Source organism: Hymenobacter lapidiphilus, assembly GCF_003417065.2.
Lineage (GTDB): Bacteria > Bacteroidota > Bacteroidia > Cytophagales > Hymenobacteraceae > Hymenobacter.
The window spans coordinates 56,453-114,123 of record NZ_QVLT01000012.1; the positions used below are offsets into that span (position 1 = coordinate 56,453).

The 57,671-nt window shown below is 61.2% G+C and carries 49 protein-coding genes and 3 tRNA genes (2 of these 52 running past the window's edge); 29 read left to right on the forward strand and 23 right to left on the reverse strand.

Features of this window, described 5'->3' with window-relative positions:
* Positions 1–207, reverse strand: the beginning of a protein-coding gene (locus D0N36_RS09110) for a YicC/YloC family endoribonuclease (protein WP_116941084.1). The gene continues 696 nt to the left of window position 1, outside the view; the window shows 207 of its 903 coding nt (coding positions 1–207); the start codon lies at positions 205–207; the stop codon falls past the left edge of the window.
* 152 nt (positions 208–359) lie between these two features.
* Between D0N36_RS09110 and D0N36_RS09115 the strand changes: the two genes are divergently transcribed.
* The 4 genes from D0N36_RS09115 (at position 360) to D0N36_RS09130 (ending at position 7,908) form a co-directional block, all read left to right on the forward strand.
* Positions 360–3,191, forward strand: coding sequence for a TonB-dependent receptor (locus D0N36_RS09115; RefSeq protein ID WP_116941085.1), 2,832 nt, complete (start codon positions 360–362; stop codon positions 3,189–3,191).
* A 233-nt stretch (positions 3,192–3,424) separates the two neighbouring features.
* A complete protein-coding gene (locus D0N36_RS09120) occupies positions 3,425–5,101 on the forward strand; it encodes a T9SS type A sorting domain-containing protein (protein ID WP_116941086.1) in 1,677 nt (558 codons plus the stop codon).
* A 180-nt stretch (positions 5,102–5,281) separates the two neighbouring features.
* On the forward strand, positions 5,282–6,520 hold the full coding sequence (locus D0N36_RS09125; protein ID WP_116941087.1) for a glycosyltransferase: 1,239 nt from the start codon (positions 5,282–5,284) through the stop codon (positions 6,518–6,520).
* A gap of 137 nt (positions 6,521–6,657) precedes the next feature.
* A complete protein-coding gene (locus D0N36_RS09130) occupies positions 6,658–7,908 on the forward strand; it encodes a lipopolysaccharide biosynthesis protein (RefSeq protein ID WP_147320812.1) in 1,251 nt (416 codons plus the stop codon).
* 49 nt (positions 7,909–7,957) lie between these two features.
* On the opposite strand, the gene D0N36_RS09135 is transcribed toward D0N36_RS09130, so the two are convergent.
* The 6 genes from D0N36_RS09135 to mutS all read right to left on the reverse strand — a co-directional run bounded on the left by D0N36_RS09135 (position 7,958) and on the right by mutS (position 13,638).
* Positions 7,958–8,779 (reverse strand): class I SAM-dependent methyltransferase, encoded by an 822-nt coding sequence (locus tag D0N36_RS09135; RefSeq protein ID WP_190242593.1) that lies wholly within the window; start codon positions 8,777–8,779, stop codon positions 7,958–7,960.
* Positions 8,780–8,873: 94 nt separating this feature from the next.
* Positions 8,874–9,854, reverse strand: a complete 981-nt coding sequence (locus D0N36_RS09140; RefSeq protein WP_242478858.1) for an AAA family ATPase — start codon at positions 9,852–9,854, stop codon at positions 8,874–8,876.
* Positions 9,855–9,996: 142 nt separating this feature from the next.
* Positions 9,997–10,079, reverse strand: a tRNA-Leu gene (locus D0N36_RS09145).
* Between the two features lie 4 nt (positions 10,080–10,083).
* Entirely contained in the window at positions 10,084–10,578 is a 495-nt protein-coding gene (locus D0N36_RS09150; RefSeq protein ID WP_116941091.1) for an HNH endonuclease signature motif containing protein, read from the reverse strand.
* Between the two features lie 48 nt (positions 10,579–10,626).
* A tRNA-Gly gene (locus D0N36_RS09155) sits at positions 10,627–10,702 on the reverse strand.
* 227 nt (positions 10,703–10,929) lie between these two features.
* On the reverse strand, positions 10,930–13,638 hold the full coding sequence (gene mutS / locus D0N36_RS09160; protein WP_242478860.1) for a DNA mismatch repair protein MutS: 2,709 nt from the start codon (positions 13,636–13,638) through the stop codon (positions 10,930–10,932).
* Positions 13,639–13,917: 279 nt separating this feature from the next.
* On the opposite strand from mutS, the gene D0N36_RS09165 reads away from it, so the two are divergent.
* The 4 genes from D0N36_RS09165 to D0N36_RS09180 all read left to right on the forward strand — a co-directional run bounded on the left by D0N36_RS09165 (position 13,918) and on the right by D0N36_RS09180 (position 18,635).
* Entirely contained in the window at positions 13,918–14,460 is a 543-nt protein-coding gene (locus D0N36_RS09165; protein ID WP_116941093.1) for an RNA methyltransferase, read from the forward strand.
* 152 nt (positions 14,461–14,612) lie between these two features.
* Positions 14,613–17,312: a T9SS-dependent M36 family metallopeptidase gene (locus D0N36_RS09170; protein ID WP_116941094.1), complete on the forward strand. Its 2,700-nt coding sequence runs from the start codon at positions 14,613–14,615 to the stop codon at positions 17,310–17,312.
* 121 nt (positions 17,313–17,433) lie between these two features.
* Entirely contained in the window at positions 17,434–17,850 is a 417-nt protein-coding gene (locus D0N36_RS09175; protein WP_116941095.1) for a hypothetical protein, read from the forward strand.
* Positions 17,847–18,635, forward strand: coding sequence for a J domain-containing protein (locus D0N36_RS09180; RefSeq protein ID WP_116941096.1), 789 nt, complete (start codon positions 17,847–17,849; stop codon positions 18,633–18,635). Before D0N36_RS09175 ends, D0N36_RS09180 begins: the two co-directional genes overlap by 4 nt.
* A 134-nt stretch (positions 18,636–18,769) precedes the next feature.
* Here the strand turns inward: D0N36_RS09180 and D0N36_RS09185 are convergent, their stop codons facing one another.
* Positions 18,770–19,258, reverse strand: coding sequence for a YajQ family cyclic di-GMP-binding protein (locus D0N36_RS09185; RefSeq protein ID WP_116941097.1), 489 nt, complete (start codon positions 19,256–19,258; stop codon positions 18,770–18,772).
* Between the two features lie 131 nt (positions 19,259–19,389).
* Here D0N36_RS09185 and D0N36_RS09190 point away from each other — a divergent pair, with 131 nt between their 5' ends.
* Positions 19,390–19,878 carry a GNAT family N-acetyltransferase gene (locus D0N36_RS09190; protein ID WP_116941098.1) on the forward strand — a complete coding sequence of 163 codons (489 nt, stop codon included), beginning with the start codon at positions 19,390–19,392 and terminating at the stop codon, positions 19,876–19,878.
* Positions 19,879–19,946: 68 nt separating this feature from the next.
* Positions 19,947–20,414, forward strand: coding sequence for a PaaI family thioesterase (locus D0N36_RS09195; protein ID WP_116941099.1), 468 nt, complete (start codon positions 19,947–19,949; stop codon positions 20,412–20,414).
* Between the two features lie 140 nt (positions 20,415–20,554).
* Here D0N36_RS09195 and D0N36_RS09200 read toward each other — a convergent pair whose 3' ends face one another.
* The 3 genes from D0N36_RS09200 to D0N36_RS09210 all read right to left on the reverse strand — a co-directional run bounded on the left by D0N36_RS09200 (position 20,555) and on the right by D0N36_RS09210 (position 23,305).
* Positions 20,555–21,580 (reverse strand): NYN domain-containing protein, encoded by a 1,026-nt coding sequence (locus D0N36_RS09200; protein ID WP_116941100.1) that lies wholly within the window; start codon positions 21,578–21,580, stop codon positions 20,555–20,557.
* Positions 21,581–22,194: 614 nt separating this feature from the next.
* Positions 22,195–22,935, reverse strand: coding sequence for a metal-dependent hydrolase (locus D0N36_RS09205; RefSeq protein WP_116941101.1), 741 nt, complete (start codon positions 22,933–22,935; stop codon positions 22,195–22,197).
* A 157-nt stretch (positions 22,936–23,092) separates the two neighbouring features.
* Positions 23,093–23,305, reverse strand: a complete 213-nt coding sequence (locus D0N36_RS09210) for a hypothetical protein (RefSeq protein ID WP_116941102.1) — start codon at positions 23,303–23,305, stop codon at positions 23,093–23,095.
* Between the two features lie 222 nt (positions 23,306–23,527).
* Between D0N36_RS09210 and mfd the strand changes: the two genes are divergently transcribed.
* The 5 genes from mfd to D0N36_RS09235 all read left to right on the forward strand — a co-directional run bounded on the left by mfd (position 23,528) and on the right by D0N36_RS09235 (position 28,498).
* Positions 23,528–27,076, forward strand: coding sequence for a transcription-repair coupling factor (gene mfd, locus D0N36_RS09215; RefSeq protein ID WP_116941103.1), 3,549 nt, complete (start codon positions 23,528–23,530; stop codon positions 27,074–27,076).
* 141 nt (positions 27,077–27,217) lie between these two features.
* A complete protein-coding gene (locus D0N36_RS09220; RefSeq protein ID WP_147320813.1) occupies positions 27,218–27,610 on the forward strand; it encodes a hypothetical protein in 393 nt (130 codons plus the stop codon).
* Positions 27,610–27,846: a type II toxin-antitoxin system HicA family toxin gene (locus D0N36_RS09225; protein WP_116941105.1), complete on the forward strand. Its 237-nt coding sequence runs from the start codon at positions 27,610–27,612 to the stop codon at positions 27,844–27,846. Before D0N36_RS09220 ends, D0N36_RS09225 begins: the two co-directional genes overlap by 1 nt.
* Positions 27,847–27,926: 80 nt before the next feature.
* On the forward strand, positions 27,927–28,064 hold the full coding sequence (locus D0N36_RS09230) for a hypothetical protein (RefSeq protein WP_190242594.1): 138 nt from the start codon (positions 27,927–27,929) through the stop codon (positions 28,062–28,064).
* Between the two features lie 89 nt (positions 28,065–28,153).
* Positions 28,154–28,498, forward strand: a complete 345-nt coding sequence (locus D0N36_RS09235; protein WP_147320814.1) for a hypothetical protein — start codon at positions 28,154–28,156, stop codon at positions 28,496–28,498.
* A gap of 245 nt (positions 28,499–28,743) precedes the next feature.
* Here D0N36_RS09235 and D0N36_RS09240 read toward each other — a convergent pair whose 3' ends face one another.
* Positions 28,744–29,091 (reverse strand): DUF5615 family PIN-like protein, encoded by a 348-nt coding sequence (locus D0N36_RS09240; RefSeq protein ID WP_116941107.1) that lies wholly within the window; start codon positions 29,089–29,091, stop codon positions 28,744–28,746.
* Positions 29,088–29,309, reverse strand: a complete 222-nt coding sequence (locus D0N36_RS09245; protein ID WP_116941108.1) for a DUF433 domain-containing protein — start codon at positions 29,307–29,309, stop codon at positions 29,088–29,090. Before D0N36_RS09245 ends, D0N36_RS09240 begins: the two co-directional genes overlap by 4 nt.
* 454 nt (positions 29,310–29,763) lie before the next feature.
* On the opposite strand from D0N36_RS09245, the gene D0N36_RS09250 reads away from it, so the two are divergent.
* Positions 29,764–30,414: a hypothetical protein gene (locus D0N36_RS09250; RefSeq protein WP_116941109.1), complete on the forward strand. Its 651-nt coding sequence runs from the start codon at positions 29,764–29,766 to the stop codon at positions 30,412–30,414.
* A gap of 284 nt (positions 30,415–30,698) precedes the next feature.
* On the opposite strand, the gene D0N36_RS09255 is transcribed toward D0N36_RS09250, so the two are convergent.
* A complete protein-coding gene (locus D0N36_RS09255) occupies positions 30,699–31,238 on the reverse strand; it encodes a fasciclin domain-containing protein (protein ID WP_116941110.1) in 540 nt (179 codons plus the stop codon).
* A 267-nt stretch (positions 31,239–31,505) separates the two neighbouring features.
* Here D0N36_RS09255 and D0N36_RS09260 point away from each other — a divergent pair, with 267 nt between their 5' ends.
* Together D0N36_RS09260 and D0N36_RS09265 are read left to right on the forward strand one after the other, a co-directional pair.
* On the forward strand, positions 31,506–32,072 hold the full coding sequence (locus D0N36_RS09260) for a hypothetical protein (RefSeq protein WP_116941111.1): 567 nt from the start codon (positions 31,506–31,508) through the stop codon (positions 32,070–32,072).
* On the forward strand, positions 32,069–32,695 hold the full coding sequence (locus D0N36_RS09265) for an OmpA family protein (RefSeq protein ID WP_116941112.1): 627 nt from the start codon (positions 32,069–32,071) through the stop codon (positions 32,693–32,695). The genes D0N36_RS09260 and D0N36_RS09265 overlap by 4 nt, the downstream gene beginning before the upstream one ends.
* 329 nt (positions 32,696–33,024) lie before the next feature.
* Here the strand turns inward: D0N36_RS09265 and D0N36_RS09270 are convergent, their stop codons facing one another.
* A complete protein-coding gene (locus D0N36_RS09270) occupies positions 33,025–34,515 on the reverse strand; it encodes a nicotinate phosphoribosyltransferase (RefSeq protein ID WP_116941113.1) in 1,491 nt (496 codons plus the stop codon).
* Between the two features lie 58 nt (positions 34,516–34,573).
* On the opposite strand from D0N36_RS09270, the gene D0N36_RS09275 reads away from it, so the two are divergent.
* The 3 genes from D0N36_RS09275 (at position 34,574) to D0N36_RS09285 (ending at position 36,484) form a co-directional block, all read left to right on the forward strand.
* Complete coding sequence (locus D0N36_RS09275; RefSeq protein ID WP_116941114.1) at positions 34,574–35,266, forward strand: DUF1345 domain-containing protein; 693 nt, start codon at positions 34,574–34,576, stop codon at positions 35,264–35,266.
* A gap of 91 nt (positions 35,267–35,357) precedes the next feature.
* Positions 35,358–36,044, forward strand: coding sequence for a response regulator (locus D0N36_RS09280; RefSeq protein ID WP_116941115.1), 687 nt, complete (start codon positions 35,358–35,360; stop codon positions 36,042–36,044).
* 35 nt (positions 36,045–36,079) lie between these two features.
* Complete coding sequence (locus D0N36_RS09285) at positions 36,080–36,484, forward strand: hypothetical protein (protein ID WP_116941116.1); 405 nt, start codon at positions 36,080–36,082, stop codon at positions 36,482–36,484.
* A gap of 64 nt (positions 36,485–36,548) precedes the next feature.
* On the opposite strand, the gene D0N36_RS09290 is transcribed toward D0N36_RS09285, so the two are convergent.
* Positions 36,549–36,620, reverse strand: a tRNA-Arg gene (locus tag D0N36_RS09290).
* Positions 36,621–36,720: 100 nt separating this feature from the next.
* Here D0N36_RS09290 and D0N36_RS09295 point away from each other — a divergent pair.
* The gene (locus D0N36_RS09295) at positions 36,721–37,887 is read left to right on the forward strand and encodes a DUF2652 domain-containing protein (RefSeq protein ID WP_116941117.1); all 1,167 of its coding nucleotides are present in this window, start codon (positions 36,721–36,723) and stop codon (positions 37,885–37,887) included.
* A gap of 209 nt (positions 37,888–38,096) precedes the next feature.
* On the opposite strand, the gene D0N36_RS09300 is transcribed toward D0N36_RS09295, so the two are convergent.
* A complete protein-coding gene (locus D0N36_RS09300; protein WP_116941118.1) occupies positions 38,097–39,338 on the reverse strand; it encodes a Pycsar system effector family protein in 1,242 nt (413 codons plus the stop codon).
* 248 nt (positions 39,339–39,586) lie between these two features.
* On the opposite strand from D0N36_RS09300, the gene D0N36_RS09305 reads away from it, so the two are divergent.
* The 3 genes from D0N36_RS09305 to D0N36_RS09315 all read left to right on the forward strand — a co-directional run bounded on the left by D0N36_RS09305 (position 39,587) and on the right by D0N36_RS09315 (position 45,465).
* Complete coding sequence (locus tag D0N36_RS09305; protein ID WP_242478859.1) at positions 39,587–43,492, forward strand: metallophosphoesterase; 3,906 nt, start codon at positions 39,587–39,589, stop codon at positions 43,490–43,492.
* A 215-nt stretch (positions 43,493–43,707) separates the two neighbouring features.
* Positions 43,708–44,841 (forward strand): DUF6268 family outer membrane beta-barrel protein, encoded by a 1,134-nt coding sequence (locus tag D0N36_RS09310; protein ID WP_147320815.1) that lies wholly within the window; start codon positions 43,708–43,710, stop codon positions 44,839–44,841.
* 198 nt (positions 44,842–45,039) lie between these two features.
* Positions 45,040–45,465 carry a hypothetical protein gene (locus D0N36_RS09315; protein ID WP_116941120.1) on the forward strand — a complete coding sequence of 142 codons (426 nt, stop codon included), beginning with the start codon at positions 45,040–45,042 and terminating at the stop codon, positions 45,463–45,465.
* A 71-nt stretch (positions 45,466–45,536) separates the two neighbouring features.
* On the opposite strand, the gene ppk1 is transcribed toward D0N36_RS09315, so the two are convergent.
* The gene (gene ppk1, locus D0N36_RS09320) at positions 45,537–47,660 is read right to left on the reverse strand and encodes a polyphosphate kinase 1 (RefSeq protein WP_116941121.1); all 2,124 of its coding nucleotides are present in this window, start codon (positions 47,658–47,660) and stop codon (positions 45,537–45,539) included.
* Between the two features lie 91 nt (positions 47,661–47,751).
* Positions 47,752–48,243: a SixA phosphatase family protein gene (locus D0N36_RS09325; RefSeq protein WP_116941122.1), complete on the reverse strand. Its 492-nt coding sequence runs from the start codon at positions 48,241–48,243 to the stop codon at positions 47,752–47,754.
* Positions 48,244–48,539: 296 nt separating this feature from the next.
* Here D0N36_RS09325 and D0N36_RS09330 point away from each other — a divergent pair, with 296 nt between their 5' ends.
* On the forward strand, positions 48,540–50,042 hold the full coding sequence (locus D0N36_RS09330) for a hypothetical protein (protein ID WP_147320816.1): 1,503 nt from the start codon (positions 48,540–48,542) through the stop codon (positions 50,040–50,042).
* Positions 50,033–50,683 (forward strand): T9SS type A sorting domain-containing protein, encoded by a 651-nt coding sequence (locus D0N36_RS09335; RefSeq protein ID WP_116941124.1) that lies wholly within the window; start codon positions 50,033–50,035, stop codon positions 50,681–50,683. The genes D0N36_RS09330 and D0N36_RS09335 overlap by 10 nt, the downstream gene beginning before the upstream one ends.
* 115 nt (positions 50,684–50,798) lie before the next feature.
* Here the strand turns inward: D0N36_RS09335 and D0N36_RS09340 are convergent, their stop codons facing one another.
* The 4 genes from D0N36_RS09340 to D0N36_RS09355 all read right to left on the reverse strand — a co-directional run bounded on the left by D0N36_RS09340 (position 50,799) and on the right by D0N36_RS09355 (position 56,317).
* Positions 50,799–52,517: a GEVED domain-containing protein gene (locus D0N36_RS09340; RefSeq protein WP_116941125.1), complete on the reverse strand. Its 1,719-nt coding sequence runs from the start codon at positions 52,515–52,517 to the stop codon at positions 50,799–50,801.
* A gap of 229 nt (positions 52,518–52,746) precedes the next feature.
* Entirely contained in the window at positions 52,747–54,027 is a 1,281-nt protein-coding gene (locus D0N36_RS09345; RefSeq protein ID WP_116941126.1) for a M43 family zinc metalloprotease, read from the reverse strand.
* A gap of 348 nt (positions 54,028–54,375) precedes the next feature.
* The gene (hflX, locus tag D0N36_RS09350; protein WP_199798322.1) at positions 54,376–55,725 is read right to left on the reverse strand and encodes a GTPase HflX; all 1,350 of its coding nucleotides are present in this window, start codon (positions 55,723–55,725) and stop codon (positions 54,376–54,378) included.
* Positions 55,726–55,909: 184 nt separating this feature from the next.
* On the reverse strand, positions 55,910–56,317 hold the full coding sequence (locus D0N36_RS09355) for a c-type cytochrome (protein ID WP_190242595.1): 408 nt from the start codon (positions 56,315–56,317) through the stop codon (positions 55,910–55,912).
* Between the two features lie 130 nt (positions 56,318–56,447).
* Between D0N36_RS09355 and D0N36_RS09360 the strand changes: the two genes are divergently transcribed.
* Positions 56,448–57,578 (forward strand): glycosyltransferase family 4 protein, encoded by a 1,131-nt coding sequence (locus D0N36_RS09360; RefSeq protein ID WP_116941127.1) that lies wholly within the window; start codon positions 56,448–56,450, stop codon positions 57,576–57,578.
* Between the two features lie 54 nt (positions 57,579–57,632).
* Positions 57,633–57,671 carry the start of a dTDP-4-dehydrorhamnose 3,5-epimerase gene (gene rfbC, locus D0N36_RS09365; RefSeq protein WP_116941128.1) on the forward strand. The gene runs 504 nt beyond the window's last position, so 39 of the gene's 543 nt are visible here — the first part of the coding sequence; it begins with the start codon at positions 57,633–57,635; its stop codon lies beyond the right edge, outside the window.

Consider the following 57,671-nt stretch of genomic DNA (forward strand, 5'->3'; position numbering starts at 1 on the left):
CGTAAAATCAAGGCTCAGGTTGACTTTACCCCGCACCAGACTCTTGGCCAGCAGGTTGCGAATCTCTAGCTCCTTGTCCTGCAGAAAGCGAGGCAGGCGCAGGGTGAGGTCGAAGCTTTTGGAGTTGAGCGACTTGATTTCGACGGTGGCGGCGTAGTGGTCGGTTTCGCGGGTGGCGATTCCGTAGCCGGTCATGGACTGGAGCATGGGTAGAGACAGGGGCTGATTCGGGCCGCAAAAGTAGGTCTTTCGGCGGGTAGATGCGTGGCGGGCCGCGACAGTAACATAAACATAACGGCGGCGCAATATTAGCATAACAGGCTCAGGGTACTTTTGTACAACCCCTTTTCGAGCCTTGTATGCAACGCACGCTTATCCTGTTTTTCCTGCTGCTGACCAGTTCCCTGGCCTGGGCCCAGCAAGCCACGCTGAGCGGAACAATTCGCGATAAAAAAACCGGCGAGGGCGCCATCGGGGCCACCGTTATCATAACGGGTACCACCCAGGCCGCCCCGGTGGAGCTCGATGGCACGTATCGGCTCGTGGCCGCGCCGGGCACCTATACTATCAGTGTGCAGTCGATTGGCTATAAGCCGCTCACTTTCCCGGGCATCGTGCTGCGCGAGGGGCAGACCACTACGCTCAACGGCGCACTCGAAGAAAGCAGCCAGACGTTGAGCGAAGTGGTGGTGACGGGCCAGAAGCAGACCGGCACCGAGGTAGCGCTACTTCAGGATTTGAAGAAATCGGAAGTGGTGGTGAGCGGCATGAGCAGCGACCAGATTGTGAAGACGCTGGACCGCGACGCGGCCGAAGTAGTGAAGCGTATTCCGGGCGTTACCATCCAGAACAACTCGTTTATCGTGATTCGGGGGCTGGCTGAGCGCTACAACACCGTGCTGCTCAACGACGCCATCACGCCTTCGTCGGAGGTGGATACGCGCTCCTTCTCGTTCGATATTCTGCCTTCGTCGGTGATTGACCGGATTCTGATTTTCAAATCGGGCGCGCCGGAGCTGCCGGGCGAATTCGGCGGCGGTGCCGTGAAAGTGTACACCAAGAACTCGGTGCTCGAAAACACGACCAGCCTGTCGGTATCGGCCTGGCACCGGGCGGGCACCACGTTTAAAAGCGGCTACCAGCAGAGCCCGCAGCGCAGCAGCACCCAGTGGGCGGGCTACGATGGCGGCGAGCGGAAGATGCCGACCACCATCGGCTCCGAGCCCTACGACAGCCAGAACCCACTCAGCGACGCCCAGCTGCTGCAGGCCGCCCGCGCCCTCGATAATAACTGGAAGCCCCGGCTGAGCACGGCCCTGCCCGACCTGCGGGCCTCGTTGGGCCTGACGCGCAAGTATGAGCTTGGACAAGCCCAGCTGAGCAACGTAACGTCGGTGTCGTACTCGAACACGCACCAGCAGTACCAGGTGCAGCGGCAGCGCCTGGAAACGGGCACCGGCAACTACATCTACAACTACACCGACGAGCAGGCCCAGACCGCCAGCCGGCTGGGCGTGATTCATAACTGGCAGGTGCGCCTCAACGACTACCATCGCTTGGAGTTGCGCAACTTCCTCAACCAATACGGCACCGACGAGGTAACCCACCGCACGGGCGTCGATTTTGCCCAGGGCGGCGACGGCCGGGCCCGCGACAACCACGCGCTGCACTACCAGAGCCGCACGATTTACTCGGGCCAGCTGGCCGGCACCCACGAGCTGGGCGCGGCCAAGAACTCGACCCTGACCTGGCAGACGGGCTACAACTACGTGTTCCGCAACGAGCCCGACTACCGCCGCTACCGCACCGGCAGCGACGTGCCGCTGCCCGGTGACCCGACCCCACCTTTCCAGGTTGAAATCAGCCAGATTGGCTCGCAGCAGGATGTATCGTCGTACTACTCGCGGCTGCGCGAGGACACCTACATGGGCAGCGGGCAGTGGGAGCAGCGCCTGAGCGGCCGCGACACCACCCGCGAAAGCCAGTACAAGCTGCGGGCCGGTTTCTACACCGAATACAAGGAGCGCAGCTACGCCAGCCGCTTTTTCTCCTTCGTGCCGGCCCGGCCGGCGCGCTTCAACTACGACCTGCTGCAGCTGCCGATTGAAACAATTTTCTCGCCCGAAAACATTGACCCCAGCAGCGGCTTCACGCTGCGCGAAGGCACCGGCGACGAAGACAGCTACCGCGCCGATAACCTGCTGGCCGCCGGCTACCTGAGCGCCGTGGCGCCGGTATCGGGCAAGTTCAGCGTGTCAGGCGGGGTGCGGATGGAATACAACCGCAAGTTTCTGCGCTCGGGGCTGGCCAGCGCCGCGCCCTACGAGGAGCAGCGCACCTTCTTCCTGCCCTCGCTCAACAGCACCTACAACTTCAACCTGCGCAGCCTGCTACGGCTGGCGGGCAGCGTTACGCTTAATCGCCCCGAGTTTCGGGAGGTGGCCGGCTACGCTTACTATGACTTCAACAACAACGCCCTCATAAAGGGCAACCGCGACCTGCGCACGGCCAAAATCTATAATGCCGACCTGCGCTACGAGTTCTATCCCACCAAGGCCGAGCTGCTGTCGGTAGGCGTATTCTACAAGAAATTCAACGACGCCATCGAGCAGGTAACCGGCTCGACGACCGGCAGCGCGCTGGAGCTGGGCTTCGTGAATGCCCGCAGCGCCTACGACGTGGGCGTGGAGGTGGAGGCCCGCAAAGGCCTGGCCGACATCACCGAAAACAAGTTCTTGCAGCACTTCGCCTTCGTGCTGAACGCCTCGCTGATTAAGAGCCGGGTAACGCTGAGCGACGATGAGCAGGTAGCCGGCAACCTCAACCAGCGGGCGTTGCAGGGCCAGTCGCCCTACGTGGTGAACACGGGCATTTTTTACCAGGATGACGCCCGGGGCTGGCAGGTTTCGGCGCAATACAACGTCATCGGGCCGCGGATTCTGTTCGCCAGCAGCAACACCCAGAACTTCACCATTTTCGAGCTTTCCCGTCACGTCATCGACCTGGCAGCCACCAAAAGCGTGGGCCAGCACCTGAGCGTGCGCGTGGGCATCCAGGACCTGCTCAACCAGTACACCCGCCAGTACTACGACTCGAACCGCGACGGCAAAATTTCCTCCGCCGATGGGGGCGCGTTTGCCCGCTTCCGCCGCGGCCAGTACTCCACCGTGGGCCTGACTTACCAGTTTTAAGTAGGGGCGGGGCTTGCCCCCGCCCGCCGTTCGTGCCGTCGAACAGAACCGTTGAAACGGTGCGAATGGCGGGCGGGGCAAGCCCCGCCCCTACATCGTTCAGCCTTCCGGCAAAACGCAACCTTTCGGTAACCTAATGATAACGGCCCGCTAACGCCCCCGCGCTGCCAGCGCAGGACCTTTGCCAGGTAAGAAATCCACTCATTTTTACCTCACCCCTTTTCCTTGTTGCTATGAAGAAGATTGTACTCTCGCTGGCGCTGGCCGCCGCTGCCGTTACCGGCGCTGCTTCCGCTGCGCAGGCCCAGACAACCTGCCCCGTGGCCCCGGCTCCGGTAGTGGTAGAAGGCTCGATTACGACCAATACCACCTGGACGGCCGACAAAGTATACCTGCTCAAGGGCTTCGTGTTCGTGGAAAGCGGCGCCACGCTCACCATCCAGCCGGGCACCATCATCAAGGGCGATAAGGCCTCGAAGGGTACGCTTACCATCAAGCAGGGAGCTAAAATTGAGGCCCGCGGGACGGCGGCCAAACCTATTGTATTTACCTCTAACCAGGCCCCCGGCGAGCGGGACCGGGGCGACTGGGGCGGCCTGATTCTGGCCGGCAAGGCCCCGCAGAATATTCCGGCCGCCCCCGGCCAGCCCCTACCCAAGCTGGAAGGCGGCCTGACGCCCGACACCTTTTTCGGTGGCACCGACCCCAACGACAACTCGGGCGTGCTGCAGTATGTGCGCATCGAATTTCCGGGCATCGCCTTCACCACCGACAACGAAATCAACGGCCTGACGCTGGCCGGCGTGGGCGCGGGCACCACGCTCGACCACATTCAGGTTTCATACTCCGGCGACGACTCTTTTGAGTGGTTTGGCGGCACCGTGAACGCCAAATACCTGGTAGCCTTCCGCGGCACCGATGACGAGTGGGATACCGACAACGGCTTCGCGGGCAAGGTGCAGTTTGGCGTGGCCCTGCGCGACCCCAACATCGCCGACGTATCGGGCTCCAACGGCTTCGAGTCGGACAACGATGCCAACGGCTCGGCCAACAGCCCCCAGACGGCCCCGGTTTTCTCCAACATCAGCAACTTTATTGCGCCCACTACTGGCACGCTCAACAGCAACTACAAGCGCGGCCTGCACATCCGGCGCAACTCGGCCCTGAGCTTGTACAACTCGGTTATCTCGGGCTACCCAGTGGGTTTGCTGCTTGATGCTTCGGCCAGTGAAGGCAACGCCGCCAGTGGGGCGCTGCAGCTGCGCAACAACGTGTTTGCCGGCTTCGCCGATGCCCGCGTAGCCAACGTGGTAACGGGCAGCACGTTTGACGCCAAGAAGTTTCTGACCGACAATGGCAACGACCTGACCTCGACCGTAGCCGACCTGAACCTAGCCATCGATAATTTCAACCTGACCAGCCCTTTCTTCCAGCCCAAAGCCGCCTCGAAGCTGGGAACCGGGGCCGCCTTCACGGGTAAGGCCGCCGATGCATTTTTCGATAAGGTGAGCTACCGGGGAGCCTTCGCGCCGGAGGGCACCACTGGCCCCAGCACCGGCAACTGGGCCGCCGGCTGGACCAACTTCAACCCCCAGATAACCTGCTACAACGCCCCTGGCCTCACGCTGGCCACCAAATCGGCCTCCGACCAGCTCCAGCAGCTGGCCGTGGTGCCCAACCCCAGCACTGGCCCGGCCGAGTTGCGCTTCAGCCTGCGCCGCGGTGCCACGGCCACCGTGCAGGTCTTCGACCTCACCGGCCGCCAGGTAGCCACCGTGCTGGCCGACGGCCAGCTGCGCGCCGGCGACCAGGCCCTGCGCCTGCCCGCCAACCTGAAGGCCGGCGTGTACATGGCCACGGTTACAACCAGCGAAACCAGCCAGTCGGTGCGCTTTATAGTGGTGAAGTAGCGGCTGCTTAATTGTAATTATGGAGGTGACGTATCCGTAGATGGACCCTGTTTACTAATTCAGAATTTGCGCTGCTAACTTATACTTACTTATTTATTCGAGCCGGCTGCCCAAGGGTAGCCGGCTTTTTTATGCCACTGCGGCCGGCGCACTGTTGCAGCTTGGCATAACTTCGTACCCGTGTCTGCTTCCTCTTTGCCCCTGCCCCCATTACGCGTTCTGCACTTGCCCAAGTGGTATCCGCACCGCTACGACGACCAGGATGGCGACTTTGTGGCCCGGCACGTGGCCGCTATTGCCACCACCGACACGCCGCGGCAGCCCTTGCAAAGTGCGGTGGTGTTTGCAGCCGTGGCGCGGGGACCACTCAGCAGTGTTATCGAAAGCGACATTGACCTAAGCGGCCCGGTGCCCACCTGGCGCTACTACTACCGCGCCCACCTTATAGGTATAGCGCCGCTGGATAAGCTGCTGAAGCTGGGTTTGTGGCTGGTATGCATGGGCAAGGGCTGGCGGGCCGTACGGCGGCACTGGCAGGGCCAGCGGCCCGATATCGTACATGCCCATATTATGCTGCGCACCGCGGCGTTGGCGCTGGCACTGAAGTGGCGCTACCGGATTCCGTACCTGATTACCGAAAACTGGACGGCCTTTCTGCCGGTGAATGCCCACCGGCTACGCTGGTGGCGGGGCCGGCTGGCCGGGCTGTTGGTGAGCCGGGCCGCCGCTTTCACCCCTGTTTCCGACGACCTGAAACGGGCTCTGGAGCGGCTGGGCGGCCGGGCCCGGCAAACCGTCATCATCCCCAACGTGGTGGATACCGACCGGTTCGGGCTGCCTGCTGAGGCCGGCCAGCGCCGGGGTCTGCTGAATGTAGCCGCCTTCAACGAGCAGGCCAAAAACCTGAGCGGCACACTGCGCACCGTGGCCCGGCTGCGCACCAACCACCCCGAGCTACACCTGCACTTGCGCATTGCCGGCTACGGTCCGGCCGAAGCACAGCTGCACCAGCTGGCCGCCGAGCTGGGTTTGCTGGCCGATGGCACAGTGGAGTTTCTGGGTAAGCTGACCTCGGAGCAGGTAGCCGCCGAAATGCGCCGGGCCCAGGCCTTCGTACTGTTTTCCAACTACGAAAACCTGCCCTGCGTCCTGATTGAGGCCCAGGCTAGCGGCCTGCCCGCCGTGGCTACCCGCGTGAACGGCGTGCCCGAGCTGCTGCCGCCCGACGGTTCGGCCGGCCTGCTGGTGGCGCCCGCCGACGAGGAGGCCCTTTATGCTGCTCTGCTGGAAGTGCTGCAGGCCCCGGCCGGCCGCTTCAACGAGCAGCAGATGCGCGCAACGGCCCTGGCCCGTTTCAGCTACCCGGCCGTGGGTGCCGCTTTCCGGCAGGTGTACGCGGGCATCAGGCGCAACAAGTAGCCCCGGCTTCGGCAGAGCATCCGTTGCGCGAAGCCGCCGGGGCGGCTTCGCGCTGAATGACGTTCTTGCGGCCGCCCCCCACTCTGGTCCAACTCCATCTTCCCACCGGCCGAATTCCTATTATGCTGCGCCGCGTTGTGCAAAATTTTGCTGCCCGCCTGGCTACGGCTCTGCTCAGCTTCGGGGTGGTGTGGCTGACGGCGCGCTACCTGGGCGCGGCAGGCCGGGGCGCAGTCAGCCTGTTTGTCACCGACTGCGCGGCCATCCTGCTCTTTATCGGGCTGCTGGGCGGCTCTTCCCTCATTTACCTGGCCCCACGCCGCAACCTCTGGCACCTGTTGCTGCCGGCCTACGGCTGGGCAACGCTGGTGTGCGCGCTGGGCACGGGGACGGTGGCGCTGTTGCGGCAGCCGGAGCCCGCGTACCTGCTGCATCTGGGGCTGCTAAGCTTGTTGCAGGCCCTCTTCTCGATAAACACCGCCCTGCTGCTGGGCCGCCGGCGCGAGGGCACATACAACCTGCTCACGCTGGTTCAGGTGGCACTGCTGGCTGGGGCGCTGCTAGCGGCCTTCTGGGCCGGGGGGCGCTTGGTGGCTGTTTACACCTATTACTACGCCGCCTATCTGGCCTTCGGGCTGCCACTGCTGCTAAGCCTGGTGCCGCTGCTGCGCCTGCCCGACCCACGCCGCCGCCAGGGCCGGCGGCTGCGGGCCACCACTCGCGAGCTGGCTCGCCACAGCCGGGGGGCGCATTTCTCCAATATGCTGGCCTTCGCCAACTACCGCCTCGGCTACTACTTCGTGGCCTATTTTGCTGATGCCCGGGCCGTGGGGGTTCTTTCGGTGGGCGTGGCCCTCATGGAAGCCATCTGGCTGATTCCGCGCAGCGCGGCTTTGGTGCAGTACGTCGATTTGGTAAACACGCCCGGAGGCGGCCCGCTACCCGAATCGGCGTTGCGGGTGGGGCGGCTGGCGGTGCTGGGTACGGCCGCGGCGGTGCTGGTGCTGGTAGCCGTGCCCCCGGCCGTACTCACGGCCGTATTCGGCCGCGAATTCGGCGCCGCACAAACGGTGATGCGGCTGCTGGCCCCCGGCTCGGTCATGATGGCCGTGCAGATGCTCATCAGCAGCTATTTTGCCGGCCGCGCACAGTACCGCATCAACAACGCCGCCGCCCTGGCCGGTCTGGTTCTGACTTTGACCGGAGGACTGCTGCTGATTCCGCGCCTGGGCATTGAGGGTGCGGCGCTGGCCTCCACGCTCTCCTACACTGCCTCCACGGCCTTTCTGCTCTGGCACTTCCGCCGGGCCACGGGCCTGGGCATCACCGCCTTCCTGCCCGGCCCCACCGACATCACCCGCGCCTGGCAGCTCCTGCGGAGCCGGTAATGCTCCGCGCCTGGTCGAAGCACTTCTTCCTCAGGATAACCGGCCTCATTTACTTGCTACCAGCCACCCGCACCGTTACCTCAAAGGCGGGCACCGGGTCGGCCAACGGGTTGGGCGGCTGAGTGGGCAGCGGCACAGGTAAATACAGGGCGCAGAGCGTGTTTTCGACCTGCGTGAGCTGGCCCGGCGCAGCGGCCGGCAACCCGTCGAGGATGCCCGCCAGCACCTCCCAGCGAGGCTGGCCCGGCTGGCGGCTGGCATCGTGCCACACCACCACCGTTTCGGGCCCCACCAAATGCTCGAACACCCGCCGCGTATCCGTACGCACGGCTTCGTAGCGGTGGTCGCCGTCAATAAAAACCAGGTCAAAGTGTCCCAGCGCAGCTAAATTGTAGGTGGCGGAGTTCCCGTGCAGGTGCGTGACGTTGGGCAGGGGGCGCGAGAAGTAACCGTGCAGCTCGATGTAGCGCTCCGGCAACCCCAGCGCCCGTAGCTCGTCAGCCGCCAGATTCAACGTGTGCACCTCGGCGGCCACGGCTGCTACGTTGGCCGCACTCTCGCCCCGCCACGTCCCGATTTCAAAGTACCGGCAACCGGGCTTGTTACGGGCCAGGGCCCGCAGCAGGGCCAGGTCGGTGGGCAGCGAGCCTCCGTCGCGGAAGGCGAAGGGCGTAACGGTTTCGCCGGTGGCGGGCAGCAGCATAGTCAGCGGCACCACTGGCAGGCCCGCCGCGGTTGTGCCCCAACGGCCCGCATGGCGCAGGGTCCGCGCCCGCCAAGCGGTTTCGTCGGCGGCCAGCACGTGGTTGAGCAGCCAGGGGTTGCGAAGCAGGCTCCCGAGCCCGCGCAGGGTTTTGCTGAGCTTAGACAAAAGGTGTGTTAGTGAAATGGTGAGTGTGGGCATTTCAGCCACTCGGCCAGAAAAGTAGTCGGCGCTTACTTGTGTTGTCCGTGCCGGCTCACCTCTAGCTAATTGGCACCTTGCGCAGGATGGCCTCAATCATGTCCTGGGTGCGGACGCCATCGGCCTCGGCTTCGTAGTTGAGCAGAATGCGGTGGTTGAGCACGTCGGCGGCCACGTCTTTGATGTCTTCGGGCAGCACATAGTCGCGCTCATCCAGAAACGCCACGGCCTTAGCGGCGCGGTGCAGCGCAATGCTGGCCCGCGGGCTCACCCCAAACTGCAGGTACTGCTGGAACTCGGGCAAATCGTACTCAGCCGGCTTGCGGGTGGCAAACACCAGCTCGATGATGTACTTCTCCAGCGTCTCCGAAATCTGCACCTGGTTGATCTGGTGGCGGATGCCGAAGATATCATCGCGCGTAAGCACCGGGCGCACATCGTCGGCGTAGCTCAGGTTGGCCATGCGCCGCATCACCTCCAGCTCGTCGGTTTTCTTGAGGTAGTCGACATGCACCTTCAGCATGAAACGGTCGACCTGGGCCTCGGGCAGCGGGTAGGTGCCCTCCTGCTCCACCGGGTTCTGGGTGGCCAGCACCAAAAAGGGCAAATCGAGCGGATAGGTGGTTTCGCCGATGGTTACCTGCTTTTCCTGCATGGCTTCGAGCAAAGCACTCTGCACTTTGGCCGGGGAGCGGTTCACCTCGTCGGCCAGCACCAGGTTGGCGAAAATCGGCCCCTTTTTCACCTCAAACTCCGAGCGGCTCTGGTTGTAAATCATGGTGCCCACCAAATCGGAGGGCAGCAGGTCGGGCGTAAACTGCACGCGCTGGAAGTGCAGGTGCAGTACCTTGGCCAGCGTGCTAACCGTCAGGGTTTTGGCCAGGCCCGGCACGCCTTCGAGCAGCACGTGGCCGCCGGTAAATAGCCCAATCAGAAGCCGATTCACCATGTACTGCTGACCCACCACCACCTTGCTCATCTCAGCAAACGCCTGCCTTATTTTCTGCTGGTAATCGTCGGAAGAAAGCATTGCGGAAGACATAGTCACGGGGCGGCAAGCGGAAGTCAGGAGCTTAAAGGTAGAAATTTGGCTTCGTTCGGACCCGGCCCGCTGTTGCAATTCCGACCCAGCCGCTCGCTAAACGAAAAAGCAGCCCCGCGCTTGCGGGGCTGCTTTTTAAGAGTACCAGAGACGGGATTTGAACCCGTAAGCCCGTGAAGGCAAAGGTGTTTAAGACCTTCGTGTATACCGTTCCACCACTCTGGCTCAACTAGTTAGCCACTATTTTAGCTTGATTTTTACCCCGATAGTTGCTTATCTGTGCGTGGCAGTTTGGGCAAAGTAACTGCAAATTTTCTAAGCGGTGGTCATTGTTTGTTCCGTTGAGATGATGAAGCTCCAGCGGGATAGGTTGGCCGTTCCATTCCGTCAGGTTGCATACCTCGCACTGGCGCTCTTTCAATAGCGCTTTCAACAGCCGGTTTTTCAGGCCGTAGGTGGAATGGTACTCCGAGTTTTCCACCAGAATATCAGTCAGCAGCGTGGATTTACCGAATTTCTGGAACCTCTCCCCCTGGTTCCAACCCGCACCCGTCCAGTGGCTCGTATCCAGTCCTAAACGGGCCACGCGGGTATGCACCGTTTTGTAGTTGCCGCCGGCCGGCACCAAGCCGATGCGGCTCAGCACCTGCCGCACCGATAGGCTTTCGGCCACGGCTTGCCGAAATTCATCATCGGTACTCAGGCATTTGCGGGTGTTGGCCATACCGGCAAGAAACGAAAAAACCTGCCGGATGGGGCAGGTTTTTCGTGTTGGAGCGGGAGACGAGGTTCGAACTCGCGACCTCGACCTTGGCAAGGTCGCGCTCTACCAGCTGAGCTACTCTCGCTTGAGATTCAAACGCCCTGGAGCGTTTTGGTGTGACAAAGGTAGTACAGTAAGTTCTGAAGTCAAGCCCAGGGTCCAAAAAAACCGTTTGATTGAGGCCATCTGAGGGCTTTTGCTTTGATATTCAGGGAGAAATTTTTTTACCGTTTGACATTATAAGCCTTATCCACTAACCGCTTTTGGGGCCTCGCCCAGCTAAAAACAAGGCGAGGCTCCGGGATCAGCAGCTTATTTGCCGCCGCCAATAGCCAGCTTCAGCTCATTCAGCTTCAGCAGCGCCTCAATCGGGGTCAGCGTGTTCACATCGAGCTTCTCCAACAGTTCGCGCAGCTTTTCCAAAGCCGGGTCAGCGGGCTCGAACATGCTGAGCTGCAGGCTGGGGCGCGGGGCCGAATGCACGGCGGCAGCTGGCTGTGCTTTCGGACCAGCCGGCCGGGCGGGGGCTTCACGGCCGTTGAAGGATACTATTTTGCCACCGGCAGCATCGTCGTTGAGGCCCTCCAATAAGTCGTCGAACTCGGTGGGCTGGTCGGTTTCGACGCCGGTATTCGCCCGCTCCTGCTCTAGGTGATGCATGATTTCGTTGGCCCGTAGCACGACGGCGGTGGGCATGCCGGCCATGCGGGCCACGTGGATGCCGAAGCTGTGCTCGGAGCCGCCTTCGCGCAGCTTGCGCAGGAACAGGATGCGGTTGTCGGCCTCCTTTACGGCTACGTGGTAGTTGCGCACCCGCGGGCAGTCGGCAGCCAGCTGGTTGAGCTCGTGGTAGTGGGTGGCGAACAGCGTTTTGGCCCGCGCCCGGGGCGAATTGTGCAGGTGCTCCACAATAGCCCAGGCAATGCTGATGCCATCATACGTGCTGGTGCCGCGCCCGATTTCGTCCATCAGCACCAGGCTCCGGTCCGACAGATTATTGAGGATGGACGCCGTTTCGGTCATCTCGACCATAAATGTACTTTCGCCCTTACTCAGGTTGTCGGAAGCGCCCACGCGGGTAAAAATTTTGTCGATTACGCCCACGTGGGCGGCATCGGCGGGCACGAAGGAGCCAATTTGGGCCAGCAGCACAATCAGGGCCGTTTGGCGCAGCAGGGCCGATTTGCCGGCCATGTTGGGGCCGGTTATCACCACGATTTGCTGCTCGTCCTGGTCGAGGCGCAGGTCGTTAGGGATGTACTGCTCGCCGGGCGGCAGCTGGCGCTCAATTACCGGGTGGCGGCCGGCGGTTATGTCGAGCGTCGTGCTGTCGTCGACCACGGGCTTCACGTAGCGGTGCTGGCGGGCGGTGGCGGCAAAGGAGGCCAGGCAGTCGGCCACGCCGATGGCGCGGGCGTTTTGCTGCACTTGGGGCACGTACTCGGCGGCCGTCAGCACCAGCTCGGTATAGATGCGCTGCTCGATGATGAACAGCCGCTCCTCGGCATTCAGAATCTTCTCCTCGTAGACTTTCAGCTCCTCGGTGATGTAGCGTTCGGCATTCACCAGCGTCTGCTTACGAATCCAGGTAGCCGGCACCTTGTCCTTGTGAGAGTTAGTGACCTCGAGGTAGTAGCCGAACACCTTGTTATAGGCTACTTTGAGCGAGGAAATACCGGTTTCCCGAATAGCCTCCTGCTGCAGCTGGAACAGGTAGTCCTTGCCCGAACCAGCCATGCGGCGCAGCTCGTCCAGTTCCTCGTCAATATTATCGAGCAGCACGCCGCCCTGGTTGGTGAGGATGGGCGCGTCTTCCCGAATTTTGGCCTGGATTTCCTCGCGCAGTGTGGCGCATGGATTGAGCTGGTCGGCTAACTTCTGCAGCGCCTTGATACCCGAGGCGGCCAGCTCGTCGCGGATGGGGCCGATGGCCTCCAAAGCGCGGGCCAGCTGCAGCAGCTCGCGGGGGTTGATGCGGCGCACGGCCACCTTGGAAATCAGCCGCTCCAGGTCGTTTATCTGACGCAGATGCTGCTGCAGGTTTTCCAGCAGCTCGGGGGTTTGCAGCAGGGCGTCCACGGTGTCGAGGCGGCGCTGAATCTGGGCGGGCTCCTTGAGGGGCAGCACCACCCATTTGCGCAGCAGCCGCGCCCCCATGGGCGTAATGGTCTGGTCGAGGATGTCGATGAGCGGTACGCCGCCGGGGTGCTGGGCCTGCACCAGCTCCAGGTTGCGCACCGTAAACCGGTCGAGCCACACGTACTTATCCTCCTCCAGGCGCCCAATGCTGCCGATGTGGCCCACGTTGGTGTGCTTGGTTTCGGCCAGGTAGTGCAGCACGCAGCCGGCGGCCGTTATGCCCTCGCGCAGCCCATCAATACCGAACCCCTTGAGTGAGGTGGTGTTGAAGTGGCGCGTCAGCAGCTCGTGGCCGTAGTCGTGGCCGAACACCCATTCTTCGAGCGCAAAATGGCAGTAGTCGGGGCCGAAATGCTCCTCGAATTCGCGGCGGCTTTTCTTACAGAACAGCACCTCGGCCGGCTGGAAGTTCTGAAGCAGCTTGCCCAGGTACTCCACCGTGCCCTGGGCCACCAGAAACTCGCCGGTACTAATATCGAGGAAGCTGACGCCGGCCTCCTGCTTGCCGAAATGCACGGCGCAGAGGTAGTTGTTGGCGCGGCGCTCCAGCACGTTGTCGTGCAGGCTCACGCCCGGCGTCACGAGTTCCGTCACGCCGCGCTTCACGAGGCCCTTGGCCTGCTTGGGGTCTTCGAGCTGGTCGCAGATGGCCACCCGCTGCCCGGCCCGTACGAGCTTGGGCAGGTAGGTATCGAGCGAGTGGTGGGGGAAGCCGGCCAGCGGGGTTTCCGACGCCGTGCCCGCCCCGCGCTTGGTGAGCGTGATATCGAGGATGCGCGAGGCCGTCACGGCGTCTTCGCCGAAGGTTTCGTAGAAGTCGCCCACCCGAAACAGCAGCACCGCACCGGGGTAGGTTTGTTTGAGCTGCTGGTACTGCTTCATCAGCGGCGTATCGGCCACCGGGGCCGGCCCCAGTGTGCCGTGCGTGCGGACGGGCTTTTTCTCTTTAATGACTTTCAAATCAGTTACTGGTTGATAGTGGTATAGTTACCGATGTAGGGGCGGGGCTTGTCCCCGCCCGCCGGTCGCGCCGTTTTAACGATTTCGTTCGACCATGCAAGCGGACCAAACGGCGGGCGGGGACAAGCCCCGCCCCTACGGCAGCCACCCTGTCCAGCGTTCAACGCCCAACGCCCCGGCGGGCGTTCCTACCTTTGCCGGATGCGCAAACTCTCGATGGACGAACTGAACCGGCTGACGGTGGCCGACTTCAAAAATACGCGAAAATTCCCCCTCACCCTCGTGCTCGACAACGTGCGCAGCCTCCACAACGTGGGCGCGGCCTTCCGCACCGCCGACGCCTTCGCGGTGGAGAAAATCTGGCTCTGCGGTATCACCGGCCGCCCGCCCCACCGCGACATCACCAAAACGGCGCTGGGCTCCACCGATTCTGTTGCCTGGGAGTATGCGCCCACTACCCTGGAGGCGCTGCACCAGCTGAAAGCCGCCGGTTACCTGCTGGTAGCGGTGGAGCAAACCACCGAAAGCGTGCTGCTGGCTGACTTTGCCATTGAAGCCGACCGGCCCTACGCCCTGGTGATGGGCAACGAGGTGTTTGGGGTAGAGGATGAGGTGCTGGCATTATGCGACGCAGCGGTGGAGATTCCGCAGTTCGGCACCAAGCATAGCCTCAACGTGAGCGTGGCGGCGGGCGTGGTTCTCTGGGAATTCATCAATGGAATGAATCGCCAAAAAGCGAACTAATACGTTGCTGAATTGGAAATGACATAAAATGCCTGAATGTTTTTTAAAACTACGCTAAATAATAACCCGATTGGGCGTAAATTTGGAATCCAGAGTAGCCGCTATGGCCTACCTCTGTAGCTCCGCACTTAGTTACTATTTACACCCGCTTAATGAACCCAACTTTTACTCCTGCGGCCCGGGCACTGGCCGTTGCGGCACTGCTGGCCCTGCCGGGCCTGGCCGCCGCCCAAAACGTTACCTCCGACAACCGGGGTCTGCAGGCGCTGCAGAACCGCGCAACCAGCCTCGGCCTGGTAGCCACCGATGCAGCCGACGCGGCTATAACGAGCCAGTACACCGACGCCCGCAATGGTATCACCCACGTGTATTTGTGCCAGCGTGTGCAGGGCATTGAGGTGTACGGGGCCGTAGCCGACGTGCACCTGACGGCCGCCGGCAAGGTGGTAAGCCTGCACAGCAGCTTCCGGCCCGGCATTGAAGTACTCGCCCGCGGTGCGGCCCCTACGCCCGGCCTCTCGGCCCAGCAGGCAGTAGGAGCCGCCGCCCGTGCACTGGGCATGCCCGCGCCCGGCAACCTTACGGTGCTCAAGGCCGGCTCGGCTGCCGAGGGTATGGAGTTCAGCAACGGGGGCATTTCGCTGGATAAGATTCCGGCCAAGCTCATGTACCTGCCACTGGCCGACGGCTCGCTCCGGCTGGTGTGGGATGTAACGCTGGCCCCGCTCAGCGGCGACCATTACTGGAACGCCCGGGTAGATGCTTCCTCCGGCGTGCTGCTCGATAAGAGCGACTTCACCGTGTCGGACGATTTCAGCATGCTGAACCTGACGCGGCCCCTGACCCAGGCAACGGTTGCCGCCGCCATTAAGGCTACACCGGCCACCCCGGCCCGGCCTACGGCCGCGCCCAACAGCTACAACGTGTGGCCCCTGACAATTGAAAGCCCGATTCATGGTGCGCGGCAGGTGGTTACCGACCCCGCCGACCAGAAGCACTCGCCCTTTGGCTGGCACGATACCGACGGCGTGGCCGGCGCCGAGTACACGACCACGCGCGGCAACAACGTGCACTCCTACGACGATGCGCCCAACAACAATAACGCTTCAGGCACCAACTACAGCCCCGACGGCGGCAAAGACCTGATCTTCGACTATCCGTTTGATGATTCGAAGAACGCCCCTGCGAAGAAAAACCAGGACCTCGCCATCACGAACCTGTTCTTCTGGAACAACCTGATGCACGACGTAATGGCCCACAAAGGCTTTGACGAGGCCAGCGGAAACTTCCAGGCTAAAAACTACAGCGGCGAAGGCAAAGGTGCCGACTACGTGCAGGCCGAAGCGCAGGACGCTTCTACGGCTTCACCCGTCCGGCTCAACAATGCCAATTTCTCGACGCCCCTCGACGGCGGCCGCCCCCGCATGCAGATGTACCTGTGGGACCGTTCGGAGTTGAACGTGGCCGTTACCGCTCCCGCCGCGCTGGCCGGACCGCTGAACGCGCTGGAAGGCTCACTGGGCCGCAGCCTGCAGGCCGTAGGTCCCATTTCGGGTAAGCTGGTTGTAGCCGACGATGGCTCGGCCAAGCCCGAGCGCGGCTGCAACGCGCCGCTGGTGAATGCAGCTGCTATCAGCGGCAACATTGCCCTGATTGAGCGCGGTAAGTGCGGTTTCGCCCTGAAAATCAAGAACGCTCAGAATGCCGGTGCCCGCATGGTTATCATGATGGACAGCATTCCGAACTCCAACACGCTCACCCGCATGGGCGGCGCGGCCCCCGACAGCGTTGGCCTGCGGATTCCGTCGGTTTTCATCACTAAAAACGAAGGTGAGAAGCTTAAGATTGCAGCTCGCGCCGGCCAGGTGGTTACTATTTCTGCCTCGGGCGAGGTGTTTTACCGTGACGGTGACTTCGACAACGGTATTGTTGCCCACGAGTATGGCCACGGTATTTCGACCCGCCTGACCGGCGGACCCAACGTGAGCTGCCTCAACAGCTTTGAGCAAATGGGCGAAGGCTGGAGCGACTTCTTCGCGCTCTGGATGACCACCAAGCCCGGCGACGTGAGCACCACCGGCCGCGGCATTGGTACCTACGCCTCGTTCGAGGCCACTGATGGCCGCGGCATCCGGCCGACCCGCTACAGCACCGACATGCAAATCAACCCTGCCACTTATGCCCTGCTAGGCACCGGCAGCTACGTTACTGCTGCCGACGGGACCAACCCGGTACACGCCATTGGCTACATTTGGGCTACTACGCTCTGGGATTTGAACTGGGAGCTGATTGCTAAGCATGGCTACAACGCCGACCTGAAGTCTTCTACCGGCGGCAACAACATTGCCCTGCAGCTGGTGATTGACGGCCTCAAGCTTCAGCCCTGCCGTCCGGGCTTCATCGATGGCCGCAACGCCATTCTGAAGGCTGACTCGGTGAACAACAAGGCGGCCAACTCGGCTCTTATCTGGCGCGTATTTGCTCGCCGTGGCATGGGTTTCAGCGCCAGCCAGGGCAGCAGCAACAGCCTTACCGACCAGAAGATAGCCTTCGATATGCCAACCGTTGTGCTCGCCAACAACAAGCAGCTCAGCGCCGCTCTTCTCGATGTATACCCCAACCCAGCCAGCAACCAGGTACTCATTCGTACTCAGGTAAGCAGCTCGGTGCCGGTGCAGGTAGAGCTGGTTTCAGTGCTCGGACAGCGCGTGTTTACCCAGACTATTTCGGCGGCCCGCCTACAAAAGGATGGCTTGACGGTGAACACCTCCTCGGTAGCACCGGGCCTGTACCTGGTACGCCTGACCACCTCGGAAGGTACGCTTACCAAGAAGCTGCTGGTGCAGCACTAAGCACTGCCCCCGCTCATCGGTTGAAAAAACGCCCGGCAGCCTGCCGGGCGTTTTTTTTGTTGCTACAGGCACCACCCACAGCTGGCGCAACGCTCCGCTTCCTTCTTCTATCTTGCTCCCGATGCCCGACTTCCCTCGTCCCGATGCCGCCCTGCAGGCCCTGCGCCCTACTGTAGCCGCCGAAACTACTGCCCTTCCCGCTACGGCCGGCGACTTTCTGCACGCCACCCTGCGACCCGTGCTCAAGCTCCAGAACCCGCTGCTATTGGCTGTAGTGGCCGATTTTGTGCGCGACCACCACGTGCCGCTGTCCTCGGCCGACCCCGCCGACCGGCTCCGGCTGCTGACCGGGCTGCTGGGCCGCAACACCAAGCTACGCTACACGGTAGTGGGCCTGATAACCGGCCAGTTCACGCACGACGAGCTGGCGTTCTATCGTCAAAACCGCTCCGAGCTGAACCGCCGCCTGCTGGAGCTGGCCACCCGCCGGGTGCTGGACCAGGCCGAAGCCGTAGTGGCGCTGAGCTTGGCCCCATGAGCACGCACTACGCCACGCTGGGCCTGCCCGCCAGCGCTTCGAACGCCGACATCAGGCAGGCTTACCGGAAGCTGGTGTGGCTCACCCACCCCGACCGCACGCCCGACCCGGCTGCCCACGAGCGGTACCTAGCCGTGAACGATGCCTACGAGGTGCTGAGCAACCCCACCCGCCGCGCCAGCTACGATGCTGCCCTGGAGTGGCGGGCAACGCCTCGTGCCCCGGCCCCGCCACCTGCCCCGCATGCGCCGCAACGGCCCAGGGCCCACAGCCCGGCGGCCTGGCCCCGCAGGCCGCCTCCCCCCCCGTTGCACGTGCTGTATGCGAAGCAATTTGCGCGGGCGCTGCCGAAACTGCGACTGGTGGCCGTGGTGAGTGTACTTTTCGTGCTGGCCGTGGTGCTGGACTGCCAACGCTCGGAACGACTGCCAAATGAACGCGTCCGGGCAGTTGACTTCCACAGCAACAGCGGTTTCACGGTTTCCACTGGCACTGTTCTCATCCGGGGTCGGGCAAACGTGGATCTGGCGGTGGGCGACCTGCTGGACATAACCCGGACGCCCTGGTTGGGCAAGGTCCGGGCGATACGGGTGAAGTCGGGCGCGTCGCGCGGCACCCATATCACCATCAACACATTCCGGATGGTTTGGCTGCTTTCTGTAGTAGTGCTGGGCACGGCTGGCGCGGTACTGTCCGGCAGGCTTCGCCCCGACCAGGCTTTCTCGGCCGGCTTCGTCAATTGCGTCGGCCTGTTCTTCCTGGGCATCTGCCTGCTGATAATTTAGGAGCGGGGCCACACCCTTCCGCTTCGGTTCTGGTATGCGCAAAGCAAAGGGCCTTACCACACCAAACGGCCGTAGCAACGGCTCATTCTGGCACGGTAAGGCCCTCCAGCTGGCAACCAGCCAGATTCTCCTGCCTACTTCATGTTCACGAATTGCAGGGGCTGGCCGATGTCGGCGCTGCGGAGCACGGCAATGGCGGCTTGCAGCTCATCAATCTTCTTGGCCGATACACGCACCTGGTCGTCCTGCATCTGGGCCTCCACTTTCACCTTAGCGTCTTTGATGGCCTTGATGATTTTACGTCCCGCGTCTTTATCGATGCCGGCGCGCACTTTCACGGCTTTCTTCATCATGGTGCCGCTGGCGTGGGCTTCCTCCGTGAAATCGAGAGCCGTACCATCAATGCCCTGCTTAACGAGGCGAGTGAGCACGATGTCTTCGAGGGCCCGGATGCGCATGTCGTTTTCCGAGGTGAGGGTGATGACGTTCGTTTTCTTGTCGAGCTCGATGCCGCCCTTGGTGTCGCGCAGGTCGTAGCGGGTCTGGAGCTCTTTCTTGGCCGTATTCACCGCGTTTTCGAGGGTTTGCGGATCAACTTTACTCACGATGTCGAAGGAGGGCATAGGAAGAAGAAAAAATGAAGATGGGGTAAACACTGCCTCAACGCAGAAACAGGTGCCAAAGATAAGGGTGCGCCGCCGGCCGGCCGGCTAAGATAGCCTTTGCGCATTATTGCCGTATTTAGACGCCGCTCATGCCCATCATCACGCCCCACACGCCCGCCCACTGGGCGGCCTACTACCGTCTCCGCTACGAGGTACTGCGCCAGCCCTGGCAGCAGCTCCCCGGCTCGGAGCGCGCGCCCGACGACAACGCGCCCACCACGACCCACGCCTTGCTCCTGGCCCCCACCGACGCCACTCAGGCCATCGGTGTGGGCCGTCTGCATTGTTCGGCTCCGGGGCAGGGGCAGCTGCGCTTTATGGCCGTAGCGCCCGCCTGGCAGGGCGGCGGCATAGGCCGGCAACTGCTGGCGTACCTCGAAGCCGCCGCCCGCCAGCAGCAGCTGCACGAAATCGTCCTCCACGCCCGCGCCGAAGCCGTACCGTTTTACGAACGGGCCGGTTACACAGTAGTGGCCCCTTCCCACGTGCTTTTCGGCCGCATTCCGCACTTTCTGATGCGCAAGGAGTTGGTTAGCGGAACCAACGAAAGCCCGCAGATAACCGCTGTCAGCCAGTAGCCCAAAAACCGCTACAGATGCTGGCAAACATCTGCCTTTTCCAACTCACCCCACCCTGTTTCAGCCCCATGGATAGTCCGCTCGATATCAGTGCCCTCATTGCCACCTACAACCAAATCAACCACTACGGCCGCGCCAACGGCATGACGCTGCACGTCGACCAGCCGGGCAACATTCGCTACACCATGCGCGTGCTCGACGAGCACCTCTCCTCGCCCAACACCTGCCACGGCGGCGTACTGGCGGGCCTTATGGATGCGGCACTGGGCGCGGCGGCCCTTTCGCTGGCTTTTACGGCCGGCGAGCTGGTTTCTACGGTCGAGTTCAAGATGAACTACTTCCACCCGGTGTACCTGCACGACGAGCTGGAGGCCCACGGCAGCATCGAGCACACCGGCAGAACCTTGCTCGTAACCACCACCACCATCCGCTGCCCCAACCGCGACAACCTCGTAGTGGCCCGCGGCCTGGGCACCTTCAACCGCTACCCCGCCACCAAGCGCGACTTCCGCGACCTGCTGTTCCCAGGGCTTTAGCTGTTAGCTGTTAACTGTTAGCTGAAAAACGAAGAATGCCCCGTACTCAGCTGAGTGCGGGGCATTCTTTTAATTAGAGTAATTGATTTTCCCGAACAGAAGCTAATAGCTAATAGCGCTCAGCTAACCGCTCCAGAAAGCTACATCCGCTCGGGCGAGCTGGCCGATTCGTGCTCCTCGTGCTCGTCGCCGTAGTTATCATCGTCGTCATCGTCCTCTGCACCATCCGGAATTTCGGGGGCATCGACTTTGCGCACGTTGCGGGCACAGTCCTCGTCGCGGTGGTTGCGGCCCACTGTGAACTCCACCCAATCGCCTTCCTGCAGCTCGTTGAAGTCGCCCTCCGACATATCAGCGTAGCTGAAGAACAGGTTGTTGGGCGGCATCACCACGAAGCCGAAGCCGTTTTTGAGGTTTTTGATGGTGCTCATGCCTATAGTGCCAACCGGGCCGGCGGCCGTGGGGCCGGTGGGGCGCACGGGCTTGGTGCTGGGGAAAGCGGCCGGCTCGGGCGTGTTCACGAACAGCGACTCGATCAGGTCGTCGCCGTCGGTGAGACCCTGGTCGATTATTTCGTGCATCTGCACCGGGTACGTGGCCTGGTCGAGCAGCTGCTGCGAGGCGCGGGTAACGCGGTTCTCGCCTTTGAAATCGGTGTATTTGAAGTCCCAGTTGAGCAGCATCACGCGGGTGCCCACGGTGTTGAGCTTCTTGATGAGGGGCGCGTAGTCCGAGTCGCCGGCGATAAGCACCACTACATCGAGACTCTTGTGGATGGACAGCTCCAGGGCTTCGAGCGAAAGCCACACATCGATGCCCTTTTCCTGCAGACGGCCGTCGCGGGTTTTCAGGGGCATGTAGTGGGTGGCAATGCCCATGTTCATGAGGATATCGTCGAGCAGCCGGTCGTGGAAGAGGCGGTCCTTGTCGCGGGCCTCGGTGGCCGAGAGGCGGCCGCGGAAGAAGTGCGAGTCGATAATCTGGCTCAGGCGCACGTCCACGTCCTCTTCCTCGGCTACCTGATGACGGATAAACTCATGCAGGCCTTCGAGGCTGATACGGGCTTTACGGTCGTGCTGGAAGTAGTAGTAATCACTGATTTTCAGGAAATAATTTCCGTCATAAAAAATACCAATCCTGATCAGCGGGCTATTCATCTGGTTCATAAAGAAGTCTGGTTAAGCGCGAAAAAAGAAAGCGTAGCGGTTGTGGATGAGAGAGAGTGACTAACCGACTCCGTAGCCGAAGCCGGTGCAAAGGTACAGGTTGCGGAGGTTGCAGTAACGTAATAATCCATTGCAGCAACGAGGTGGCCGAATCTGCCATGAGCGAAGCGCAACAGTAGCGAAACCGCTCAACCGAACAGCCAGATGCCTGAGTGAATAACACCCGGCCATAAGGCTGGTTGTAAGGCAGCTACCGGAAACTGGTTGGTAGAAGTACTTATGAATTTATCACAAACTGCGGTGCAATACTAAAGCATAGCCGGCTTTTAAGCCAATCTACAGAATACTAATTTCTTAATATTACTTAGCTGACCGTAGCCGGCTGCCTTTATGGTCACTGGATTCTGCCGGCCTTTCCGGTTTAAGTCCAATTGTCATCCGTTCCTCCATTTTCCCCGCCGGCTGCGGGGCTTGTGGGCTGAACTGTACCGAAAGATACGTTTCAACAGTAGTCCGGGCCGTAAAATTCGGCCAATGGGCCAATTTTACGGCCCGGACTACTGTTGCAGCAAGCCAACTGCCGCACCAACCTGCAGCGCCGCCGGCCCGGCCACTTAAAACTGCAGCCGACTCACAATAAGGGCCAGCACCAGCACGGCGTAAGCGGTGCAGATGACAACTTCGAGCACGTTGCCGCTTTTGGAGCCCGTACGGATGAGCGGGATTCCCAGGCTCGTATCAACCAAAGGCATAAACCACTTGACGCCGGCCTTGGTGACCGAGTCGGCCAGCAGGTGCGACACGTAGCCGCCCCCCGCGAACAGCGCCACGCCGTGCCAGCCCAGGCTCTGGTTGGCCAGGTGCCCGATGTAGGTCCAGGCGGCGGCGGCCCAAAGCGTGTGGGTGTAGGTGCGGTGGCTGGTGAACGGGGCCAGGGAGATAAAGCAGCCCAGCATGCTCAGCCACACGAAGCCGGTGTAGAGGCCCGCCACCACCGTGCACAGCCCCGTAAAGAGCAGCGCCAGCTTGCGGGTCGAGTCGCCCTGCATGGCGGCACCTACCAGCCCGAAGGCCAGGGCCACCGTGAAGGCCAGCCGCCGGTCGGCGCCGGGTGTGAGCTGCCACTGGGCGTAAGCGGCTACCACGGCGGCCACTAATACAAAGGCCCAGCGCACGTAGTTCTTGGCGAAACCGAGGCGCTTACTGAGTCGGGAAGCGGGGTGGTCAAGGTCGGGGGCCAAGGCCGAGAAGCCGGCCAACGCAATACCGGCCGGCGAGAACGGCACGCCCGGCACGAGGCCCGCCACGGCCACGCCGGTAATCAGGCCAATGGCCAGGTGAGAAGAACCGCGCAATTTTTATTGAAGAGTGATTAGTGATGAACGGAAACGCTTGTGATCCTGACGAAGGAAGAACCTTATCACGTTAGAGTATTCTATTAAACAGGTAGTTCGAAGGTAATAAGGTCCTTCCTTCGTCAGGATGACAGACGGGTTCACTTGCCAACGCTCACTAAAAACTGCCGCTGCTGCCTTTCAGGCCGCTACGCAAGCCTTGGACTTCGTTTTCGAGGTGGGCCAGGCATTGGCGAAAGGCGTCTTCCGCATCAGACTGCTCCTGGGCGGGCAGGGGGCCGTCCTGCTGCACGTGCTCGCAGATAAGCCGCAGCTGCTGCACGATGCCGTTCCACTCTTCCTGGTCCTGCGGTGGTTGCTTGTCTACCATAGCTTTACGTGCGGGGTTGTGCCCCGGTGCCGCGTGAAGAGGGAAGGTACGACGGGAACCGGCAAAAGCTGCGGAAACTTTCCGGGGTCGGCATTGGTATTGACTAGCGCGCCGCGCGCGCCATGTGCCCGTACTGCCCGACCGGTTTTGCTCCCGGCCGGGCTTCTACCGTTGCCGGCCGTACTACTTTTGCCTTCCGTTTCGCTTTAGCCGCTCCGCCCTTTGCAGGTTTCCGACTTCCTCAAGCTCTACCTCCTCGACCCCACCGTGCTGACCGTGGGCGCCCGCCTCAACCCGGTCACCCGCCGCTCACTCGGCAAGGCGGCCGACAAGCCCGAGGCCCCCGCCCGGCTGCATCTGCGCGGCCTGGTGGGCTCGCAGGATGCCGTACTAGCCGCGGCCCTGCACCACAACTACCCCCAGCAGCCCCAGCTCTTCATCCTCCACGACCGCGACGAGGCCGCCTACTTCCTGGCCGACCTCCAGCACCTGCTGCCCGACGAGGAACCCTTAATGTTCCCCAGCTCCTACAAGCGCCCCTACGCCTTCGACGAGACGGAAAACGCCAACGTGCTCATGCGGGCGGAAGTGCTCAATCGGCTGAATACGCGGACCCAGAATGAGGCATCTTCCCAGGCTCCGGCCAAAGCTTCCGCCGCGGCTGCTACTGCTAAAGCTTCGCCCAACCAGCTTGCCGGGGCGGACTCGGCGGACGCTCCCGCGCTGAAGGAGAAGGAGCTAACCGGCGCCCTCATCGTCACCTACCCCGAGGCCCTGTTCGAGAAGGTTATCAACAAGAAAAGTTTGGTGGCCAACACGTTTATCGTGAAGGTGGGCGACCGGCTGGATGTGAACTTCATCAGCGAGATGCTGGCCGAGTACGACTTCGAGCGGAGCGACTTCGTGTACGAGGCGGGCCAGTTCGCGGTGCGCGGCGGCATTGTGGACATCTTTAGCTACGCCAACGAGCTGCCCTACCGCATCGAGCTGTTCGGGGATGAGGTGGAGACGATTCGCACGTTTGACCCCGAGAGCCAGCTTTCGGTGGACAAGAAGAGCCAGGTGAGCATCATTCCCAACGTGCAGACCAAGCTGCTGCAGGAGACGCGGGAGGCCTTCCTCGACTTTATTCCGGGCGATACGGCCATTTGGGCCAAAGACCTGCGCCAGACGCTGGACGTGGTAACCGAGTCGTTTGAGCGGGCCGAAGCCAACTTCCAGCAGCTGATGGCGGGGGCCGCGGGCATGCAGATTGTGAGCAAGCCCGAGGATTTGTTTGAGTCGGGCAAGAGCTTTAAGAAGCTGCTGGAAGGGTTTGCGGTGGCCGAGTTCGGCAAGCGGTTCTATTTCAAGACCGGCGAGGATTTCCAGTTTACGGCCAAGCCCCAGCCCAGCTTCAACAAGGACTTCGGGCGGCTGGTGAAGAACCTGCACGAAAACCAGCTCAACGGCTACACCAATATTATTGCGGCCGAATCGGTGCGGCAGGCCGACCGGCTACGCACGATTTTCGACGAGCTGGACAACAACGTGCAATTCCAGCACCTGCTGATGGGCCTGCGCGAGGGCTACATCGACGACACGCTGAAGCTGCTCGTGTACACCGACCACCAGCTGTTCGAGCGGTTCTACCGGGCCCAGGAGGGCCGCAAGTTCTCCAAGAAAAAAGCCCTGACCCTCAAGGAGCTGCGCACGCTGGTGCCTGGCGACTACGTGACTCACCAGGACTACGGCATTGCCCGGTTCGCGGGCCTCACCCAGGTCGAAATCAACGACCGGATGCAGGAGGCCATCCGGCTGATTTACCGCGACGATGACGTGCTCACGGTCAGCATTCACGCCCTGCACAAAATTGCCAAGTACTCGGGGGCCGAGGGCACGCCGCCCACCATGAGCAAGCTAGGCTCGCCGGAGTGGGAAAACAAGAAAAAGGCCGTCAAGAAGAAGGTGAAGGACATTGCCGCCGAACTGATTCGGCTGTATGCCAAGCGCAAAACGGCCCCCGGCCACGCCTTCGCTCGCGACTCGTTTATGCAGGCCGAACTCGAATCGAGCTTCATTTACGAAGACACCCCCGACCAGGGCAAGGCCACCGAAGACGTGAAGCACGACATGGAGCAGCCCCACCCCATGGACCGGCTGATATGCGGCGACGTGGGCTTCGGCAAGACGGAAATAGCCATTCGGGCCGCGTTTAAGTCGGTGGCCGATGGCAAGCAGGTGGCCGTGCTCGTGCCCACCACCATCCTGGCCATGCAGCACTACAAAACGTTCCGCGAGCGGCTCTCCAACCTGCCCGTGACGGTGGAGTACGTGAACCGTTTCAAGAGCACCAAGCAGATTAAGGAGACGCTGGGCCGGGTGGCCGAGGGTAAAACCGACATCCTCATCGGCACCCACCGCCTCACCAACAAGGACATCAAGTTCAAGGACCTGGGCCTGCTCATCATTGATGAGGAGCAGAAGTTCGGCGTGAAAACCAAGGACAAGCTCAAGGAGCTGAAGGTGAACGTGGACACGCTCACACTCTCGGCCACGCCCATTCCGCGTACCCTACACTTCTCGCTGATGGGCGCCCGCGACCTGAGCGTGATTGCCACGCCCCCGCCCAACCGCCAGCCAGTGCAAACCGAGCTGCACGTGTTCGACGAAACCCTGATTCGCGACGCCGTGGCCCGCGAGGTGAAGCGCGGCGGGCAGGTGTTTTTCGTGCACAACCGCGTGAAGGACATCGAGGAAATGGCCGCCATGATTCTGCGCCTCGTGCCCGATGCCCGCATCACCTACATTCATGGGCAGATGGAGGGCGACAAGCTCGAAAAGCGCATGATGAAATTCGTGGATGGCGACTACGACGTGCTGGTGAGCACCAACCTCATCGAAAGCGGCCTCGACATTGCCAACGCCAACACCATCATCATCAACCGCGCCCACATGCACGGCCTGAGCGACCTGCACCAGATGCGGGGCCGCGTGGGCCGCTCCAACAAAAAGGCCTACTGCTACCTGCTCACGCCCCCGGTGGCCGGTTTGCCCTCCGATGCCCGCAAGCGCCTGAGCACGCTCGAAGAATTCTCCGACCTCGGCGACGGTTTCAAGGTGGCCATGCGCGACCTCGACATCCGGGGCGCGGGCAACCTGCTGGGCGGCGAGCAGTCGGGTTTCATCAACGATTTGGGCTTCGAAACCTACCACCAGATTCTCGACGAGGCCGTGACCGAGCTCAAGGAAACCGAGTTCCGCGACCTGTTCCTCGGCGACCCCACCCAGCGCCTGCAGCAGGCCGCCGCCACGGCCGGCCCCCAGGAGTGCAACATCGAAACCGACCTGCAGGTCCTCATCCCCGACAGCTACGTAAGCAACGTGTCGGAGCGGCTGCAGCTCTACAGCAAGCTCGATCGGGCCAAAGGACCCGAGCAGCTGCGCAAGCTGCTGGCCGGCATGGTCGACCGCTTCGGCCCCATGCCCGAGGAGGTCGAGCAGTTGGCCGACATCGTGCGCCTGCGCTGGCAGGGCCGCCACGCCGGTTTCGAGCGCCTCACCTACAAGAAGAACGTGCTTAAAGGCTACATCGCGGCCGAAAACAACGCGGCCTACTTCCAGAGCGACACTTTCGGCAACATCCTCTCCTACGTGCAGACCCACCCCAACTCGGCCAGCATGAAGGAGCGCAAGCAGCAGCTCGTCCTCAGCCTCGAAAACGTGACCAGCGTGGCCGCCGCCAAACGTCTGCTCAGCGAGCTAGGCAGCGAGGAGCCGGTGGGGGTGTAGCGCGAAGGAGCGAATGTGCTCCTGCTTTTGTTGCCTACTAGCTGACAACAAGCGGACGCTGGTGGATATCATCCCTATCCGCGGCTGCTTGTTACTTCGTCCGGCAAATTGTAGCTTGCTCTACTCACACCCCTACAAATCGTGGCACAACTCAAATACCGGGGCACCTTAGCAGGCCCAAACGGCAAAATGATGGAAGTAGGCTTATCCCTGCTTTCCTACCGCGACGAGGACTTGCATGTCATCTTCTCACCCGCGCTGGATATGTTCGGCTACGGCCATACTGAGAAGGAAGCCCGGAACTCCTTCGATGAGACGCTGGAAGAATTCATCCGCTACACCGGCAATAAGCAGACCTTACAGAACGAGTTGGTTCGCCTGGGCTGGAAAGCAGCCGGCCGGGCCAGTAAGCGCACCTATAAGGCTCCCGAGTTTAGCCGTTTGCTTCGCCAGAACGACCAGCTTCAGGATATAGTAAACCACAAGGATTTCCGGAAATATGACCGGAAGGTGGAGTTGCCGGTGCTGGCCTGATGACTATCAAGACGCTTCGTAATGTGAGCATTCGCGACTACCGCACGTTTCTGGAGCGCGTGGGCTGCCAATGCATCCGGACCAAGGGCGGCCACGAGCACTGGACCCGCAAAGACCTTAACCGGCCGCTCACTTTCCAAACGCATATCGACCCCGTACCGGAGTTCATTCTCAAAAACGGCCTTCGGACGCTGGGCATGAGCAAAGAGGAGTTTTGGGCTACGCTTGAACAGTAGCAAAGCTCAAAGGCTACATCGCGGCCGAAAACAACGCGGCCTACTTCCAGAGCGACACCTTCGGCAACATCCTCTCCTACGTGCAGACCCACCCCAACTCGGCCAGCATGAAGGAGCGCAAGCAGCAGCTCGTCCTCAGCCTCGAAAACGTAACCAGCGTAGCCGCCGCCAAGCGCCTGCTCAGCGAGTTAGGCAGCGAGGAGCCAGTAGGGGTGTAATAGCGGAAATTCACGAAATATATAGGCACTTCGACTACTGTCGGAGTACCTATTTTTATGCGCACCCATTTTACCTAACTGCCATGCCCTTGATGTCACAAGATGAGCTACGTCGACTATTCATGCCTGAGGCAGTAAGGGGTGAAGCTATAGTAGCATTAGCAAGGACATTGGCAGCAGCGGCCAAAGTAAATTTCGTAATGCCCCGTCTCCATATGTACGACGTTTATAGCACCAGACTTGACCTGTCACGGAAGGTAACTGGGGACTGGTATGAAGGCCTTGCCGAAACGGTACAGTCGCTGGAAGAAAGCCAGCTGACAGAAGTTCGGCTCATTGAAACAGAACTGGCAGAAGGTGATTGTATCCTCTTCACTGACCCAGCTATTGACAAGGTGCTGGGAGTTATTTATTTCAACGAAAAAATCGCCTAATTCAGTCTGAAAATGAGCCTTATAAATAGCTCAAACCCATACAGAAATACTGAAAGCTAGGCGAAGTATTTCTGTATGGGTCCAGATGCGGAGCAATGGTTTCGGCCCACTCCACTTTGGCTTTGCCGGCGCGATAATAACCGCCCTACCACAACCCACGCCACCGCGTTTCCTAGGGGTCGGTAAGGGCGCGGCTAAACAAACCCGTAACGCGGCAAGTTGGGGCTACCCTATACGAAGTTTGGCTACCGACGCTCCCCGTATAGGGTCAGGCAGTGCGTGTCTGTGTCGGGGGCCAGCTCGGCTACTATCGTGGCTTGGTGCTGCCGCAGCAGCGTGGCCAGGGCGGCAGTGGGCAGGTTGCCTACCCGCAAGAGGAGCACTTTGGGCGGGGCTCCGTAGAGCGTGCTCAGCTCAATAAAGTCCTCGTCATGGGTCACGATGATGAAATCGTGCTGCCGGGCGTACTCCCAAATCAGACGGTCGGTTTTACCCAGCAGCCCCAACCGCCGCACCTGTTCCGAGCAGGGGAAAGATTCGGTCAACAGGGCCACTACCCGGTAAGAAATGTTCTCGTCGAGCAGCAGTTTCATCCGGCAATACGCAGGTACCGTTCCCGGTCGGCGGCATAGAGCAGGCAGGCCTGAATCTGATGTTGCGTCAGCTCCGGGAAGTCCTCCTGAATCTCCGCTATGGTTTGGCCGTGGCCCAGCCAGCCCAGCACATCGGCCACGCTGATGCGCGTACCCGTAATGCACGGCCGCCCGAAGCGTACTTCGGGGTTGATAGAAATATGCGCGTAGTAGTCCATACGAAAGAGGGCTTTCCCAAATATGCCGAATATTTCCTAGCCGCCAGTCGGGACTGTCACTCCGCCACTTCATCAACAGCCGTTACCACCTCGCCAGCGGGGCTGGTTGAACCTGTCGCGCCGCACACGCAACCTACTACACGGCCATTCGAACCTATAACGCGGCGTATTGAACCCGTAACGCGGTCAATCCAACCCATAACGCGCGCAATCGAACCCATAACGCGCGCAATCGAACCCATAACGCGGCCGGACGAACCTATAACGCGGCCGAATCAAGCTGCTACGTAGGGTTTCGATGCCGCCACGCGGGCCGGCGACCCTACCGCGTGCATCAGGGCTGAAATATAGTGGAGCCTCCCAGCGCTACCTTCTCCACTATCCTCTATATTACGCCGACAAACTCCCTAACCCTCATACCCTTATAAACAATATCCAACGGGCGAAGCTGGCGATGCTCCAAGCCACCCTGGCCGTGCTCGACCAGCACGCCGCGCTCTACGCCACCAACAAGGCCCTCGGCAAAGCCCACGACGAGCTGGCCGCCCTCGTCGCGGCCCTCGACCCCACCGCCGACCGCCAGCGCAACGCCGCCACCCCCGCCCAACCCGGCGCCGTGAAAAAGCAAACCAAGCAGCTGCTGGCCCGCCGCGCCGCCGAAGTCGCTGCCGCCCTGCTCGCCCTCGCCGACGAGCGCGACGACATCACCCTCCACACCGACGCCGACTACACCGAAAAGCAGCTCCTGCGCCAACCCGATGCCGACCTGCTCCGCATCAGCAGCAACCTCCACGCCCGGGCCACCGAGCACGCCAAGCCCCTCGCCCAGCAGGACGTCACGCCCCAGGAGCTCACCGACCTGAGCGCCGCCATCAGCACCTTCCAGCAGGAGCTCACCACGCCCCGCACCACCATTGCCACCGGCAAGGCCCTCAAGCAGCAAATGTCCGCCGATCTGCGCCAGGCCAACAACCTGCTCCGCAGCCGCATCGATAAGTACCTGCTGCGCTACCAGCGCCCCCAGACCGCCTTCTACTCCGCCTACCAGTCGGCCCGCCAAACCATCAACACCGCCGCCCGCTCCCCCAAGTCCCCAGCCATATAGGGCATAACCAGCAGCTAGTTTTAGAAGCTGTTTGCAAAGTCAACAGAACGTCATGCTGAGCTTGTCGAAGCATCTCTACCGCTTCGTTGGATGACTGCTACGAAGCGGTAGAGATGCTTCGACTTCGCGGACGCCAGATAAAGCATGACCTTCTGTTGACTTTGCAACCAGCTTCTTAGCTTCCTGGTCTGCCACGCAAGTCAGCGTTGGTGCCAACCAGCCCCCGACCCCACAAAAAAAGGCCGCCCGAATCGGGCGGCCTTTTTTACGCTGAATTCCGGCGCTTATTTGGCGGGCATCAGCACGGTATCAATGGAGTGCACCACGCCGTTGGTGGTCTTGATATCTGCTTTCGTGACGGTGGCCTTGCCACCTTTGGCATCCGTGAGGGTCACGGTGCCGTCTTTCATGCCCACGGTCAGCGACTCGCCCTGCACCGTCTTCACTACCTGACCGTCCTTGAGGTCGGCGGCCATCACGTTGCCGGCTACTACATGGTAAGCCAGCAGGTTGGCCAGTTTCTTTTTGTTGGCGGGCTCCAGCAGCGTGTTCACGGTGCCGGCGGGCAGCTTGTCGAAGGCCGCGTTATCGGGGGCGAATACCGTGTAGGGGCCGGCGCCCTTGGCCTGGTCGGCGAGGCCGGCGGCACCCAGCGCCTTAAGCAGCGTGCTGTGGTTGGGCGAAAGCGCCGCGCTGGCGGCCAGGTCTTTGCCGGTCGAAGCCGTGGCAGCAGGAGAAGCCATGGTTTGGGCCGAAGCCACGCCGGTTGCGCCTACATACAGTAGCCCGGCCAGCAGAAGGGAGAACAATGGTTGCTTTTTCATAGGAGTTTGGAAGGAGTTGGGGATTGGTGAAAGGTTGGGTGCCAAAGCACGCAGTCGTTTTCAACAGCTGGCAGCCAGGATTGTCGCTGATTGCCAAAATCTTGTAAATGAAGCAGTAAGCCTGTTCCGGTAGCTTCGGCTACCAGCCCGGCCCCGCCGGCCGTTTTTTAGCCGCCTTCCGATTCTGGTCTGCTCCGCCACTACCGGCCGCCGCTAACCCGCAACGCATTGGTGCCGTACCGATAAGCTTCACTACTCCCCTATCCCATGCAAAAGTCTCTGTTTGTCGCCGGCGCCTTCGCCCTGAGCTTAGCCGCCTGTAGTCCGGAAAAAACCACCGAAACCACCACCCCACCGGTAGCCACCGCCCCAACGCCCGCCACCCCCGCCGATGCTTCGGCCGGCGTCGAGCGAGCCGAAGTGGCCGCGCCGGCAGCGCCCGCTACCCCGGCCCTAGCTACTCAGCCCGGCCCCAGAGGCAGCCAGGTAGCCCTCACCAAAGTGCGCGTCATCGGCGACATTATGACTGTGGAGCTGCAGGCCTCCCTGCCTCCCACCATGGATTCCAACAGCGAAACCGTGCGCGCCGACATCGATCAGGTGTCCTACATCGACGATGCCACCGCGCGCAAGTACAACGTGCTCAAAGACCAAACCGGCCTCTACATGGCCCTGCCGCTCGACTACAGCAAAAAAAGCGTGTCGGTGAGTGCGCGCAAAGCCGGCCCGGGCATCATGACCTTCAAGTTTCCGGCCCCGCCCGCTACCAGCAGCACCATTTCGCTAAGTCTGCCGGGTATGGGTTCCTTCGACGGTATTGCTATCCAGCGATGAGCTGCGCCCTCAGCCCGGTCGGACTACTGCTAACGGTGCTGCTGGCGGCGGGCTGCTCCGACCAGCAGCCCGCCGCCAACACGGCCCCGCCCGGCCAGCCCCTCACCGGCACCGGCAACGCGCCGGTTGGGTCGGTCCCGCCGGCCAGCTCGGCTCCCGCTGCCCCCTCCCCCCGCCCCGATCAGGGCCAGAAGCTCACCGGCCAGGTTAGCGACTTATCTGGCGCGGCCAGTGAGTTGGGCGGCAAAATGACCGATATGGGTCTGGTTATCAACTTCGATACCGATATGCTCTTCGACTTCGACAAAGCCGACATCAAGCCCGGCGCGCTACCCAAGCTGGAAAAGCTGGCCGAAGTAGTGAAACAGTACACCAAGAGCCGCGTCGTCATCAACGGCTACACCGATGCCAAAGGCGACGATGCCTACAACCGCATCCTCTCGCAGCGCCGCGCCCAGGCCATTGCCGATTGGCTTAGCCAGCACCAAGCCGGTACCGCCGGCCAGCTCCAGGTGCAGGGCTTCGGCGAAACCAACCCCATCGCCCCCAACACCAATCCCGACGGCTCCGACAACCCCGAAGGCCGCCAGCAAAACCGCCGCGTAGAGGTCATCATCTCGTAGCGCAGCAACCCGCCCAACAGGGCGCCCTGCTATGCCCGTCATAGCAGGCGCCCTGTTTGATTTCCAGAGGACTGCCATGCTGCCGTTTAAGTAGCACTCGGTTGTTTTACCGATATGCCAGCGCCCGGCAGAGCTACCGAAAGCTGACCAAAGTATTCCGCTCCGCTGCCAGATGGAGCGCAATGGTCTGGGGCCAATTTGGCTTTGTTCGCGGGGTATTAACTCCCCTGCGGCAACACGCGCTACAGCGTAACGCAGGTGTCGGTAATGGCATCGAGGTCATTCCACAGGCCCCCGAAATGTTGCGGGCGCACCCGCGGGCAGGCAGCTTATGCCTCTTCCAACCCGCGCTTTTCCAGAATCAGGCGGTTGCGGTAGTCGTAGAGGGTTTCTTCGAGGCCCACGGGGTACGTGTGGGGATTGAGGAAGCGGCGGATGCTGGGGTCGAGGGCCAGCACTTCGCGGTGGGCGCGGGTGCGGCTTTCATCCAGCGTCGGCAGCGGCTGCACCAGCTGGCCCCGCCGAAACACGGGCTCCAGCAGCTCGCGCGAGGGCGTGTCGGGCCGCACCACGCGGCGGCGGGAGGCGTCGAGCGGGTCGATGATGGTGAGCGGGCCGTCCGTCAGCGGCTCGGCCGTGTTGTAGAGCATGTCGGCGCGGGGCTGGCCCTTATCGGTTTGGTAGCGGCGCACCTGCAGAATGCCGGGGATGCTGGTTTTGGCCAGTTGCTCGCTGAGCTTGATAGTGAAATCCCAGCCCGAGTCATCAGCCTTACGCAATGCGGCCAGCTTGTACACCCCTCCCAGCGCCGGCTGGTCGTAGGCCGTTACGAGCTGCGTGCCGATGCCCCAGGTATCAATCTTCGCCCCCTGCGACTTAAGGCTGATAATCAGGTTTTCCTCCAGGTCGTTGCTGGCCACGATGCGCACGTTGGGGAAGCCGGCCTCATTCAGCAGCTCCCGCGCCTCGCGGCTCAGGTAGGCCAAATCGCCCGAGTCGAGGCGGATGCCGCCCAGCTCGTGCCCTTCGGCCCGCATGGCGCGGGCCACTTTAATAGCCTTGCGCACGCCCTCCAGCGTGTCGTAGGTATCCACCAGAAACACCGAGTCGTCGGGGAAGGCCTTGGCGTAGGCGGTAAAGGCCGTTTCCTCATCCTCGAACGCCATTACCCAGCTGTGGGCGTGCGTGCCCTTCACCGGAATGCCAAACCGCTGGCCCGCCAGCACGTTGCTGGTGGCATCAACCCCGCCCAGATAGGCGGCCCGGCTCGCCGAAAGGCCCCCGTCGGTGCCCTGGGCGCGGCGCAAACCGAACTCCAGCACCGTATCGGAGCCGGCGGCCTCGCAGATGCGGGCGGCCTTGGTGGCAATCAGCGTCTGGAAGTTGACGAGCGTGAGCAGGGCCGTTTCGATCAGCTGGGCCTGCAGCAGCGGCCCGCGCACCCGAATCAGTGGCTCGTTGGCGAAGGCCACCGTACCCTCGGGCATGGCGTCCACGTCGCAGCTGAATTCCATAGTCCGCAGGTACTCCAGGAACTCCGGCGGAAACAGGGGTGTGCCCTTCGCCCCCTGCAGGCTGGCCAGGTAGCGCAGGTCGTCGTCGGAAAACTTCAGGTTTTCGAGGAAGTCAGCCACGTAGGCCAGGCCGGCGGCCACGGCGTAGCCCCCCTTGAACGGCGGACGGCGGAAGTAGAGGTGAAATACGGCTTCACGGTCCTGCAGGCCCTGCTGCCAATAGCCGTAGGCCATCGTGAGCTGGTATAAGTCGGTGAGCAGGCTGAGCGAGGGCGTGTAGAGGCCCGAAAGGGGAGCTGGGTTCATGCAAACGATAGATTGGATGCCGTAGCTTACGCAGAAAAATCTGTTTAGCCGATTTTCTATGTTGCAACCGTCCGCCAGCGCCCCTTCCTCTGTGCTCCGGCTGCTGGAGCAGCTGCCGGCCTGGCAGCGCCTGTCGCTGGGCTTGCTGCCGGCCGCCCTGGCCTACTTGCTGCTACCGGCGGGTTGGCCGGCGCTGCTGTATTTGTTGGCCGTCTGGGACGTGTTTGCTTTGTTCACGCTGCTGGTCGCCGCCGCCATCATCCTAACCGCCGATGTGGACCAGCTGCGCCGCCTGGCCAGCCGCGAAGACCCCGGCCGGGCCATTTCGCTCGGGGCGGTGGTGCTGCTGGCCGGCACCAGCCTGCTGGCAGTGGGCCAGCTGCTGGCCGTGGGCCGCGAGGCCGACCCGGCCGGGGCCTTGCGGCCCGAGGTAGTGGTGGGGGCAGTGGCCGTGCTGGCGGCCTGGCTGCTGGTGCACACGCTGTTCACGCTACGCTACGCCCACGTGTTTTACGGTAGCGGCAGCAGCCGGCCGGTTGGCGGGCTGCAGTTTCCGGGCGACGAGCCCGAGCCCGACTACCTCGATTTCGCCTACTTCGCCTTCGTGATTGGCATGACGGCCCAGACCTCCGATGTGGGCATTACCAGCCGGCAGATGCGGCGGCTGGCACTGCTGCACGGTTTGGTGGCTTTCGGCTTCAATACGGCCGTGGTGGCGCTGGCCATCAACGGGCTGGCCGGCCTGCTCTGAGCCGCCCGGTCGATTGCCAGCGGACCTGGTAAATACTATATTGTACCCACCGCACCTCCCCTTCCTGCCTCCTGCCTCCTGCCCCGCAACGATGATTCGAATTCTACTCGCCGACGACCACACCATTCTGCGCGACGGTATCAGGGCGCTGCTGTCCCGCGAGGCGGACATGCAGGTGGTGGGCGAGGCGGCCAACGGCCAGGCCCTGCTGGAGCTGCTGGCCCACACCCCCGCCGACCTGGTGCTGCTCGACATCAACATGCCCGTGCTCGACGGCTTTGCGGTGATGCCGCTGCTGCGCCGGCAGTTTCCGCAACTGCGGGTGCTGGTGCTCTCCATGCTCGACCACGAAAACTACGTGCACCGCATGCTCGAAGCCGGGGCCCTGGGCTACGTGCTCAAGAATGCCGACAGCACCGAAATCATCCACGCCATCCGCACGGTGGCCGCCAACCAGCCTTTTCTGTGCACCGAAATCGGGCTGGGCCTGCTGCGCCGCCTAGTGGAGCGCACGCCCGTGCCCGCCCCGCTGGCCGCCATGCCCTACCGCACCCGCAGCGGCTGGCCCATCGCGCCACCCCATACCGAGCTTTCGGGCCGCGAGCTAGAGGTGCTGCAGCTCATTGCCGAGGGCCTCACCAACCAGGAAATTGCCGATAAGCTCTTCGCCAGCAAGCGCACCATCGAAACCCACCGCCAGAACATCATCGAGAAAACCCAGACCAAAAACACCGCCGCCCTCATCCGCTACGCCATGAGCACGGGGTTGATTGGGTAAGAAGTCCCACCTACTATAGCATTGCCAATTACCTTATGCTTACGCCCCCTCCTCGCAAACCCGCTGTGCTGGCTGGCAACCTGCTTTTTGCCGCAGCTTCACTTTCTATTATCAGCTTTTTGGCGTTCTGGCCCTTACCCGTCGGCGTGCTGAGTTGGGCCGTTTGGGCAGCCGGTTTCGGATTCTATTTGCTCATCGCCTACGTTGTTCGGCGGGGAGACACTGGGGCCCGCACCGTTCTGCTGATGGTGATGGGAGCCGTGTTACTCAATCATCTCGTCGACAACGGATTTACACTGCCGCAACTGCCGAGTCCGCCACTACATGCCGCCGCGTGGGTGCTGGAAGTACTGCTGCTATTTGGAGCACTAGCGCTGCTCTACCTCCGGCCCCGTTCAGGTTTGCCTATGCCTACCGACAATGCTACGGTTGAGCCCTGAGTTTTCCGCATAGCACCGTGGCAAATAAAAAACCGTGTCTGCAAACTGCAAACACGGTTTCAAGTAGCCGCGACGGGAATCGAACCCATATCAAGCGTTTAGGAAACGCTCGTTTTATCCATTAAACTACGCAGCCGGGCACCTCGGCTCCAAAGGTACGCCGAAAGCGCAGGCGGGCCAAATGGCGCGTATATTCGGCGGGCGGCGTTGTTGCAGCCACCTTTTTCCCAACTATTATGGGCGTACTGGAGGACTTACGGGCCAGAAGGCGGCGGATTGGCACCGTGGCCACCTCGGCCTTCGACGGGCAGCAGCCAGCGCTGCTGTTCATTCCCGACATCAGCGGCTTCACGCGCTTCATCGAGCAGTCGGGCAGCCCGCAGGCCCCGTTTCTGGTCGCCGATCTGCTCGAAATCCTCATTGAGGCCAACACCCTGAAGCTGGAAGTAAACGAGATTCAGGGCGACGCCGTGCTGTTTTACCGGCTCGGCCCGCCTCCTTCGGCCCGCGAGCTGGTGCAGCAGTGCCGCCGTATCTACCTCGATTTCCAGAACTACCTGCTGCTGGTGGAGCAGGACACCGATTCGGACCTGGCCGCTGCCCTGCGCGAGCTAGTGCTCACGCTTAAAATTGTGGTGCACTACGGCCGCGTGAGCGTGGCCCGCATTCGGCACCACACCAAGCTGATGGGCCACGACGTGATTGTGGTGCATCGGCTGCTGAAAAACGACATTTCCGGCGCCGAGTACATCCTGCTCACCGAGGGCTATACGAGCACCCAGCCGCGGGCCGAACTGGCCCGCGCCTTCGCCTGGACGCGCCTGCTGCCCGGCTCCACGCACTACGACTTCCTGGGCCACACACCCTACCACTACGCCTACCTCTCGCCGCTGCGGCTGCTGCTAAACGCCCCCTCGCTGCCCGGCTCCACCAGCACCGACGAGCCCATGCCCGGCCACAGCGGCCGCCTGAAGGTGCGCCGGCCGCTATCTGTACCGGCCGAGTATGCCCTGCGGGTGGTGGGGGCGCTGCGCCTGCGCCATTGCTGGCTGGCCGGGGCCACGGCCAGCCGCTTCGATGTGAGCAAGGCCGGCCGGCTGGGCACGAGCTACAAGGTGGCAGTGCTTAATGGCCAGATTGATTTCCAGACCGTGCAGATACTGCGCGACGATGACGGGCGCTACACGTACGCGGAGAAGATTTCGCACTTCCGCCTCTTTCCCAACGCCCTGCTTTTCTTTCATCTCGAACCCATAACCGACACCTCCTGCCTGCTCACGCTGGAGCTGCGCTACGGCCACATTGCCAGCAGCTCGCGCCTCATCCAGTTCGGCCAGCTGCGCCGGCTACACCGCTTCCTGGGCTGCTCGCTGCGGGGGCTGGCCCGGCTGGTGGCGGGTTAGATACTCGGGTTATCGTCGCGTCCAGAGCACCGCGAAAAGCCCGTACAGAGGCCGTTCGCAAGGCAGCCAACTCTAAACAAAACGTCATGCTGAGCTTGCCGAAGCATCTCTACCGCAGTAGCATAGGATTACTGTTACGGTAGAGATGCTTCGGCAAGCTCAGCATGACGTTTTGTTGACTTCAGGACTTCCGACAGCTCTTACTTACGTTACATCTTGTACAGCAGCGCGATACCGAACGACAGCGCCGTCAGAATCAGGCCCACCATGAAGATGGTGTAGCTTAGGCGCAGCAGGCGGTATTTGCGGGTGAGCACGTCGCCGAGGTAGTACACGTCGGTTATCATGTTGGTATACACCGAGTCGCCGGTTTTCATCAGCTCGTACATACCGCCCTGAAAGTCGTCGAGGCTGAGTTTGCTGAAGTTACCGAAGAACAGCAGGTTCACGCGGCGGTTGGTGGCAATCTGGGGGCTGCGCTTGAGCCACTTGAAGCTCGTTACATCGGGCTGGGCGCACAGGATGGCCGTAATCACCGAGCCCAGGGCCGTGGCCAGCAGAATACCCATTGGCACGGCAATAATAGGGTTTTGGAGAACGGTCATATCGGAAAGGGCCGCCGAAGTGCTACCCAGCTTGGCACCGAAGTAGGTGATGATGAGCGACATGAGCACGGCGTTGAGCGAAATCATCATGCTCGCCTTCTTGTCGGCCATATCCGACAGCTTCATGTGGTTGCTGTACATGGTGCGGAACATTGTTTCGATGCCCCGCTTGGGCTCGGCGAAGGTACCTTCGGCTTCCTCATCCTTCTTCTTGCGCTTTTTCTCGGTTTTCTTGAGGGCCTTGCGCTGAGCCTTGATGTTTTCCTTGAACTGCTCTTCGTAGCGCTTTTTGCCCTCCGACGAGTAGAAGTGGGCGTTGGACAGGAAGTCGAGCTGGCTCTCGGCCCAGTCGGTGTTGCTGAAGGTACGGCCCAGGGCGGCTTCCCACTCGGCCCGCAGCAACTCCCCGTTGGCAAAGAAATCTTCGCGGCCCATACCGCTCATGTCGGCATCTACGAGCAGCTTTTCCAGCGGCGTGCGGCGCTCGGCCTCGCGGTGCGTGGCTTTAACGAGGCTTTGCACCAGCGCCACACGATCGGGCGGGTAGTGCTGGCCGGCCAGCCACTCGCCCGCCAGCTCGGCGCTCCGGAACTCGTGGCCGTCGTAGGTATCAATGTAGCCCACATCGTGAAACCAGGCGGCCAGCAGCAGCACCTCCAGGTCGGGAGCCTCCAGGCCGGCGGCCTCGCCCAGGGCTTTGGCCTCCTTCACCACCTGGGCCGTGTGCCGGGGCGAATGGTAAACAAGCTTGGAAGGCAGTTTTTCTTCGAGCAGGGCCAGCACGTGGGCCTTGGCATTCTTGATAATTTCGGCTTTGGCCGGAGACGGGGTAAGAGCAGTTTCCATTGGGAAGAGCGGGGGCACGAGAAGAGTAAACGGGGGCCGATGGGGCTTACAACGCTATTCGGGCCCGCGAAGTTGGCACACCGGCCCCAACCGTGCTTCCGCGAATTGCGTAGGGCAGCACAATGGCCTGGGCCGAACGGTATTTATGCCTTGTATTGGGTAAGTTTACGGTCTTTTTTGTTGTTCAGCCTGTAGCCGGCCCCGCCCGCTGCGCCCCGCCCCCGACTTCGCACTCCCTGTTTTATTGTATGAATCGAAATTATCTGCTGCTGACTTTGCTGTTGGCCATGTTCGGCGTTACGGCTCCGGCCCTGGCCCAGAAAAAAGCGAAGGTCCAGACGCCCCATCTCGAGCGGCCTAACTACCGCGGGGCCGGTGTTAACTGGGAGTCGAAGACCCCACCCGATACTTCGCGCATTCGCTACTCCATGTTCCTGATTGGCGACGTGGGCAAGCCCGAGCTGGAGTCGAATGGCGGCGAGCCCTCGCTTAACCTGATGCGCAAGCAGATTCTGGCGGCCGGAGCCAAGAGCTCCACCGTATTTCTGGGCGACAACATCTACGAGTACGGCCTGCCCCCCGAGGGCCACTTCGACCGCAAAGAGTCGGAGCGCCGCATGGTTGGCCAGCTGAAAACCCTGCGCGACTACGCGGGCGAGAAGTACATGATACCCGGCAACCACGACTGGAAGCAGGGCCAGCGGGGCAGCGTGGCGCAGGTAAACCGCGAGCAACAGTTTGTAGAGGACTACCTGCGCTCCGACTCGGCCGCTTTCCCCTACACCGGCGACTTCTTTTTGCCCCGCGATGCCTGCCCCGGCCCGGTAGAAATCCGGCTACAGGATGATCTGGTGATGATTGCCATCAACTCGCAGTGGTTTCTGCAGCCCGCCGGCGACCGGCCGGCCGGCGGCAACAGCAACTGCGGTGTGGCCAACGAAACCGACTTCTTTACCCGCCTCGAAGACATTATCCAGCGCAACGCCGGCAAAAACATTGTGGTTGTAGCCCACCACCCGCTGTATTCCGACGGCATTCATGGCGGCTACTTTACGCTCGGCGACCATATCTTCCCGCTCTCCATCGTTTATAAATATGCCTACCTGCCGCTGCCCGTCATCGGCTCCATCTACCCGTTTGCCCGCAAGTATGGCGGCGTAAGCCAGGACATTCCGCACCCGCTCTACCAGGCCTACAAAAAGGGCCTGATGGATATTTTTGAGAAGTACCCCAACATTGTATACGCCGCCGGCCACGAGCACAACCTGCAGTATTTCAAGGTGGGCAACCTCAACCACATTGTCAGCGGCTCGGGCTGCAAAACCCAGCACGTAAAGCCCGGATCAGGCGGTACCTCCGAATTCTCTGACAAGGAAAAAGGCTTCGCCCGCGTGAATTACTACGACAACGGCGAGGTGTGGGTAGAGTACTATGTGCCCGATGGCACCGGCGACACCGGCCGCCTCGTGTTCCGCACGCCCATGTATGCCCGGCAGGCCGAGGTAGCCGTGGCCGAGCAGCCCACCAATAGCCTGCCCGCCAACCGCCCCGATTACCGCGACTCGACCATTACCGTGGCCGTTAATCCCCGCTACGCCGATCGGGGCAAGTTTCACAAGTTTCTGTTTGGTGAGCACTACCGGAAAGAGTGGGCTACGCCCGTCACGTTTCCGGTACTCGACCTGGCCACCGAGAAGGGCGGCCTGACGCCCTATAAAGTGGGCGGCGGTAAGCAGACCACCTCGCTGAAACTGCGCAACGAAGAAGGCCGCCTGTTCAGCTTCCGCGGCATCGATAAGGACCCGGCGGCCGTGCTGCCGGCCGCGTTGCGCACCGGCGCGGCGGCCGATGTGCTGCAGGATCAGATTTCGGCCCAGCACCCTTACGCCGCTATTGCCCTGCCCCCGCTGGGGTCGGCGGCCGGCATTCTGCACACCAACCCCGAGTTGCGCTACGTACCCCAGGACCCATTGCTGGGCCAGTACCTGCCCCGCTTCGGCAACATTACCGGTACGCTCGAAGAAGATGCCAAGGACGACCAGAGCAATGTAGCAAGCCTGGGATTCGCCGAAAACCTGGTGGGCACCGACAAAGTGTTTGAGCGCATCACCGACGACAACGACAACAGCGTGAAGCAAGTGGCTTTTGCCCGCTCGCGCCTGTTTGATATGTGGGTGGGCGACTGGGACCGGCACGAGGACCAGTGGCGCTGGGCCGAGAAGAAGGACAAGGACGGCGACCGGAAGTTTACGGCCGTGCCCGAAGACCGCGACATTGCCTTTTTCAAGGGCGATGGTCTGCTGCCGTATCTGGCGTCCCGCAAGTGGGCCATCCGCAACTTTCAGAACTTTGGCTACGACTACGCCGACTGGAAGGGCCTGAACCTGACGGCCCTGAGCAACGACCGCGTGTACCTGGCCGAAGTAACCAAGGAAGAGTGGGTAGAGCAGGCCCAGGAAATGAAGGCGGCCCTCACCGACAAGGTGATTGAGGACGCCATCAAGGGCCGCTTTCCGGCCGATATCTATGCCCTGCACGGGGCCGAAATTGTGGCCAAGCTGAAAAGCCGCCGCGACCTGCTGCCCGAAGTAGCAGCCGACTACTCGGGCATGCTGAACAAGGTGGCCGAAGTAAAAGGCTCGAAGAAGCGCGAACGGTTTGTGGTGGAGCGCCTGCCCGGTAAAACCCGCGTTTCGGTCCAGAAAATCAATAAAGAAGGCGAGCTGACGAAGATGATTTTCGACCGCACCTTCGACAACAAGGAAACCAAAGAGCTGCGCCTGTACGGCTTTGCCGGCGAAGACCAGTACGAGCTGACCGGCGACGTAAAGCAGGGCCCGCTCGTCCGCATCATCGGCGGCATCGAGCGCGACTCGATTGTGGACCGCTCGAACGTGCGCGGGCTGGCCCACCGCCTGCAGGTGTTTGATGCCGACTCGGGCAACGTGATTGTCGCCGGCCCCGACGCCCGCCTGCGCCTGGAGCCCGGCCTCGATGTGAGCCGCTACGATGTGCACTCGCGCGCCGACCGCAAAGACTACACGCTCAACTACTTCGGCCCCGCACTGTACTTCGGCTACAATGTCGATGACCGGCTGTTTCTGGGTGGCGGAGTGACTTACCGCACCTACGGTTTCCGCAAGGAGCCCTACGCTACCGAGCAAAGCCTGGCGGCCAACTACTCGCCCTCGCAGAGCGCCTACAACGTGCGCTACAAGGGCCACTTCGTCGACCTCATTGGCAAGCTCGACCTGCGGCTCGATGCCCAACTCTACGGCCCCCAGCTGCTCTACAACTTCTTCGGCCTGGGCAATGACACCCGCAACACCCTCGCCGACGACGACGACACCCGCAACCGCGACATCAACGACACGTACCGCATCCGCTTCTCGCGGCTGTACGTGAACCCGATGCTGGAAAAGGAAATTTTCAGCTTCCTCAAGCTCGGCTTCGGCCCGCAGTTCGACCAGTTTCGGGTAGAGCGTAACCAGATTGGCCGCGAGATTGAGCGGGGCCTGGACGTAGCCGGCAACGGCGTGAGCGGAGCCGCCGTTGGCATTCGTTCCTCCGACTTCGGCCTCAACCGCTACCTGGGGGGCAAGGCCTACCTCAACCTCGATGTAGCCTCCTCGCCCAAAAACCCGCGTATCGGCTTGCGCATCTACAACTCGGCTGAGTACAACCGCCAGCTCGGGGGCGAGAAGCTCAGCTATAGCCGCCTGGCTACCGAGGCCCGTTTCTATCTGTCGCCCAACTTCCCGTTTCAGCTCACCTGGGCCGGCCGCATCGGAGCCACCCGCAACCTGGGCGACTACCGCTTCTACCAGGCCAGCACGCTGGGCGGCACCACCAACCTGCGCGGCTACCGCCGCACCCGCTACGCCGGCCGCTCGTCGGTGTTTGCCAACGGTGAGGTCCGCGTGCAGCTGTTCGAGTTCAATGCCTATCTGGTACCGGGCAAGTTCGGCCTCCTGGGCCTGGCCGATGCCGCCCGGGTATATTCGCCCTACGACGTGAAGACTGGCGTTAAGGCCTTCCACACGGCTTACGGTGGCGGTGTCTGGGTTGATGTACTCAAGCAGGCCGTCATCAACGCCACCTATTCGGTAGGCGAAGAGAAGCTGCTGTTCGTGGGCTTCGACTTCCTGTTCTAGCCCAGCGCGCTGCCTCAGCCTCTATCAGCCGCTCCTGCGGCGGCCACGAAGAGCCTCTACCCCGTTTGTACGACTCGCTTTTAGCAGCGTTTCCGCGGGGTGAGGCTCTTTTTTCTGCCGCTGAAAGTTGTTTTCGCGGTCGACGCCGGTGCTATTTCATCCTTTTCGTGGCTTGGTCCGTTAAGGCCCTAACCAGCCGTTAAGCCCTTTCCCGTATGCCCGTTTTCTCGCCCCCCACCCGTTGTTTGTTTTACTACCTGAGCGCGGCTGCTGTACTGGCCGGCAGCGTGGCGCAGGCGCAGGTAAAGCCCAGCAATCCGCCCGTGTATCCACCGCCCGCCCCGCTGGCCACCGATACGATGCAGGCTAACCAGGTAGGCCAGGCCCAGCAGTTTGCCGTACCCTCGGTGGTGGGCATGGGCCCGAGCAAGGGCGTGGTGGCCAATATTGAGAGCCTGAGCAATTTCCGCATTACCACCCGCCTACCAGAAGAAGGCGACCGTGAAACCAGCACCACGGTTATCAAAAACCGCCGGGCTTTCATCAAGGGTTACATTCCGGTCTGGAACCGACCTCACCTCAAGGTGATTCTGGGCTTCAACTACGACCGCGAGGAGTTCCAGTTTCGCGAGCCTGGCAACGCGGTATTCTACCGCGACCTGGAGGATAAGGGCCTTAAAACCCTGGGCACCCAGCTGGCCGTCATTCGGCCTGTCGATGAGGTGCATTGGTATCTGGCCCGGGTAAAGGCCGAGCTCAACGGCGACTATACTTCCTCGGAGCTTTCAGTGAAAGACTACCTGAGAACATCGGGCGAGTTTATCTATGGCTGGAAGCGTAGCCCGTATTTTTCCTGGGGCGTGGGGGCGCAGCTTAGCTATACGTTCGGGCGGCAAAGCATCTACCCAGTTATTCTCTACAACCGCACCTTCAACCCACGCTGGGGTGTCGAGTCGCTGTTTCCGGCCCGCGTAACGCTGCGCCGCAACCTCGACCCCAAGACGCTGCTGTTCGGGGGCTATACCGTCGATGGCTCGAACTATAACATCAAGCTCCGTGAGCCGCTGGGCGACCTGCGCACCCTCATTGTGCGGCAGCGGGAGCTAAAGCTGCGGCTAAGGGCCGAGCGCGAGATTTACGACTTTCTCTGGTTTGGCCTCGAAGGGGGCTACCGCTACAATGTGGGATTCAGCGCGTTCAACGAAGATAACTACCGCCGCAGCCTGCTCGGTATCCTAAGCGGCGGCCGCACCCGGGCCGTGGATAACACGCTGGGCGGAGCACCTTACTTCAGCGTAGAACTGTTTCTAGTGCCCCCACGCAAGCTGCTCAGTAAGCTCGCCAAATAACCGGATGGTCAGATCGGCGCAGGCGCCAACTGCCGACCTAACTGGCAACAGGGGTTGGGGTCAGGTGGAGCTTACCGAGAGAAAACCGGCACCGGTTGGCTGTTGGAAGTGCCTGGCCTACTTTTGGAACGCCACTGTAGCAACCTACTCCCCGGCAAGCTGCGTTCAAAAGTACTTGACGCACTTTTCGGCCAACTCATGCAAATTTCCCAAAACATTGATTTAACTGACGACAGCAGCTGCACGGTCTACTATGAGGAGCTGCCGGGCTGGCTGCGGGCTGTGTGGCTGGGCTATGTGGACGTGGCGGAGGCTTATGCCGGGGCTGGCCACCTGCTCGAAGTTGAGCAACAGTTTCGTTGCCCCTACCTGCTCAATGATAACAGCGGCCTACGCGGCCCCTGGTTCGATTCGATGGATTGGCTGAGCCAAGTATGGCTGCCACGAGCCATGGCGCTGGGCCTGCGCTACGTGGCCCACGTTCCGCAGCCCGGCGGCTTGGCCGGCGAAATGGCTGCCGTTCACTACGCCCCGTTGCCCGAAGGCCTGGAAATTCAGGTGTTTGATAACATCACCCACGCCGAGCAGTGGTTGCGCGAAATGCAGGCAGCCCAGCCAGAATAAAAAAGCCCAGCCCGGGCAGATACTCTGCAGGTGGAGTATCTGCCCGGGCTGGGCTTCGGCATTTGCCCGGCTTACTTAGCCGCCTTTTTGGGGGCTGTGGCCGGGCGCTTGCGGGCGGGGCGGGCTAAAGCCGCGAGGTAGGCGTAAGTTTCAAACTGCGCCCGCACCTCGCCCTCAGCGGCGGCGGCTTCCTCGGTTGGCCCCACAAAGTTATTCTGCCAGTCGCGCGACTTCACGCTGTCCTGGCGCTGGAAATTGAGCAGGTCGAGCAGTTCGGCCCGCAGATCAGGATCCAGGATGGGGAAGGCTACCTCTACCCGGCGGTCGAGGTTGCGGTTCATCCAGTCGGCCGAAGCCACGTACAGCTTCTCGTCGCCCCCGTTGCCGAACACATACATGCGCGCATGTTCCAGAAACCGGTCGACGATGCCGCGCTGCTGAATGTTGGTGCTTTGGCCGGGCAGGCCGGGCATCAGGCACGAAATACCCCGGACAAGCAGCTCGACGCGCACACCGGCTTCGGAGGCTTCGTAGAGCTTGCCAATCATGCGCTCGTCCTGCAGCGCATTCAGCTTGAGAATAATGTAGGCCTCCTGGCCTTTCCGGGCCAACTCTATTTCGTGGTCGATGAGAGCGTTGAGTTGCTGGCGCAGCTCGAAGGGGGCCACCAGCAGATGCTGAAACTGGCCTGTTTTGTCGAGGTGGTCGTGGAAGTAGCGGAATACCTCGGCCACCTCGCGGGTAAGCTCGGGGTGGGCCGTAAACAACCCGTAGTCGGCATATACCTCGCTGGTTGCCTCGTTGAAGTTGCCCGTACTCAGGTAGGCGTAGAGGCGGTTGTGCCCCTCTTCGGCCCGCGTGATGAGCAGCATCTTACTGTGCACCTTCAGGCCGGGCATACCATAGATGACGTTGGCACCGGCTTTCTGCAGCTTCTCAGCCCAGAACATGTTGCTCTCCTCATCGAAGCGCGCCTTCAGTTCCACTACCACAGTTACCTGCTTGCCATTTTTGGCCGCCTTCAGCAGGGCCTTAGCCACGGCGCTCTTGCTGCCTACGCGGTAGAGCGTAATGCTGATGTCGCTCACCTGCGGGTCGCGGGCCGCCTCGTTGAGCAGGCGCGTCACGTAATCGAACGACTGGTAGGGCGGGTGCAGTAGGTGGTCGCGGCGGGCGGTGGCGGCCAGTAGCGAGCCGGTGCGCGGCAGTGTGGGGTGCGGCAGCGGCGGCATGGGCGCGTATTGCAGGTGCGTCAGACCAAAATCAGGAAACCCGAAAAAGTCGCGGAAGTTGTGGTAGCGGCTGCCCTCTACCAGCTCCTCTTTCCCAATGCCGGTTTTCTGCCCAATGGCCTGCAGGATGGCGTCGGGCATAGCGGGGTCGTAGAGCAGGCGGGCCGGAAAGCCGGTGGCGCGCTTCTGCAAACTGCTTTTGATTTTGGCCAGCAGGTTATCCGATACTTCCTCATCAATATCGAGCTCGGCATCGCGCGAAAGCTTAAGCGCGTGTACCTGCACCTTCCCATAGCTAGGGTACAGCGCGGCCGCGCAGCAGCGGATTACATCGTCGAGAAACATGACGTAGTGCTCGGTGCCCACGTCGGGCAGGCGTACGAAACGACCGCCGTGGCGCTTGGTGGGCAGCTCCATGGCCAGCACGCGCTCCTCATCGTGCTTTTGGGGGTTGTGCGGCTCAGTCAGGTAGAAGGTCAGGTACACGCTCTGGTCGCGCAGGAACAGGTGGTGCAGGTTGTCGTCGAGGATGATGGGCGAGAGCAGGTCGCGCACATTTTCTTCGAAGTACTGCTTCACCCAGGTGCGCTGCTCGGCCGTAAGCTCCTGCTCCGAAATCAGGTGGATATGTTCGCGACCCAATTCGGGCAGAATATGGTTGCGGAACGTGTCGCCGAACGCCTGCTGCTGGCGGCCTACCTCAGCCAGCAGTTCGCTGAGCTGCTCGGCGGGGTCCTGGCCCAGCTTGGCCTTGGTTTTTTTCTTGAGCTTGCTGAGCCGACGCAGCGTGGCCACCCGCACCTTGAAATACTCATCGAGGTTGCTGCTGAAAATGGCCAGAAACTTCAGCCGCTCCAGCAGAGGCACAGCAGGGTCCTGGGCCTCTTGCAGCACCCGGTGGTTGAAGGTGAGCCAGCTGATTTCCCGGTTTAGCAGTTGCGGCTGGGACGATTTGTCGGTCATTTTTTAGTGGGCTGGTGGTCGGTAACAGAGTGTTGACTTGCCTGAGTAAAGGCCGTTGCCTGTTGGCGAAAAGCGAACAGGGCAGAGAGGCTTAGTAGTTTTTAGGCTTATCAAAAAAGTAATATTCCGATTTAGCGCGGTCGACATCGGCCCAGTGCTCCACGCTAAACTTGAGGCACACAATAGAGGAAGTGGGCATAGAGGGAATAGGACTGGGCGAAAGCAGGTTGGCAAAATCGGTGAGCGTGTTGTTGTGGCCCACCAGCAGCACTTCGCCGGCCGTGTCGGGCAGGGCCTGCACAATGGCCAGCAGGCCGGCTACTTCCGCTTCGTAAATAGCGTCAATCACCTGCAGCTTTTCGGGTGGCAGGCTCAGTGCCTCGGCCACCAGAGCAGCCGTACTCAGGGCCCGTACTGCCGGCGACGATACCAGTAAGTCGAGCCTGACACTACGCTCGGCCAGGGCCTGGCCCATAAGTGGCGCCTCGTCGCGCCCCCGGCCGTTGAGCGGGCGCTCCTGGTCGTTGAGCATTTCGAAACTCCAGCTCGATTTGGCATGGCGCATCAGGTACAGGGTTTTCATAGGAGCGCAGCAGTTAGGGTGGCAGGCCTCTTTACTACGGCCGGCGCAAAAGGTTATAACCCGGCCTGCTCCCACAAGTCCGAATATAACGGCTAGCTGGCTGATCATCGGCGGGCTCAGATGCCTAGATGAAGCTCATCTGTATAGCGGCTACCTAATTGCGGTAGGCTGGTTCTATCAACATTTGTATAATATGACAAAACAAGTGTATTATTGCGGTTACAAGCAAAAATAAGACTCTGGCTTATAGTAGCTTGACAGCATTTCTACCTGTGCTTCTATTTTACCCTGCACCAATGAAACACTTCTTCTCCGCTTATCTCCGACCCGCTTTGCGAACGGGGCTGCTATTACTGAGCTGCGGCTTAACCGGCCTTACTTCGGTTAAGGCCGAAGGCTCCAAGAACCTGACACCTGGCACTGCCAACCCCGTGGCCCCGGTTACCGGGCCCAACGACCGCGTTGGCTTTTTACAGCACAACGACGGTGCCAATTCCAACAACTTTCTGCTGCCCGCCGCCAGCATCGACGAACGCATGTACGTGCGCATGCAGCCCGGCGACACTCTGTTCTACGGCCTTCGCCGCACTGCCTCCGGCGTGCAGAACGACCGGCTTCGCCTGCAGATTATGGACGTTGGGGCAACTTTACAAACGACCACCCTGCAGATTGATGGTGGCACCAATACCAACAATGCCCGGCTGGCCCCGGCTCCCGGCGTAATTGCCAGCTATGGCGAGGCGGCCGCCGGCCCCCGTCTCAAGGGTTTCGTAGGGGGCGTGCCCACGCTGCCAGCCACTGGATACAGCCCGCTTTACTATGTAAATACCGGACTGGTAGCCCGCGACGTATGGGTGGAGTTCGCGCAGGTAAATGCCAGCGGCGTTCAGGTTTTTGCGGCCTCCAATCAAGGGAAATCGTGGTATGATATCTGGGATTTCACGGTGCGAAACAGGGGCGAAAAGCCCGGGCGACTGTACGCCAGAACATGGTCGTTTACCGGGGGAAGCTTCACAGCGCAGTACTCAACCAGTTTCGGCTTGTACCCGCTCATCCCCAACCCCAACGCAGTCGGTGGGTACGCCTCCAATGAGTCGTTCTTCGTTAAGCGGGTAAGCTACTCCCGCATGACGCCATTCGGGGTATTGCTGCTGGCCAACGAGTTTGGTGCATCCCCAGCTCCCGGCCGCACTACGTTTCAGGAGCGCCGCCGGAGCATCAATGCCAACGTGGGTTACGCCCAATACAAGCAGTTTGTTAACGACCCCGACCCGAACGTGTACCCAAGCACCGTGCTGCCCACTAGGCCAACGGTAACCACCACCTGCGACCCCGTTACTAAAATAACCACTTTCACCCTCAACGTCGATCAGGCAGGGTTCGGCGTGGTTTTTATCGACGGCAACCGCGACGACCTATACCAGGCGTCTTCGGACCGAATTCTGGAAGGCACGACGATTATAGGGGATAACATCTTTACCTGGGATGGCAAATCAGACAACGGAACTACTATTACGTCTACCCTAATCAATATTTCCTTTTCCAGCGGAGTAGGTCCCGTCAATTTCCCACTCTACGACTGTGAATCGGCAAATTTTGCTGGGATTACTGTGCGCTCCATCCGGCCGGTGGGCTGTTGGCGCCTGATTTCGTGTACTGGGATGACAGCAATTTTGCGCCGGGTTTCTCATCGCCCGCTTACAACCCTAATGGTACCAGCGACCAGGCGAACGGCCACCGTTGGGGTCTTCTTGGAAACCAGGACGGACCTCCTACCGGGGGCGACGGCGTGCTGGTGAATACTTACGCCGTTGGGCTACTGGCCCGCGGGCAGGCAGTTGATATTGTATATGATCCGGCCAATGCCTGTGCTGCCATAGTGCCGCCGGTAGTACTTCCCGTAACCCTGACCAAGTTTGAGGCCCGCTCTGAGGCAGGAGCCGTGCGCCTGAGCTGGGAAACAGCCACAGAACTCAACAGCGCCTATTTTGAGGTGGAGCGTAGTCTCGATGGTCGGCGTTTCGGGGCTATTGGCCGGGTTGAGTCCAAGGGCAGCAGCAGTACCGCTAGCGCCTATACGCTGCTTGACCGGGCTGCCCCGGCCAACGCGTCGCTACTTTACTACCGCCTTCGTCAGGTAGATACCGATGGCACGGCAGCTTACAGCGGAGTGCGTACCGTGAAGGCGGCGGGCCGGTCGCTCATCACCGAAGCATATCCTAACCCAGTTGTCGGTACGCTTTTCGTGCGCCTGGCCGAGCCGCTAACCGGTGCCTTTACACTGAGAGTGCTCGACAGCACGGGCCGCCTGATGTGGCAGCAGCAGCAGTCGGGTAGCACTCTGCCGGAGCTGGAAATACCCACGGCCAGCTGCCGCAAGGCCGGAGCTACATTCTGCAGGTACAAACCAGCAGCGGCTCTTTCATCCAGCGCTTCGTGAAGTAACCCTGTTGGCCGGCTCACTGCCGGCTGCAGCCTTACAGCCAGGCAATCAAAAGCCCCCTTCCCGGTTCGGGAAGGGGGCTTTTGATTGCCTGGTCGCAGGACGAATGCGCCTACTCTTTCACGAAACGCTGGTGCGACACCTGCTGTCCGTCGGAAATACGCAACAGGTAGATGCCTTTGGCCAGATTCTCGACGTGGAGCATGCTGCCTTCGAAGCGGGCAGTTTTCATCTCGGCTCCGCGCATATCGTACACGCTCACCGATACGGCCCGGGCGTCGATGGTGGTCGGGATTTCGATGTTAAGCACATCGGTAGCCGGGTTGGGGTACACGCGGTAGCCCGCCTGCTCAACCGTTGCCATCTGGCGCGCCGTACCACCCGTGATGTTCACGGTATAGTCTTCGGTTTCGCCGTAGCTGAAGTTGTTGCAGCTGGTGGTGGCAGCGTTGTCACTCATGGTTACCCGCATGCGGGTGCTCCCGGTTTTGGCCGAGGCTGGCACGGTAAAGGTGGCCGACAGCGTGCCGACGCTCGATGAGGTGCCCGATACTACTGTTTCGCCGGCGTCGGTAAAGTCGCCATCCCGGTTGTAGTCGATGTATACGCGCCAGTTTTCGGTGTAAGCTGTTGAAGCAAAGCCAGCCGAGAAGTTGATGGTCTGCGACGAGCCGGCAGCAATAGTAGTGCTGGTAGCCGTGCCATCGTAGTAGCCACCATCGCCACCCGAAGTGCGATTAATGGTACCCAGCTTCACCAGGTCAATCCACTCGTAGGTCACATTGGTGCCTTTGCTGGCGCAATACGATATGGCGGGCGGTGGCGTGGTGCCACCAGGGGCCGTATCACCGTTCGAGGTCAGCAGCGAAGCACGGGCACCACCGCTGGCAAACAGCGCGTTCATACGCGACGACTGGCCGGTAGAGAACATGTACATGCAGCCATCATCGGTGTAATCCATGTAGTTCATGAACATGTCGCCGTTGGGGCCGTTGGAGCAGGTAACTTTCGGAAACGATGGGCAGCCCCCGTTGCTGGTTTGTTGAGTAGGCGTGTCGCTCACCAAGTCGTTGCCGCAGCTGGCATCACCCCAGATGTGGCGTAGGTTCAGCCAGTGGCCCACTTCGTGGGTGGTGGTGCGGCCCAGGTTGAAGGGAGCACCGGCCGAGCCGCCGCGGCCGAAGCCGGTAGTGGTTACTACTACGCCGTCGGTGCTGGCGGAGCCGCCGGGGAACTGCGCATAGCCCAGCAGGCCACCGCCCAGCTTACCCACCCACAGGTTGAGGTACTGTCCGGCCGGCCAGGCATTGACTCCCCCGGTAGCCGTACTCTTTATCCGGTCGTCGCTCGACCAGCTGGTAATGGAGGTTTGCTTGCGCTGAATGCCCGTAGTAGCGTTACCGCTGGGGTCGCGCTTGGCCAGTACAAACTGGATGCCTACATCTGCTACCCGCGAGGCGAAAGCCGAAGGCACTTTGCTGGCGTCGGCGTTAAGCTTGTTGAAATCTTCGTTCAGCACGGCAATCTGCGAGGCAATCTGCGCGTCAGAAACGTTTTCCGCAGCCGTATTGTAGAGCACATGCACTACCACCGGAATGGTTACAACGGCCGTAGTACGGTTGGCAACAGGGTTATCGGCAAACGCTTGGCTCTGGGCCTCAATGCCCGCCAGACGAATGGCCATTCCAGGGTCGGCAGCGAGTTGCCGCTCCAGTACTTCCATGGTAGCGCAGTCGCGCTTCGTGGGCAGCGCCGCCTGCTGGGCCCAGGCCTCAGTAGTAACGCCCATGCCCAGCAGCCCCAGGAACAACGAGTAAATGTTCTTCTTCATAGAATGGTGTTGAATGGAAAGAGGTGTGTGAAAAAAAAGGTGTTTGGTTGCAGAAGATGGTTCTAAAAGCCTAAACTATTAAATTAATCACAATCATACAGGCATTTTATTGATATTAATCTAAAATATAGCCTCAGACGCTATTAAAGCTATTTTGCAACTGTCCCTTAAAAACACAAAACCCGTCCCGGAGAGCCGGGGCGGGTTTTGTGTTTTTAAGAGGATGAGCTTACTGCTTGCGGAAGCTCTGGTGTTGAACGGATTTCCCGTTGGTCATCATCAGGTGGTACAGGCCGGCTGGCAGGGCCGATACATCGAGGCTGCCGGCTGCCGTTGGGCGGGCCTGGGGCATTTCGAGACCCCGCAGGTCATACACCTTCATCTCCCAGCCTGCAGCGGGCGTATTAAGGCCGGTGCGAATTGAAAGCTGGCCGTCGGTCGGGTTCGGGAATACCGTCAGCGTTTCGGCGGTTGCCGTGGCGGTCAGCGGGGCGGTATCACCATTCGAGGTCAGCAGCGAAGCACGGGCACCGCCGCTGGCAAACAGCGCATCCATGCGCGACGACTGGCCGTTGGAGAACATGTACATGCAGGCATCGTCGGTGTAGTCCATGTAGTTCATGAACATGTCGCCATTGGGGCCGTTGGAGCAGGTAACTTTCGGAAACGATGGGCAGCCGTAATTGCTGGTTTGCTGAGTGGGCGTGTCGCTCACTAGGTCGTTGCCGCAGCTGGCATCACCCCAGATATGGCGCAGGTTCAGCCAATGGCCCACTTCGTGGGTAGCGGTACGGCCTTTGTCGTAAGGTGCAGCGGAGCCGCCGGGCAGCGAGGAGTAAAGAACTACTACGCCGTCGGTGCTGGCGGAGCCGCCGGGGAACTGCGCGTAGCCCAGCAGCCCGTTGCCCAGGGCACAGACCCAGATGTTGAGGTAGTCGCCCGTTGGCCAGGCGTCGTCGCCACCCCGCTTAGACTGTTTCACGGCATCGTTGGTGCTCCACGATTTCACCCGCGTCGATTTGCGGATTATGCCCGTTGTAGCACCACCGCTGGGGCTACGCTTGGCCAAAACAAACCGAATATTAGTGCTGGCAGCAACACCGGAAAACGCGGCCGGAATCAGCGCGGCATCGGTGTTGGTTTTGGCGAAGTCCTGATTGAGCACATCAATCTGGGCCTGCACCTGGGCGTCGGAAACGTTCTGGGCAGCTGAGCTGTAAAGCACATGCACTACCACCGGGATGGTTACCGGGCCGGTAACCGCGGCGCGGTTGGCCACGGAGCTGGTTACGAAGCGGCTAGTACGGGCCTCTATTTCGGCTACGCGTCCGGCCATCTGCGGATCGGCGGCCAGCTGGCGGTCGAACACCTCCATAGCAGCACACCCCCGGTTCTGTAGTTGCTGGTCGGTCTTTTCCGTCATGCGGCTCATGCTGCTGCTCTGGGCTGAAGCCGAAATTGCTGTCAGGCCAGAAAGGGCAAAAGCAAGTGAGTAGAACGTTCTTTTCATAAAAGGGCACTAGCAAGTGAGGGAAGAGGAAATTCGATGCATAAAAGTGACTTAAATTATTGAATTATCAATTTTTTGCTTTAAAAAATATATTTACCCCAATCAATACCCCTTTTCTTAGCCAATAATCTAATTTACCATTGAAGCTATTCAGAAGGTTCGAAGAACGTCATGCTTCATCTGTCGTCCGCGCAGTCGCAGCATAACGTTCTGTTTCTACTTGCCGACTTTCTGAACAGCTTCGTTGACAGCCATGCAAAAGCCGCCTTCGGGCTGGCTGGCTTACCATAGTCGGTAAGTCGGCCAGCCCGAAGGCGGCTTTTTGCAGAACCAAGACACTGCAGGTGCTTATTCCTGCCAGCCTTCGTCGTCGCGCACGGGGTGTACGGCCGGGTACCGCTCGTTGTGGATGGCGGCTACCAGCTTAACCAGGCGCGCGCGCAGCTCGTCGAGGTTGGTCCGGTCGAGGGCCGAGATGAACTCCACTTGGTTGTGCAGCTTGGCCATGTAGGTGGCCCGCAGCTGCTCCAAAGTGGGCCGGGGGGCCGGGGCATTCTCATCGGCGTTCATGCCCTCGAAGCCGTCGTGGTAAGCGGCCTCGCCGGTATCGTACTGGTCAATCTTGTTGAACACCACCAGCACCGGCTTTTCTCCCGCCCCAATATCCTTGAGCGTGTCCTCGACTACAGCCATGTGTTCCTCGAAGCTCTGGTGCGAAATATCGACCACGTGGATCAGCAAATCGGCCTCCCGGATTTCGTCGAGCGTGCTCTTAAAGCTCTCGATGAGGCGAGTGGGCAGCTTGCGGATAAAACCTACCGTATCGGAGAGCAGGAAGGGTACCGTATCGAGCACCACCTTGCGCACCGTAGAATCGACAGTAGCGAAGAGCTTGTTTTCGGCAAATACGTCGGCCCGGCTCAGCAGATTCATGAGGGTGCTTTTGCCCACGTTGGTGTAGCCCACCAGCGCCACGCGCACCATGCCGCCGCGGGCCTTGCGCTGGGTCTGGCTCTGGCGGTCGAGGTCTTTGAGGCGCTCCTTCAGGAAAGCAATCCGGTCGTTCACCACCCGGCGGTCAGTCTCAATCTCGGTTTCACCCGGGCCACGTTGCGAAACGCCACCGCCACGCTGCTTGTCCAAGTGACTCCAGAGGCCCGTCAGGCGGGGAAGCAGGTATTGGTACTGGGCCAGCTCGACCTGGGTTTGGGCAGTGGCCGATTTGGCCCGCCGGGCGAAAATATCGATAATCAGCAGGCTGCGGTCCACAATTTTCACCTTCAGCTCGGCCTCCAGGTTGCGCAGTTGCGAGGGCGAAAGGTCATCATCAAAAATGACCATGCTGGCCCCCGAGTGCTCCACGTAGGCCTTGATTTCGGCCAGTTTGCCCTCGCCCACAAAGGTGCGGCTGTCGGGCTTGTCGAGGCGCTGCACGAAGCGGTGGACGACAGTAGCGCCGGCCGTTTCGGCCAGGAAGGCCAGCTCGTCGAGGTATTCGGTGGTCTGGGCTTCGGCCTGGCGTTTATCGGGCACGGCTACCAGCACGGCCGTTTCTTCGTCCACGCTCGTGTCGTAGGTGCCATTTTCGGCGGCCTTGGTCAGGATGCGACCCGCCCGGCCCTTCACGCTATCTACGGAGCCGGGGTGGCGGGTGCTGTTCTGGTCTTTGCGGCCTTTGGAAGTCGGTTTATTTGCCATCAGTATAGTGTAATCAAAAGAAAGAATGGAGGGGCGGAGCCGGATGTAGCGCTGAAAAGTAGCGTTCGATATTCTACGGCAATACGCGAAGCCGGCGCTTCGCGCTGCATCCCGGCAGCCTTAGGGTATATAACGCAATCTGGCCGCGAAACGGCGCAACTTGCGCTTCGGCTTACCTACCGGTCTACTTCAGCGTGAGCGAGTAGGCCACCACCTGCGCAATCTGCTCGTCGCTCAGCTGGCCTTTGAAACCAGGCATTACGCCCGAGACGGAGCCGTTTACTACCATGTAGGTGCGGCCGGCGGCGTTGAGGTTGCTCTTGGTCAGGTCGCGGGCCCCATTCACACCCAGCTTGCCGTCGGCCCCGTGGCAGAGGGCACAGTTCTGGGTAAATAGGGCCTGCCCGGCCGCCAGCACCGCGGCATCGGCCCCGGCCAGCGCTTCGGTAGCGGCGGCGGCGGGCGGAATTGGGGGCAGCGGCTTGGTGGCGGCGGTTTCGGAAGCGTCGGTGGCCGGGCTGCAGGCGTTCAGCAGCAGCGCGGCTACCAACAGCACTGCGGGACGGGTGAGCAGGGAAGGAAATCGGAGCATAGACAAAGATACGCAGCAGGCCGGGGCCGAAACCGGGAAGCCGGGGCCGCCGTAACCGCGCCCACAGCCGGCACTGCCCCTGCGCCCCGGCCGCGTACCTTTACAGTTCAAGCCTATCGTTTTTTGCCCAATGCGCGTCGCCATCGTTATCAATACCGCCTGGAACATCTGGAACTTCCGCCGCAGCCTGGTGCAGGCCCTGCAGGCCGCCGGCCACGAAGTGCTGGCCGTGGCCCCGCCCGATGCCTACTCGGCGCGGCTGGAAACCGAGCTGGGCTGCCGCTTCGTACCGATTTTGATGGAGAACAAGGGTACCAACCCGCTGAAAGATGCCGCCCTGACGCGCCGCTTCTACCAGCTGTATAAGCGTGAGCAGCCCGATGTGGTGCTGCATTACACCATCAAGCCCAACATATATGGCACGCTGGCGGCCCGGCTGGCCGGCATTCCGAGCGTGAACAACGTGTCGGGCCTGGGCACGGTGTTTATCGTGAAAAACCTGGTAAGCAAAGTGGCGCTGGGCCTGTACAAGTTTGCGTTTCAGTTTCCGAAGCGCGTGTTTTTCCAGAACGATGATGACCGACAGCTCTTCATCAGCAACGGGATGGTAGACGCTGCGAAAACCGATTTACTACCCGGTTCCGGCGTTGATATCACGCGCTTTAAGCCTGCTCTGGAGTTCCGCCGCAACGTGCCGTTTGTGTTCCTGATGATTGCGCGGGTGCTCTACGAAAAGGGCGTGGAAGAATACTTTGATGCGGCCCGGCTGGTACGCGAGGCCGTGCCCGGCACGCGGGTGCAGCTGCTGGGCGGCATAGATGAAAGCGGCGGCGTGGGCGTGAAGCGGGCCGTGTTTGAACAGTGGCTGGCGGCCGGCCACGTTGAGTACCTGGGCACCTCCGACAATGTGGCCGAGCTGCTGGCCCAGGCCGACTGCGCGGTGCTGCCCTCCTACCGCGAGGGCACGCCCAAAACCCTGCTCGAAGCGGCGGCCATGGGCAAGCCCATCGTCACGACCAACGTGCCCGGCTGCCGCGAAACGGTGGTGGACGGCAGCAATGGCCTGCTCTGCCAGGTGCGCGACGCCGCCGACCTGGCCGCCAAAATGCTGCAGGTCCTGCGCCTGCCCGATGCTGAGCTGGAGCAGATGGGCCGCGCCGGCCGCCAGCTGGCCGTAACCAAGTTCGACGAGCAACTGGTACTCGACAAGTACCTGGCCGTGGTAAATGAAGTAGGAAAAACCCACGTCGGCCGCCGGTAAATCTGCCTAACTTGCGGCCCAAATTCGGCCACCGCCAGCTAAACTATACAGTACATGGAGTTTATCCACTTTGATATTCCGGGCGTAGTCGAA

Coding starts and splice junctions, on each gene's coding strand:
- D0N36_RS09115 (WP_116941085.1), top strand. CDS start 360: ATGCAACGCACGCTTATCCTGTTTTTCCTGCTGCTGACCAGTTCCCTG.
- D0N36_RS09120 (WP_116941086.1), top strand. CDS start 3,425: ATGAAGAAGATTGTACTCTCGCTGGCGCTGGCCGCCGCTGCCGTTACC.
- D0N36_RS09140 (WP_242478858.1), bottom strand. CDS start 9,854: ATGTCTTCCGCAATGCTTTCTTCCGACGATTACCAGCAGAAAATAAGG.
- D0N36_RS09150 (WP_116941091.1), bottom strand. CDS start 10,578: ATGGCCAACACCCGCAAATGCCTGAGTACCGATGATGAATTTCGGCAA.
- mutS (WP_242478860.1), bottom strand. CDS start 13,638: ATGAAGCAGTACCAGCAGCTCAAACAAACCTACCCCGGTGCGGTGCTG.
- D0N36_RS09165 (WP_116941093.1), top strand. CDS start 13,918: ATGCGCAAACTCTCGATGGACGAACTGAACCGGCTGACGGTGGCCGAC.
- D0N36_RS09170 (WP_116941094.1), top strand. CDS start 14,613: ATGAACCCAACTTTTACTCCTGCGGCCCGGGCACTGGCCGTTGCGGCA.
- D0N36_RS09175 (WP_116941095.1), top strand. CDS start 17,434: ATGCCCGACTTCCCTCGTCCCGATGCCGCCCTGCAGGCCCTGCGCCCT.
- D0N36_RS09180 (WP_116941096.1), top strand. CDS start 17,847: ATGAGCACGCACTACGCCACGCTGGGCCTGCCCGCCAGCGCTTCGAAC.
- D0N36_RS09185 (WP_116941097.1), bottom strand. CDS start 19,258: ATGCCCTCCTTCGACATCGTGAGTAAAGTTGATCCGCAAACCCTCGAA.
- D0N36_RS09190 (WP_116941098.1), top strand. CDS start 19,390: ATGCCCATCATCACGCCCCACACGCCCGCCCACTGGGCGGCCTACTAC.
- D0N36_RS09195 (WP_116941099.1), top strand. CDS start 19,947: ATGGATAGTCCGCTCGATATCAGTGCCCTCATTGCCACCTACAACCAA.
- D0N36_RS09200 (WP_116941100.1), bottom strand. CDS start 21,580: ATGAACCAGATGAATAGCCCGCTGATCAGGATTGGTATTTTTTATGAC.
- D0N36_RS09210 (WP_116941102.1), bottom strand. CDS start 23,305: ATGGTAGACAAGCAACCACCGCAGGACCAGGAAGAGTGGAACGGCATC.
- D0N36_RS09225 (WP_116941105.1), top strand. CDS start 27,610: ATGACTATCAAGACGCTTCGTAATGTGAGCATTCGCGACTACCGCACG.
- D0N36_RS09240 (WP_116941107.1), bottom strand. CDS start 29,091: ATGAAACTGCTGCTCGACGAGAACATTTCTTACCGGGTAGTGGCCCTG.
- D0N36_RS09245 (WP_116941108.1), bottom strand. CDS start 29,309: ATGGACTACTACGCGCATATTTCTATCAACCCCGAAGTACGCTTCGGG.
- D0N36_RS09250 (WP_116941109.1), top strand. CDS start 29,764: ATGCTCCAAGCCACCCTGGCCGTGCTCGACCAGCACGCCGCGCTCTAC.
- D0N36_RS09255 (WP_116941110.1), bottom strand. CDS start 31,238: ATGAAAAAGCAACCATTGTTCTCCCTTCTGCTGGCCGGGCTACTGTAT.
- D0N36_RS09260 (WP_116941111.1), top strand. CDS start 31,506: ATGCAAAAGTCTCTGTTTGTCGCCGGCGCCTTCGCCCTGAGCTTAGCC.
- D0N36_RS09265 (WP_116941112.1), top strand. CDS start 32,069: ATGAGCTGCGCCCTCAGCCCGGTCGGACTACTGCTAACGGTGCTGCTG.
- D0N36_RS09270 (WP_116941113.1), bottom strand. CDS start 34,515: ATGAACCCAGCTCCCCTTTCGGGCCTCTACACGCCCTCGCTCAGCCTG.
- D0N36_RS09275 (WP_116941114.1), top strand. CDS start 34,574: ATGTTGCAACCGTCCGCCAGCGCCCCTTCCTCTGTGCTCCGGCTGCTG.
- D0N36_RS09280 (WP_116941115.1), top strand. CDS start 35,358: ATGATTCGAATTCTACTCGCCGACGACCACACCATTCTGCGCGACGGT.
- D0N36_RS09285 (WP_116941116.1), top strand. CDS start 36,080: ATGCTTACGCCCCCTCCTCGCAAACCCGCTGTGCTGGCTGGCAACCTG.
- D0N36_RS09295 (WP_116941117.1), top strand. CDS start 36,721: ATGGGCGTACTGGAGGACTTACGGGCCAGAAGGCGGCGGATTGGCACC.
- D0N36_RS09300 (WP_116941118.1), bottom strand. CDS start 39,338: ATGGAAACTGCTCTTACCCCGTCTCCGGCCAAAGCCGAAATTATCAAG.
- D0N36_RS09305 (WP_242478859.1), top strand. CDS start 39,587: ATGAATCGAAATTATCTGCTGCTGACTTTGCTGTTGGCCATGTTCGGC.
- D0N36_RS09310 (WP_147320815.1), top strand. CDS start 43,708: ATGCCCGTTTTCTCGCCCCCCACCCGTTGTTTGTTTTACTACCTGAGC.
- D0N36_RS09315 (WP_116941120.1), top strand. CDS start 45,040: ATGCAAATTTCCCAAAACATTGATTTAACTGACGACAGCAGCTGCACG.
- ppk1 (WP_116941121.1), bottom strand. CDS start 47,660: ATGACCGACAAATCGTCCCAGCCGCAACTGCTAAACCGGGAAATCAGC.
- D0N36_RS09325 (WP_116941122.1), bottom strand. CDS start 48,243: ATGAAAACCCTGTACCTGATGCGCCATGCCAAATCGAGCTGGAGTTTC.
- D0N36_RS09330 (WP_147320816.1), top strand. CDS start 48,540: ATGAAACACTTCTTCTCCGCTTATCTCCGACCCGCTTTGCGAACGGGG.
- D0N36_RS09340 (WP_116941125.1), bottom strand. CDS start 52,517: ATGAAGAAGAACATTTACTCGTTGTTCCTGGGGCTGCTGGGCATGGGC.
- D0N36_RS09345 (WP_116941126.1), bottom strand. CDS start 54,027: ATGAAAAGAACGTTCTACTCACTTGCTTTTGCCCTTTCTGGCCTGACA.
- hflX (WP_199798322.1), bottom strand. CDS start 55,725: ATGGCAAATAAACCGACTTCCAAAGGCCGCAAAGACCAGAACAGCACC.
- D0N36_RS09355 (WP_190242595.1), bottom strand. CDS start 56,317: ATGCTCCGATTTCCTTCCCTGCTCACCCGTCCCGCAGTGCTGTTGGTA.
- D0N36_RS09360 (WP_116941127.1), top strand. CDS start 56,448: ATGCGCGTCGCCATCGTTATCAATACCGCCTGGAACATCTGGAACTTC.